Annotated in this window: 55 protein-coding genes (2 of these 55 running past the window's edge); 35 read left to right on the forward strand and 20 right to left on the reverse strand. The window is 72.5% G+C overall.

Annotation, left to right across the window (positions count from 1 at the left end; translation table 11 throughout):
* The 3 genes from QNO26_RS02010 to QNO26_RS02020 form a co-directional block, all read left to right on the forward strand.
* A protein-coding gene (locus tag QNO26_RS02010) for an ABC transporter substrate-binding protein (protein WP_257526294.1) crosses the window boundary here: on the forward strand, positions 1-45 show its 3' portion. 1275 nt of this gene lie to the left of the window's left edge; only the last 45 of its 1320 coding nucleotides appear in the window; the start codon falls outside the window, past its left edge; its stop codon occupies positions 43-45.
* 86 nt (positions 46-131) lie between these two features.
* The gene (locus QNO26_RS02015) at positions 132-1115 is read left to right on the forward strand and encodes a carbohydrate ABC transporter permease (protein WP_257526293.1); all 984 of its coding nucleotides are present in this window, start codon (positions 132-134) and stop codon (positions 1113-1115) included.
* Complete coding sequence (locus tag QNO26_RS02020; RefSeq protein ID WP_257526292.1) at positions 1112-2014, forward strand: carbohydrate ABC transporter permease; 903 nt, start codon at positions 1112-1114, stop codon at positions 2012-2014. Before QNO26_RS02015 ends, QNO26_RS02020 begins: the two co-directional genes overlap by 4 nt.
* A gap of 67 nt (positions 2015-2081) precedes the next feature.
* Here QNO26_RS02020 and QNO26_RS02025 read toward each other — a convergent pair whose 3' ends face one another.
* Positions 2082-3854 carry a glycoside hydrolase family 35 protein gene (locus QNO26_RS02025; RefSeq protein ID WP_257526291.1) on the reverse strand — a complete coding sequence of 591 codons (1773 nt, stop codon included), beginning with the start codon at positions 3852-3854 and terminating at the stop codon, positions 2082-2084.
* Between the two features lie 132 nt (positions 3855-3986).
* On the opposite strand from QNO26_RS02025, the gene QNO26_RS02030 reads away from it, so the two are divergent.
* From QNO26_RS02030 to QNO26_RS02055, 6 genes are all read left to right on the forward strand, one after another.
* Positions 3987-5015, forward strand: coding sequence for a LacI family DNA-binding transcriptional regulator (locus tag QNO26_RS02030; RefSeq protein ID WP_257526290.1), 1029 nt, complete (start codon positions 3987-3989; stop codon positions 5013-5015).
* Between the two features lie 125 nt (positions 5016-5140).
* Positions 5141-6028, forward strand: a complete 888-nt coding sequence (locus QNO26_RS02035; RefSeq protein WP_257526289.1) for an SIS domain-containing protein — start codon at positions 5141-5143, stop codon at positions 6026-6028.
* A complete protein-coding gene (locus tag QNO26_RS02040; RefSeq protein ID WP_257526288.1) occupies positions 6025-6969 on the forward strand; it encodes an ROK family protein in 945 nt (314 codons plus the stop codon). Before QNO26_RS02035 ends, QNO26_RS02040 begins: the two co-directional genes overlap by 4 nt.
* On the forward strand, positions 6966-7925 hold the full coding sequence (locus QNO26_RS02045) for a 1-phosphofructokinase family hexose kinase (protein WP_257526287.1): 960 nt from the start codon (positions 6966-6968) through the stop codon (positions 7923-7925). The genes QNO26_RS02040 and QNO26_RS02045 overlap by 4 nt, the downstream gene beginning before the upstream one ends.
* Positions 7922-8770, forward strand: coding sequence for a class II fructose-bisphosphate aldolase (locus tag QNO26_RS02050; RefSeq protein ID WP_257526286.1), 849 nt, complete (start codon positions 7922-7924; stop codon positions 8768-8770). The genes QNO26_RS02045 and QNO26_RS02050 overlap by 4 nt, the downstream gene beginning before the upstream one ends.
* The gene (locus QNO26_RS02055; RefSeq protein ID WP_257526285.1) at positions 8767-9603 is read left to right on the forward strand and encodes a DeoR/GlpR family DNA-binding transcription regulator; all 837 of its coding nucleotides are present in this window, start codon (positions 8767-8769) and stop codon (positions 9601-9603) included. Before QNO26_RS02050 ends, QNO26_RS02055 begins: the two co-directional genes overlap by 4 nt.
* Here QNO26_RS02055 and QNO26_RS02060 read toward each other — a convergent pair.
* A complete protein-coding gene (locus tag QNO26_RS02060; RefSeq protein WP_308208978.1) occupies positions 9584-10324 on the reverse strand; it encodes an IclR family transcriptional regulator in 741 nt (246 codons plus the stop codon). The two genes, QNO26_RS02055 and QNO26_RS02060, sit on opposite strands and share 20 nt — an antisense overlap.
* A 142-nt stretch (positions 10325-10466) precedes the next feature.
* Between QNO26_RS02060 and hutH the strand changes: the two genes are divergently transcribed.
* The 5 genes from hutH to hutI are packed head-to-tail and all read left to right on the forward strand — an operon-like array spanning position 10467 to position 17430.
* Positions 10467-12026 (forward strand): histidine ammonia-lyase, encoded by a 1560-nt coding sequence (hutH, locus tag QNO26_RS02065; RefSeq protein ID WP_257526284.1) that lies wholly within the window; start codon positions 10467-10469, stop codon positions 12024-12026.
* Positions 12027-12055: 29 nt separating this feature from the next.
* Positions 12056-13717: a urocanate hydratase gene (hutU, locus tag QNO26_RS02070; protein ID WP_257526283.1), complete on the forward strand. Its 1662-nt coding sequence runs from the start codon at positions 12056-12058 to the stop codon at positions 13715-13717.
* On the forward strand, positions 13714-14934 hold the full coding sequence (locus QNO26_RS02075) for an allantoate amidohydrolase (protein ID WP_257526282.1): 1221 nt from the start codon (positions 13714-13716) through the stop codon (positions 14932-14934). The genes hutU and QNO26_RS02075 overlap by 4 nt, the downstream gene beginning before the upstream one ends.
* Complete coding sequence (locus tag QNO26_RS02080) at positions 14931-16268, forward strand: formimidoylglutamate deiminase (protein WP_257526281.1); 1338 nt, start codon at positions 14931-14933, stop codon at positions 16266-16268. The genes QNO26_RS02075 and QNO26_RS02080 overlap by 4 nt, the downstream gene beginning before the upstream one ends.
* Before the next feature lies 1 nt (position 16269).
* Entirely contained in the window at positions 16270-17430 is a 1161-nt protein-coding gene (hutI, locus tag QNO26_RS02085; RefSeq protein WP_257526280.1) for an imidazolonepropionase, read from the forward strand.
* Here hutI and QNO26_RS02090 read toward each other — a convergent pair.
* Positions 17427-17771 (reverse strand): DUF7882 family protein, encoded by a 345-nt coding sequence (locus QNO26_RS02090; protein ID WP_257526279.1) that lies wholly within the window; start codon positions 17769-17771, stop codon positions 17427-17429. The genes hutI and QNO26_RS02090 overlap by 4 nt on opposite strands.
* A 166-nt stretch (positions 17772-17937) precedes the next feature.
* Here QNO26_RS02090 and QNO26_RS02095 point away from each other — a divergent pair, with 166 nt between their 5' ends.
* Entirely contained in the window at positions 17938-18165 is a 228-nt protein-coding gene (locus QNO26_RS02095) for a hypothetical protein (RefSeq protein WP_257526278.1), read from the forward strand.
* 15 nt (positions 18166-18180) lie between these two features.
* Complete coding sequence (locus QNO26_RS02100; protein WP_257526277.1) at positions 18181-18717, forward strand: MarR family winged helix-turn-helix transcriptional regulator; 537 nt, start codon at positions 18181-18183, stop codon at positions 18715-18717.
* Between the two features lie 7 nt (positions 18718-18724).
* Here the strand turns inward: QNO26_RS02100 and surE are convergent, their stop codons facing one another.
* The 4 genes from surE to QNO26_RS02120 all read right to left on the reverse strand — a co-directional run bounded on the left by surE (position 18725) and on the right by QNO26_RS02120 (position 22017).
* A complete protein-coding gene (gene surE, locus QNO26_RS02105) occupies positions 18725-19465 on the reverse strand; it encodes a 5'/3'-nucleotidase SurE (RefSeq protein WP_257526276.1) in 741 nt (246 codons plus the stop codon).
* Positions 19462-20469 (reverse strand): PfkB family carbohydrate kinase, encoded by a 1008-nt coding sequence (locus tag QNO26_RS02110; protein WP_257526275.1) that lies wholly within the window; start codon positions 20467-20469, stop codon positions 19462-19464. The genes surE and QNO26_RS02110 overlap by 4 nt, the downstream gene beginning before the upstream one ends.
* A gap of 56 nt (positions 20470-20525) precedes the next feature.
* Positions 20526-21647, reverse strand: coding sequence for a fatty acid desaturase family protein (locus QNO26_RS02115; protein ID WP_257526274.1), 1122 nt, complete (start codon positions 21645-21647; stop codon positions 20526-20528).
* Between the two features lie 166 nt (positions 21648-21813).
* The gene (locus QNO26_RS02120; protein WP_191718937.1) at positions 21814-22017 is read right to left on the reverse strand and encodes a cold-shock protein; all 204 of its coding nucleotides are present in this window, start codon (positions 22015-22017) and stop codon (positions 21814-21816) included.
* Positions 22018-22149: 132 nt separating this feature from the next.
* Between QNO26_RS02120 and QNO26_RS02125 the strand changes: the two genes are divergently transcribed.
* Positions 22150-22341: a hypothetical protein gene (locus tag QNO26_RS02125; protein ID WP_257526273.1), complete on the forward strand. Its 192-nt coding sequence runs from the start codon at positions 22150-22152 to the stop codon at positions 22339-22341.
* Between the two features lie 209 nt (positions 22342-22550).
* Here QNO26_RS02125 and QNO26_RS02130 read toward each other — a convergent pair whose 3' ends face one another.
* Positions 22551-22751: a multidrug transporter gene (locus QNO26_RS02130; RefSeq protein WP_257526272.1), complete on the reverse strand. Its 201-nt coding sequence runs from the start codon at positions 22749-22751 to the stop codon at positions 22551-22553.
* 149 nt (positions 22752-22900) lie between these two features.
* Between QNO26_RS02130 and QNO26_RS02135 the strand changes: the two genes are divergently transcribed.
* Entirely contained in the window at positions 22901-23347 is a 447-nt protein-coding gene (locus tag QNO26_RS02135; RefSeq protein ID WP_257526271.1) for a MarR family winged helix-turn-helix transcriptional regulator, read from the forward strand.
* On the opposite strand, the gene QNO26_RS02140 is transcribed toward QNO26_RS02135, so the two are convergent.
* Both QNO26_RS02140 and QNO26_RS02145 read right to left on the reverse strand, forming a co-directional pair.
* Positions 23348-23665: a DUF7882 family protein gene (locus QNO26_RS02140; RefSeq protein ID WP_257526270.1), complete on the reverse strand. Its 318-nt coding sequence runs from the start codon at positions 23663-23665 to the stop codon at positions 23348-23350.
* Positions 23666-23718: 53 nt separating this feature from the next.
* Positions 23719-24021: a hypothetical protein gene (locus tag QNO26_RS02145; protein ID WP_257526269.1), complete on the reverse strand. Its 303-nt coding sequence runs from the start codon at positions 24019-24021 to the stop codon at positions 23719-23721.
* A gap of 486 nt (positions 24022-24507) precedes the next feature.
* On the opposite strand from QNO26_RS02145, the gene QNO26_RS02150 reads away from it, so the two are divergent.
* Genes QNO26_RS02150 through QNO26_RS02180 form a run of 7 tightly spaced genes read left to right on the forward strand, consistent with a single transcriptional unit; the run spans position 24508 to position 31980 of the window.
* Complete coding sequence (locus QNO26_RS02150) at positions 24508-26163, forward strand: TIGR04028 family ABC transporter substrate-binding protein (protein WP_257526268.1); 1656 nt, start codon at positions 24508-24510, stop codon at positions 26161-26163.
* A complete protein-coding gene (locus QNO26_RS02155; RefSeq protein ID WP_257526267.1) occupies positions 26163-27110 on the forward strand; it encodes an ABC transporter permease in 948 nt (315 codons plus the stop codon). Before QNO26_RS02150 ends, QNO26_RS02155 begins: the two co-directional genes overlap by 1 nt.
* Positions 27107-28021: an ABC transporter permease gene (locus tag QNO26_RS02160; RefSeq protein WP_257526266.1), complete on the forward strand. Its 915-nt coding sequence runs from the start codon at positions 27107-27109 to the stop codon at positions 28019-28021. The genes QNO26_RS02155 and QNO26_RS02160 overlap by 4 nt, the downstream gene beginning before the upstream one ends.
* On the forward strand, positions 28021-29712 hold the full coding sequence (locus QNO26_RS02165) for a dipeptide ABC transporter ATP-binding protein (protein ID WP_257526265.1): 1692 nt from the start codon (positions 28021-28023) through the stop codon (positions 29710-29712). Before QNO26_RS02160 ends, QNO26_RS02165 begins: the two co-directional genes overlap by 1 nt.
* Positions 29709-30740 (forward strand): putative FMN-dependent luciferase-like monooxygenase, encoded by a 1032-nt coding sequence (locus QNO26_RS02170; protein WP_257526264.1) that lies wholly within the window; start codon positions 29709-29711, stop codon positions 30738-30740. Before QNO26_RS02165 ends, QNO26_RS02170 begins: the two co-directional genes overlap by 4 nt.
* A complete protein-coding gene (locus tag QNO26_RS02175; protein WP_257526263.1) occupies positions 30737-31339 on the forward strand; it encodes a CMD domain protein in 603 nt (200 codons plus the stop codon). Before QNO26_RS02170 ends, QNO26_RS02175 begins: the two co-directional genes overlap by 4 nt.
* The gene (locus QNO26_RS02180; protein ID WP_257526262.1) at positions 31336-31980 is read left to right on the forward strand and encodes an alkylhydroperoxidase domain protein; all 645 of its coding nucleotides are present in this window, start codon (positions 31336-31338) and stop codon (positions 31978-31980) included. The genes QNO26_RS02175 and QNO26_RS02180 overlap by 4 nt, the downstream gene beginning before the upstream one ends.
* Before the next feature lie 507 nt (positions 31981-32487).
* On the opposite strand, the gene QNO26_RS02185 is transcribed toward QNO26_RS02180, so the two are convergent.
* The 3 genes from QNO26_RS02185 to QNO26_RS02195 are packed head-to-tail and all read right to left on the reverse strand — an operon-like array spanning position 32488 to position 37166.
* The gene (locus tag QNO26_RS02185) at positions 32488-34689 is read right to left on the reverse strand and encodes an LLM class flavin-dependent oxidoreductase (protein ID WP_257526261.1); all 2202 of its coding nucleotides are present in this window, start codon (positions 34687-34689) and stop codon (positions 32488-32490) included.
* 54 nt (positions 34690-34743) lie between these two features.
* Positions 34744-36420 carry a GH39 family glycosyl hydrolase gene (locus tag QNO26_RS02190; RefSeq protein ID WP_257526260.1) on the reverse strand — a complete coding sequence of 559 codons (1677 nt, stop codon included), beginning with the start codon at positions 36418-36420 and terminating at the stop codon, positions 34744-34746.
* Positions 36417-37166 (reverse strand): ThuA domain-containing protein, encoded by a 750-nt coding sequence (locus QNO26_RS02195; RefSeq protein WP_257526259.1) that lies wholly within the window; start codon positions 37164-37166, stop codon positions 36417-36419. The genes QNO26_RS02190 and QNO26_RS02195 overlap by 4 nt, the downstream gene beginning before the upstream one ends.
* Positions 37167-37265: 99 nt before the next feature.
* Here QNO26_RS02195 and QNO26_RS02200 point away from each other — a divergent pair, with 99 nt between their 5' ends.
* From QNO26_RS02200 to QNO26_RS02215, 4 genes are all read left to right on the forward strand, one after another.
* The gene (locus QNO26_RS02200; protein ID WP_257526257.1) at positions 37266-38303 is read left to right on the forward strand and encodes a LacI family DNA-binding transcriptional regulator; all 1038 of its coding nucleotides are present in this window, start codon (positions 37266-37268) and stop codon (positions 38301-38303) included.
* Positions 38304-38438: 135 nt separating this feature from the next.
* Positions 38439-40799 carry a glycoside hydrolase family 95 protein gene (locus QNO26_RS02205; protein ID WP_257526256.1) on the forward strand — a complete coding sequence of 787 codons (2361 nt, stop codon included), beginning with the start codon at positions 38439-38441 and terminating at the stop codon, positions 40797-40799.
* Positions 40760-42643: a beta-L-arabinofuranosidase domain-containing protein gene (locus QNO26_RS02210; protein WP_257526255.1), complete on the forward strand. Its 1884-nt coding sequence runs from the start codon at positions 40760-40762 to the stop codon at positions 42641-42643. The genes QNO26_RS02205 and QNO26_RS02210 overlap by 40 nt, the downstream gene beginning before the upstream one ends.
* An 18-nt stretch (positions 42644-42661) precedes the next feature.
* Positions 42662-44848: an alpha-galactosidase gene (locus tag QNO26_RS02215; RefSeq protein WP_257526254.1), complete on the forward strand. Its 2187-nt coding sequence runs from the start codon at positions 42662-42664 to the stop codon at positions 44846-44848.
* Between the two features lies 1 nt (position 44849).
* Here QNO26_RS02215 and QNO26_RS02220 read toward each other — a convergent pair whose 3' ends face one another.
* From QNO26_RS02220 to QNO26_RS02240, 5 genes are all read right to left on the reverse strand, one after another.
* Positions 44850-45866, reverse strand: a complete 1017-nt coding sequence (locus QNO26_RS02220) for a Gfo/Idh/MocA family protein (protein ID WP_257526252.1) — start codon at positions 45864-45866, stop codon at positions 44850-44852.
* Entirely contained in the window at positions 45863-46636 is a 774-nt protein-coding gene (locus tag QNO26_RS02225) for a ThuA domain-containing protein (RefSeq protein ID WP_257526250.1), read from the reverse strand. The genes QNO26_RS02220 and QNO26_RS02225 overlap by 4 nt, the downstream gene beginning before the upstream one ends.
* Positions 46633-47541: a carbohydrate ABC transporter permease gene (locus tag QNO26_RS02230; RefSeq protein WP_257526249.1), complete on the reverse strand. Its 909-nt coding sequence runs from the start codon at positions 47539-47541 to the stop codon at positions 46633-46635. Before QNO26_RS02230 ends, QNO26_RS02225 begins: the two co-directional genes overlap by 4 nt.
* Positions 47541-48506, reverse strand: coding sequence for a carbohydrate ABC transporter permease (locus tag QNO26_RS02235; RefSeq protein WP_257526248.1), 966 nt, complete (start codon positions 48504-48506; stop codon positions 47541-47543). The genes QNO26_RS02230 and QNO26_RS02235 overlap by 1 nt, the downstream gene beginning before the upstream one ends.
* Positions 48507-48572: 66 nt before the next feature.
* Positions 48573-49850, reverse strand: coding sequence for an extracellular solute-binding protein (locus QNO26_RS02240; protein ID WP_257526246.1), 1278 nt, complete (start codon positions 49848-49850; stop codon positions 48573-48575).
* Positions 49851-50104: 254 nt separating this feature from the next.
* Between QNO26_RS02240 and QNO26_RS02245 the strand changes: the two genes are divergently transcribed.
* The 4 genes from QNO26_RS02245 to msuE all read left to right on the forward strand — a co-directional run bounded on the left by QNO26_RS02245 (position 50105) and on the right by msuE (position 53680).
* Positions 50105-51109, forward strand: a complete 1005-nt coding sequence (locus QNO26_RS02245; RefSeq protein ID WP_257526245.1) for a LacI family DNA-binding transcriptional regulator — start codon at positions 50105-50107, stop codon at positions 51107-51109.
* 131 nt (positions 51110-51240) lie between these two features.
* A complete protein-coding gene (locus QNO26_RS02250; RefSeq protein WP_257526244.1) occupies positions 51241-52086 on the forward strand; it encodes a sulfurtransferase in 846 nt (281 codons plus the stop codon).
* Positions 52083-53084, forward strand: coding sequence for a ketopantoate reductase family protein (locus tag QNO26_RS02255; RefSeq protein WP_257526242.1), 1002 nt, complete (start codon positions 52083-52085; stop codon positions 53082-53084). The genes QNO26_RS02250 and QNO26_RS02255 overlap by 4 nt, the downstream gene beginning before the upstream one ends.
* Complete coding sequence (gene msuE / locus QNO26_RS02260) at positions 53081-53680, forward strand: FMN reductase (RefSeq protein WP_257526241.1); 600 nt, start codon at positions 53081-53083, stop codon at positions 53678-53680. Before QNO26_RS02255 ends, msuE begins: the two co-directional genes overlap by 4 nt.
* 27 nt (positions 53681-53707) lie before the next feature.
* Here the strand turns inward: msuE and QNO26_RS02265 are convergent, their stop codons facing one another.
* Positions 53708-54241, reverse strand: a complete 534-nt coding sequence (locus QNO26_RS02265; RefSeq protein ID WP_257526240.1) for a ribonuclease H family protein — start codon at positions 54239-54241, stop codon at positions 53708-53710.
* 12 nt (positions 54242-54253) lie between these two features.
* On the reverse strand, positions 54254-54898 hold the full coding sequence (locus tag QNO26_RS02270) for a DnaJ family domain-containing protein (protein WP_257526239.1): 645 nt from the start codon (positions 54896-54898) through the stop codon (positions 54254-54256).
* Positions 54899-55009: 111 nt separating this feature from the next.
* On the opposite strand from QNO26_RS02270, the gene QNO26_RS02275 reads away from it, so the two are divergent.
* Entirely contained in the window at positions 55010-55621 is a 612-nt protein-coding gene (locus QNO26_RS02275) for a PadR family transcriptional regulator (protein WP_257526238.1), read from the forward strand.
* Positions 55618-55763, forward strand: the 5' portion of a protein-coding gene (locus tag QNO26_RS02280; RefSeq protein WP_257526237.1) for an ABC transporter ATP-binding protein. It continues 586 nt past the right edge of the window; the window shows 146 of its 732 coding nt (coding positions 1-146); the start codon lies at positions 55618-55620; its stop codon lies off the right edge, out of view. The genes QNO26_RS02275 and QNO26_RS02280 overlap by 4 nt, the downstream gene beginning before the upstream one ends.

The following is a 55763-nucleotide window of genomic DNA, read 5'->3' on the forward strand; positions in this document are numbered from 1 at the left end:
GCCGTCGCCTCGCTGACGGATCTCGGTCTTCCCGTCGCGGACTGACGCGCTTCGCTGACTCCCGCTGAGCCGGCGGAGCGCAAGGGACCCGCCCCTGTGCTCCGCCGGCTCCTGCCCGTGAAAGACGAGAAATGACACTCACCACGCCCACCGTGGCCGCAGCCGCAGCGACGGCCCCCGCCACCCCGCCCTCGCGACAGCGCCGCGGCCGACGCGGCGGCAGCCGTCGCGAAGCGCTGACGGGGCTGCTGTTCCTCACCCCCTTCGCCCTGCTGTTCATCGTCGTCTTCGTCGTGCCGATCATCGTCTCGATCCGGGCATCGCTGTTCGCCGAGCTGCCCTCCGGCGAGGGCCTCTACGGCGGCGGCGGCCTCGTGGAGACCTTCGTCGGGTTCGACAACTTCGCCCTCGCGCTCGGCAATGCCACGTTCTGGGCGGGCATGGGCAGGGTGGTGCTGTACGGCCTCGTGCAGATCCCGGTCATGATCATCGCGGCGCTCGGACTCGCACTGCTGCTGGACTCGTTCATCGTGCGGCGCCCCGGCTTCTTCCGCCTGGCCTTCTTCCTCCCCTATGCGATCCCCGGGGTCATCGCCGCGATGATGTGGCTGTACCTGTACACCCCCGAGGTCTCGCCGTTCATGCAGTACCTCCCCGAGGGGACGAACTTCATGGCTCCGGGCACGATCCTCTTCTCGATGGGGAACATGACGACCTGGACCTACACCGGCTACAACATGCTGATCTTCCTCGCGGCGCTGCAGGCGGCGCCGCGCGAGCTCTACGAGGCGGCGCGCATCGACGGCGCCACCGGCTGGCAGATCGCGGTCAAGATCAAGGTGCCGCTCGTGCGGGGCGCCGCGCTGCTGGCCGTGCTGCTGTCGATCATCGGGACCATCCAGCTCTTCAACGAGCCGACCGTGATGGAGAGCCAGAACCCGTGGATGGGCAAGGGCTACACGCCCATGATGCTCACCTACAACTCGCTGCTGGGCGCGGTCTCGCCTTCGGGCACCGGCGTCGCCTCGGCTTACTCGCTGCTCATGGCCGTGATCGCCGGCATCCTCGCGATCATCTATGCGCTCGTGCAGCGCCGTAAGGGAGGAATCTCATGACCACGGCACTCCTGCGCACCGTGACGCGCCGTGCGCCCAAGGTCGACTACGACCTTCCCCCCAAGAACGCCCTGCCGTCGCTGCGCGGCAAGATCGGCGGCATCGCCGCACTGGTCGTCGCCGCGGTGTACTTCCTCGGCCCGGTCTACTGGCTGCTCATCGCCGCGACGAAGAACAACCGCGATCTCACGTCGACCTTCGGGTTCTGGTTCGCCGAGTGGAACCTGGGCGCCAACTACGACAGCCTCATGTCCTGGACCCAGGGCATGTTCTGGCGGTGGGTGGGCAACTCCATCTTCTACTCGGTCACCGCTGGTGTCGTCGGCACACTGTTCGCTGTGATGGCGGGATACGCCATCGCGAAGTTCTCCTTCCCCGGCAAGAAGATCGTCGTCGGCGTGATCATGGCCGGCCTCCTGATGCCGGTGGCACTGCTGACGGTGCCGCTCTATCTGGAGTTCCACGCGCTCGGCCTGGTCGACACGGCGTGGGCGATCATCATCCCGTCGGCCGTCTCGCCGTTCGGCGTGTTCCTGGGCATGGTCTACGCCAGCTCGGTGCCGACCGAGCTTCTCGAAGCCGCGCGCATCGACGGCGCCGGCGAGGTGCGGATCTTCTTCACGATCGTGATGCGCCTGCTCGCCCCGGCGATGGTGACGATCTTCCTGTTCGTGTTCGTCGCCACCTGGAACAACTTCCTGCTGCCGCTGCTGATGGTCTCGTCGCAGGAACTGAAGCCGGTCACCCTCGGGCTGTTCGGGATGATGAGCTACTTCTCGCCCAACAAGGGCGCGGTGATGCTCGGCGCGCTCCTCGGCGTGCTGCCCCTGATCGTGCTGTTCTTCACGCTGCAGCGCTACCTGCGCTCGGGCCTCGCCGCGGGGGCCGTCAAGGGCTGAGTCCACCGCGCGAACGAGAAGGCCCCCAGCGCCGTGGCGCCGGGGGCCTTCTCGTCGCCGCGGCGACTCAGGAGCCGATGAATTCCTCGCGCTCGCCCAGCGACGGGCGGTCGCGGATGTCGAGGGTTCGGGGCAGCTGCTCCAGGTCCAGCACGCGCACCTCGTTGCTCCCCTCGCGCCACAGCGGCGCGGGAGCGTAGAGCGTCTCCTGAGGACCGACGCTCCAGTAGCGCCCGAGCAGGAAGCCGTTGAGCCAGATCAGTCCCTTGCTGCCGCCGGGCACCGCCAGCCAGGCGTCGGCCTGCTCGGTGACCTCGACGGTGGCGACGGCGAAGCCGTCGGCGGTCGCTTCGCCGCCTGCGCCGCGGAGCGACCCATCGAGCGGGACCACGCGGTGGGTCCATCCGTGCACGTAGCGACGGCCGAGCAGCACGCCGCCGAGGATGCCCTTGTGCTCGCCGATGCGAGGACCGTAGTTGATGCGACCGAGGCTCTCCACGACGAGCGTGAGCCGGTGCTTCCCCGTCACGCCATCGAGCGCGACAGTGGTGGCGCCGTCGCGCTCGAGGGTGGCGATGCGCCGGCCGTCGAGCAGGACGGCGGCGCGGTCGTGCAGTCCCATGATCGACAGCGTGGCGTCGGATCCGATGTCCACCTGCGTCTCGTAGGCGACGATGCCGTCGGCGACTCCCAGCTCCTCGAAGCTGGCGGGGTTGGAGCGGACGCTGCCGGCGGGGAGCGCCTGCAGTGCGGCGTCGAGCGTGCCCTCGGGGGTGAAGGGGACCGCGTGGGGCGGCAGGAAGACAGGCTCGGGGGGAAGCGAGGGAAGAGGGCCGTCGTGGAACGGGGCGAACGCCTCCCGCAGCGCGGCGAACTTGTCGCCGAGGCGTCCGTCCTCGGCGATGGGGGCGTCGGAGTCGTAGCTGGTGACCGTGGGTTGCAGCACGCCGTCGAAGTTCGCGCCCGCCCACAGCCCGAAGTTGGTGCCGCCGTGTGCCATGTACAGGCTCACCGAACCGCCGGCGGCGAGGAGAGCGTCGACGGTGCCGATCATGCTCTGCGCGCTGCGGACGTGGTGCCGCTCGCCCCAGTGGTCGAACCACCCGCCCCACATCTCGCTGCACAGCAGCGGTGTGGCCTCCGGCAGCAGCTCGCAGGCCGTCTCGACACCGGTGCCGAAGGTGAAGCTCGGCATGGCGCCCTCCACCGATCCGTGGCGCTGCATGTCAGGCGTGATGCCGTCGGCGGTGGTGAGCAGCTCCACGATGCCGTGGGCGCGCAGCAGCTCGCGCTGGTGCTCGAGGTATGCCCGGTCGGAGCCGAACGAGCCGTACTCGTTCTCGACCTGCACGGCCACGATCGGCCCGCCGTGCACGGTCTGCAGCGGCGCGAGACGGGGCAGGAGCTGCGCGTACCACTCCTCGACGGCGCGGAGATAGGCGGGGTCGCTGCTGCGCACGTGGCGGATGCGCCCCGTGAGCCAGGCGGGGAGCCCGCCGTTGGACCACTCGGCGCAGATGTACGGGCTCGGCCGCACGTAGACGTCGAGACCCACCTCCGCCGCGATGCGCAGATAGCGCTCTATGTCGCGCCACCCGTCGAAGCGCGCGTCGCCCTCGGTCTGCTCGTGGAAGTTCCACGGGATGTAGGTGTCCACCGTGTTGGCGCCCATGGCGGCCAGCCGGCGCAGGCGGTCCTCCCACTGGTCGGGGTGCACACGGAAGTAGTGCACGGCCCCGGCGAGCATGCGGTGCGGCCGTCCATGACGCAGCAGCGTGCTGTCGGCGTATGTGAGCGCCGCTACTGACGGTCGCACGGTGGCGGCCGAGCTCGGATCCATCCTCAGTCGTCCTCTCGGATTACGGGACCGATCGGTCCGCACGCGGTGATGTTTGCGTTCACATCACCTAACATCCTGCCCTATTCGGCCCGATGATGGCTCGTGCGCCGCACGCCTCACTACGATGAGGGGATGCCGCGCCGCTCCTCCGGGGACAAAGCCCCCAGCCAGGTCGACGTCGCGCGCGTGGCGGGAGTGTCCACCCAGACCGTGTCTCGGGTGATCGCAGGTCACGTCAATGTGCGCCCCGAGACCGCGCAGCGGGTGATGGCTGCCGTCGAGGCGACCGGATACCGGCTTCACGCCGCCGCCGCTTCGCTGGCGTCCGGGCGCACCCGCATGCTCGGGGTCATCACCATCTCGACGGGCCGCTACTCCACGGGCGCGATCCTCCTCGGCGTGGAGGCGGTCGCCGCGGAAGAGGGCTACGCCGTGACCACGGCGAGCGTGCCCCATCATTCCGGCCCCGCCGCCTTCGTCGAAGCGTTCGACCGGCTGGAGCGACAGGGCGCGGAGGGGATCGTCATGCTCGCGCCGGTGGGATTCCTCGCCGACGCGCTGGGCGCGCGCACCGCGCGCACCCCCACGGTGGGGCACCGTCAGGACGACGGCCACGGCGTGGATGAGCTCATCGATCAGCGTGCGATCGCCCGAGTGGCGACGGAGCATCTGCTGGACCTCGGCCACGAGAACGTCTGGCACGTCTCCGGCGACGAGTTCTGGCAGGAGTCGCTGGCGCGGCGGGAGGAGTGGGAGAGCGTGCTGCGCGAGCGCGGCATCGCCCCGCCGCCGGTGATCCCCGGGGACTGGTCCCCCGAATCGGGATACCGGGCCGGGCGCACCATCGCGGCGATCCCCGGCGTCACCGCGGTCTTCGTCTCGAGCGATGAAATGGCTTTCGGTGTGACCCGCGCCCTGCACGAGGCCGGTCGCGCGGTCCCCGGTGATGTGTCCGTCGTGAGCGTCGACGACATCGCGCTGTCCGCCTACGCCGCACCGGCGCTGACGACGGTGCGCCAGCCGTTCGAGCAGGTGGGCCGCACGGTCGCCGCCCGGGTGATCGCGATGGTCGAGGGTGGCGAGCCGCCCGCCGTCGAGCCCATCGTGCCGGAACTCATCGTGCGCGCCTCGACCGCAGCCCCCGCCGTCGTCTCCGTGTGATCGGGGCCACCGGAAGGCAGCGATTCGTGCTGCCTGCGAATGAGCAGTAACCTGATCGGAACGCACGTCTTGCAATCAGAAACGATCAAACAGGGATCAATGTGAGCGGCGGGAGAGGCACGGCGATGACCATCACGTCCACGCACATGGAGGCCGAGCTTCGCTCGCAGCCGCAGACCTGGGCCCAGGCGGCCGAGATCGCACGGGAGACGACCGCCCTGCCGCCGGTGGGTGCGCGCGTCGCCGTGGTCGGCTGCGGCACGTCGTGGTTCATCGCCCAGGCCTACGCCACCCTGCGCGAGCGCAGCGGCGCGGGCGTCACCGACGCCTTCGCGGCATCCGAGATGCCCGATCGCGACTACGACGCCGTCGTCGCGCTCACCCGTTCGGGAACCACGACGGAGGTGCTGCAGCTCGCGCGGCGCCTGCGCGGGCGCACCCCGCTCATCGGCGTGGTCGGCGACCCCACCTCCCCGCTCATGGACCTCGTGGACTCCGTGGTCACGCTGCCCTTCGCCGACGAGAAGTCGGTCGTGCAGACACGCTTCGCCACGACGGCGCTGGCCCTGTTCCGGGCATCGCTCGGAGAGGACCTCTCCGGCGCGATCGCCGACGCCGAGCGCGCGATCGACGAGGACCTCGACCCCGAGCTGGTCGACGCCGAGCAGTACACCTTCATCGGCAGCGGCTGGTCGATCGGTCTCACGCACGAGGCTGCGCTCAAGATGCGCGAGGCCTCCCAGTCGTGGACCGAGTCCTACCCCGCCATGGACTACCGTCACGGCCCGATCGCCATCGCGGCGCCCGGGCGCGTCACCTGGGCGTTCGGCGACATGCCCGACGGCCTCGCCGACGACGTGCGCCGCACCGGCGCACGCTTCGAGGACGCGGGCCTCGATCCCATGGCCGAGCTCGTGCGCGCGCAGCGCGTGGCCCTCGCGCGGGCGGTGGCGCGCGGCCTGAACCCCGATGAGCCGCGCAACCTCACGCGGTCGGTCATCCTCGACGCATGAGTGCGCCGGTGATCGGCGACGGTCCGGTCGTCCTGTCGTTCGACGTCGGGGGGACGGCCACCAAGTCCGCTCTGGTCGACGCGTCGGGCCGCATCGTCGACCTGCGCCGCACCCCCACGCCCCGCTCGGCCGGCGACCCGGCGGGGGCCATCGCCGGGCACCTCGCCGGCCTCGCGGCGTCGTATCGTGCCGCCCACCGCGGGCTGGTGCCCGTGGCCGCCGGGGTGAGCGTCCCCGGGCTCGTGGACGAGGACGCCGGAGTGGCGGTGTTCTCCGGCAACCTCGGCTGGCGCGACGCCCCGATCCGGGAGCTCGCCGCACAGGCGCTCGGGATGCCGGTCGCCTTCGGTCACGACGTGCGCGCCGCCGGGCTGGCGGAGCACCGATGGGGCGCCGCGGCCGGCCATCGCGATGCGGTGGTGGTCGTCATCGGCACCGGGATCGCCTCGGCGATCCTCATCGACGGGACGCCTCTGGTCGGCGGCGGCTTCGCCGGCGAGATCGGTCACGTCGTCGCGGACCCCGAGGGCGACCCGTGCCCCTGCGGCGGGGTCGGGTGCCTCGAGACGGTCGCCTCCGCCGGGGCGATCGCGCGGCGGTACGCCCGCGCCGCCGGGGCGCCGGTCGACGGTGCTCGGGAGGTGCTGCACGCGCTGCGGGCCGGTGACCCGCGGGCGCAGAAGGTGTGGGACGAGGCGGTGGAGGCCCTCGCGCGGGAGATCGTGCGGCAGATCACCGTGCTCGCGCCCGGCGTCGTGGTGATCGGCGGCGGGCTCGCCGAGGCGGGAGACGACCTGTTCCTGCCGCTGCGCGGGCGCGTCGCCGCACTGCTGACCTTCCAGCGGCGGTGCGAGATCGTGCGGGCCGGACTCGGAGAGGATGCCGGTCTCATCGGCACCGCGCTGCGCGCGCGCCTGCTGGCCGGGGAACGCGGCGCATGATCCTGACTGTCACGCCCAACCCCGCCCTCGACGGCACCTGGCACGTCGACGGTCTCGCCGCGGGGGAGTCCCACCGCGTCGCCACCGGCGCGCAGCGGGCCGGCGGCAAGGGCGTCAACGTCGCACGGGTCCTCGCCGCCGCGGGCGACGAGGTGCTCGCGCTCATGACCGCCGGCGGTGCGAGCGGCCACGCCCTGGGCGACGACCTCCGCGCGGCAGGCATCGCGCATCGTCTGGTCCCGGTGGCTGCGCCCACGCGGCGCAGCATCGCCGTGGTCGACGACACCACGGGTGAGGCGACGCTGCTGAACGAGCGCGGTGCGGCGCTGTCGCCCGAGGAGGCCGCGGCCTTCCGGGACGAGGCGTGCAGCCTGGCGACGCGCGCGGCGGCGGTGGTCGTGTCGGGAAGTCTGCCGCCAGGGCTGGCTGCGGGCGATGTGGCCGCGATCGTGGCGGCGCCGGTCGCCTCGGGCATCGTCACCATCGCCGACGTGACCGGCGCGGCGCTGTGGGCAGCGGCCGAGGCCGGCGCGCACGTGCTCAAGCCCAACGCCGCCGAACTGCGTGAGACCACCGGCACCGACGACGTCATGGCCGGCGCGCAGGCGCTGCTGCAGTGCGGCGCGGGCCTGGTGGTGGTCTCCCTCGGCGCCGAGGGGATGCTGCTCGTGCGCCGCACCCACCCGAGCCGAGGACTGCGTGCGCGGCTCCCGCGCGTGCTGCAGGGAAACCCGACAGGGGCGGGGGATGCCGCCGTCGCCGCCCTCGCGCACCTGCTGGCGGCGCGGGGGACTGCCGAGGACCTGGGCGACGAGGAGCTGGCGCAGCTCGCGCGCACCGCCGTCGGCTGGTCGGCCTCGGCGGTGCTCATGCCGCTCGCCGGCGATCTCTCCTCCGAACGCGACGCCCTCACCGCCGCCGTGATCTTCGACACCGATTCCAGGAACCAGACATGACTCTCACTTCCACCGCCGTCATCCTCGACGAGGCCCGCCGGGCGGGTACCGCCGCCGGAGCCTTCAACGTGATCCATCTGGAGACCGCCGAGGCGCTGGTGCGCGCCGCAGAGGAGACCGGTCTCCCGGTGATCCTGCAGCTCTCCGAGAACTGCCTGCGCTACCACGGCGCCCTCGAGCCGCTCGCGCGCGCCACTCTCGAGATGGCGGCCGCCTCCCGCGCCGCCATCGCGGTGCACCTCGACCACGCCGAAGACCCCGAGCTGGCGCTGCGCGCGATCGAGCTCGGGTTCACGTCGGTGATGTACGACGGGGCGAAGCTGGACTTCGCGGAGAACGTCGCGACCACCCGCAGGGTCGTCGCCGCCGGAGACGCCGCGGGCGTGCTCGTCGAGGCGGAGCTCGGCGAGATCGGCGGCAAGGACGGTGCGCACGCACCGGGCGTGCGCACCGATCCCGACGAGGCGGCGACATTCGTGGCCGAGACGGGCGTCGGCGCGCTGGCGGTGGCGGTCGGCTCCTCACACGCGATGGCCGAGCGCACGGCGGTGCTCGACCTCGAGCTCATCGCGCGCCTGCGGGACGCCGTCCCGGTCCCGCTCGTGCTGCACGGATCGTCGGGCGTGCCCGACGACACGATCGTCGCCGGCATCGACGCCGGGCTGACGAAGATCAACGTCTCCACCCACCTGAACGCGTTCTTCACCCGCGCGGTGCGTGCGCACCTGGACGACCACCCCACCGTCGTAGACTCGCGCCGATACATCGACGCGGGGAGGTCCGCCGTGGTGACCGAGACCATGCGGCTGATGCAGCTGTTCGCTTCGCCGCGGAGCAACGGGTGAACCGAGCCGAAAGACTGAGCGCGGTGCTCGACCTGCTCGCCGAGTCGGGCAGGCTGCAGGTCGAGGAGATCGTTGAGCGCCTGGGCGTCTCGCCCGCCACCGCACGCCGGGACCTCGACGCCCTCGCCGAGCAGCAGCTGCTCGGGCGCACCCGTGGGGGCGCGGTGTCGCACTCGGTCGCCTACGACCTGCCGTTGCGCTACAAGAACCAGCAGCGACGCGAAGCCAAGCATGCGATCGCACGGACGGCCAGCGCGCTCGTCCCGCGCGGAGCGATCGTGGGGCTGTCGGGAGGGACCACGGCCACGGCGATCGCCGATGAGCTGATGACCCGGGGCGACGTCATGGAGCACGCCGAGGACCCCGGCCTGACCGTCGTCACCAATGCCGTCAACATCGCGGTGCAGCTCGCGATGCGGCCCCAGATCAAGACGGTGGTGGTGGGCGGCGTGCTGCACCCGCGCTCGTACGAGCTGGTCGGCCCGCACGCCGAGGAGACGCTCGGGCGGGTCAACCTCGACATCGCGTTCATCGGCGCGAACGCCCTGCACCCCGATCACGGAGCGACGACGCACGACGAGCGGGAGGCCGCCGTCAACGCGGCCATGGCGCGGCGGGCCGAGCGACCGGTGCTGGTCGTGGACTCCGCGAAGCTCGACAAGCGCGTCTTCGCCGTCATCGGCCCGGAGCGGCTGTTCCACACGGTCATCACCGATTCCGGCATCACCGACGAGCAGCGCACGCGCCTGGAGGACCGCGGCTACGACGTGATCGTGGCGGAGGACCCCGGCATCCCGTCCGCGCCGGACGGCGTCACGGCCGCGCCGCGCTGAGCGGGCGTCCGCGGATGCGACGGGCGAGGTCGGCGGCCGCGGCCGAGACCTGAGCCACGATCGCCGCCACGGCCTGGTCGGACCGGCCGGAGTCGAACGTCACCGCGATGCTCGCCGCCGGCCACCCGGTGTGGTCGCGCACGGCCACGGCGACCGACGCCAGGCCGGGGGTGATCTCGCCGTCCTCGGTCGCGTGCCCCTGTGCGCGGACCTCCGCGAGCAGGCGGCTGAGGGCGGAGTACCTCGAGATGCGGTCGTCGGTGCGCTGGGCGAACGCGTTGCGGTCGGGGAAGAGGGCACGCACCTGTCCCTTGGGCAGCGTCGCCAGCAGCGCCCGCCCGCTGGCCGTGAGGTGACTGGGCAGGCGCACGCCGACGTCGGTGACGAGGGAGGGCCGCCGCGGCGCCCGCTCCTCGATGAGGTAGATGACATCGCGTCCGTGCAGCACCGCGAGGTGGCCGCTCTCCCCGACGCGGTCGACGAGCGTGGCGAGGACCGGACCGCCCAGGCGGGTGAGCGGCTGCTGCCGGGCGAACCCCGAACTGATCTCGAACGCCGCCAGGCCGATGCCGTAGCGCCGTTCCTCGGGGAAGTGCAGCGCGAACCCGTGTTCCTCGAGCACCCCGAGCAGCCGGTACACCGTCGAACGGGGCAGCGAGAGGGATGCCGCGATGCTCGCCGCGGTCACCGGTCCACGCTGCGCCGCGAGATGCTGCAGCACCGCGAGGGTCTGTCGGGCGGCGGGAGCCGTGGGCGTGGTGGCGGCGATGATCGTGTCCTTCCCGGCACCACTGTCTCACGGGTGAGACGGATTCTGCGATTGCGCATCCCGGGGGAGCCGAGCGATGCCGTGGGATGTGAACATGAAGCCCGTCGCCTCGCGCCCCGCCCCCGTCGTCGTCGGGACCGGCCCCGTCACCGTCGACGAGGTGGTCGCCGTCGCGCGTCACGGCGCCCCGATCGTCGTCTCCGACGAGGCCATCGCCGCCGTCCGCGCCGGACGCGAGACGATCGACCGGCTCGTGGCCGACCCGCAGCCGCACTACGGCATCTCGACCGGTTTCGGCGCCCTCGCCACCACGTTCATCCCCACCGCCGACCGCACCCGCCTGCAGCAGAGCCTGGTGCGCTCGCACGCCGCGGGATCCGGCGCGGAGGTGGAGCGCGAGACCGTCCGGGCGCTCATGCTGCTGCGGCTGTCGACCCTGCTCACCGGCCGCACGGGCGTGCGGCCGATCACGGCCGAGACCTATGCCGCCGTGCTGGACGCGGGGATCACCCCCGTGGTGCACGAGTACGGATCGCTGGGGTGCTCGGGAGACCTCGCCCCGCTCGCGCACTGCGCGCTCGCCGTCATGGGCGAGGGGACGGTGCGCGACGCGTCCGGCCGGCTGCAGCCGGCCGCCGAGGCGCTCGCCGCCGCCGGCATCACCCCCGTCGTGCTCGCCGAGAAGGAGGGGCTGGCGCTCATCAACGGCACCGACGGGATGCTCGGCATGCTCGCCCTCGCCATCGACGACCTCCGCCTGCTGCTGAGCACCGCCGACATCACCGCGGCGATGAGCGTGGAGGCGCTGCTCGGCACCGACGCGGCGTTCGCCGACGATCTCCAGGCGCTGCGGCCCCAGGACGGGCAGCGCCTCGCCGCAGCGAACATGCGCCGCATGCTCGCCGACTCGCCGATCGTGGCCAGTCATCGTGGCCCGGAGTGCACCCGCGTGCAGGACGCGTACTCGCTGCGCTGCGCCCCGCAGGTGCACGGTGCGGCGCGCGACACCCTCGACCACGCCGCACAGGTGGCCGAACGTGAGCTGGCCGCCGCCGTGGACAACCCGGTGGTCACCGCCGACGGGCGCGTGGAGTCCAACGGGAACTTCCACGGCGCGCCGGTCGGCTACGTGCTGGACTTCCTCGCCATCGCGGTCGCCGACGTCGCCAGCATGTCGGAGCGCCGCACCGACCGGATGCTGGATCCGGCCCGCAGCCATGGACTCCCCGCCTTCCTCGCGCACGACGCGGGCGTCGACTCCGGGCTCATGATCGCCCAGTACACCGCTGCGGGAATCGTCTCCGAGCTGAAGCGCCTCGCCGTGCCGGCGTCCGTGGACTCGATCCCCTCATCGGCCATGCAGGAGGATCACGTGTCGATGGGGTGGGCGGCGGCGCGCAAGCTGCGCACCGCCGTCGACGGGCTCACGCGGGTGCTCGCGATCGAGGCCATGACCGCTGCGCGCGCCCTCGACCTGCGTGCCCCGCTGACGCCCGCCCCGGCCACCGGCGCCGTGGTCGCGCACCTGCGCACCGGCATCCCCGGTCCCGGTCCCGACCGTCATCTGTCTCCCGAGATCGAGCAGGCCGTCGCCGCGGTGCGCTCGGGCTCGCTGCGCGACGCCGCCCTGGCCCGCACCCTCGAACTCCACTGACGCTCCACCCGCCCCCGGAAGGAACCCCCGTGACCGACCACCAGCCCCGTCCTGTCCGCGCCGCCCGCGGCACCGCCCTCACCGCGAAGGGATGGCAGACCGAAGCGGCGCTGCGCATGCTGATGAACAACCTCGACCCCGAGGTCGCCGAGCGACCCGATGATCTCGTCGTGTACGGCGGCACCGGCCGGGCGGCGCGCAGCTGGGCGGCGTTCGACGCGATCGTGCGCACCCTCGAGACGCTCGAGGACGATGAGACCCTGCTGGTGCAGTCGGGCAAGCCCGTGGGGGTCTTCCGCACGCACGAGTGGGCGCCGCGGGTGCTGATCGCCAACTCGAACCTCGTGGGCGACTGGGCGACCTGGCCGGAATTCCGCCGGCTCGAGGCCGAGGGGCTCACGATGTACGGGCAGATGACCGCCGGATCGTGGATCTACATCGGAACGCAGGGCATCCTGCAGGGAACGTACGAGACCTTCGCGGCCGTCGCGGACAAGCGCTTCGGGGGGACCCTCGCCGGCACTCTCACCCTCACCGGCGGCGCCGGGGGCATGGGCGGCGCGCAGCCGCTGGCCGTCACGATGAACGACGGCGTCGTGCTCATCGTGGATGTCGACCCTGCGCGCCTGCAGCGCCGCGTCGACCACGGCTACCTCGACGAGATGACCGACGACCTCGAGGAGGCGCTGCGCCGGGTGCTGGCAGCCAAGGCCGAGCGCCGCCCGCTGTCGGTCGGCCTCGTCGGCAACGCCGCGACCGTGTTCCCGCAGCTGGTGCAGCGGGGCGTGCCGGTGGACATCGTCACCGATCAGACGTCCGCCCACGATCCCCTCAGCTACCTGCCCGAGGGTGTGCCGCTGGGCGAGTGGCACGAGCGGGCGGCGACGGACCCGGAAGCGTTCACCGAGGCATCCCGCCGGTCGATGGCCGCGCAGGTGCAGGCGATGGTGGATTTCCAGGATGCCGGTGCCGAGGTGTTCGACTACGGCAACTCGATCCGCGCCGAAGCGCAGCTGGGCGGGTGCGAGCGGGCGTTCGAGTTCCCCGGTTTCGTCCCCGCCTACATCCGCCCGCTGTTCGCCGAGGGCAAGGGGCCTTTCCGCTGGGCGGCGCTGTCGGGGGATCCCGCCGACATCGCCGCGACCGACCGGGCGATCCTGGAGCTGTTCCCCCACGATGAGAAGCTGCGGCGGTGGATCACCCGCGCCGGTGAGAAGGTGCACTTCGAGGGCCTCCCCGCCCGCATCTGCTGGCTCGGCTACAAGGAGCGCCACCTGGCGGGCCTGAGGTTCAACGAGATGGTGGCCTCCGGTGAGCTGAGCGCCCCGATCGTGATCGGCCGGGATCACCTGGATTCCGGCTCGGTCGCGTCGCCCTATCGTGAGACCGAGGCGATGAAGGACGGCTCCGACGCCATCGCCGACTGGCCCCTGCTCAACGCCCTGCTCAACACCGCGTCGGGCGCGACGTGGGTGTCGCTGCACCACGGCGGCGGCGTCGGCATCGGCCGGTCGATCCACGCCGGTCAGGTGGTGGTCGCCGACGGCACGGCGCTGGCCGCGCAGAAGATCGAGCGCGTGCTCGTCAACGACCCCGGCACCGGCGTCATGCGTCATGTGGATGCCGGCTACGAGCGTGCCATCGAGGTCGCCGCCGAGCGGGGCCTGCGCGTGCCGATGGCCGAGCGATGACGCCCACCGTCGCGGTCACCGCCGGTCGCCTCACAGGGCTGCACGAGATCGTCGACGTCGGGCGGGATTCCCGTCGCGGCGGCTACTCGCGGCATGTCTTTCAGCCGGCCGAGCTCGAGCTGCGGGCGTGGTTCGCCGAGCGGGCCGGTCGCCTGGGGCTGCACGTCGAAACCGACCGCAACGGCAACATGTGGGCGTGGTGGGGGGAGCCGGGACCCGATGCGGTGGTGCTCGGGAGCCACCTCGACTCGGTGCCGGGAGGCGGGGAGTTCGACGGCCCGCTCGGTGTGGTCAGCGCCCTCGACGCGATCGCGCTGCTGCGCGCCGACGGCTTCGCGCCGTCGCGGCCCTGCGCCGTGGTCGTCTTCGCGGAGGAGGAGGGATCGCGCTTCGGCGTCGCGTGCCTCGGCTCGCGGCTGATGACGGGAGCGATCGCCCCCGATCGCGCCGGCGCCCTCGTCGATGCCGACGGCATCGCGTTCGCCGACGCCGCGGCGGCCCACGGCATCCCGCCCCGCCACCTCGGCCGCGACGACGCCGCGCTCGGGCGCATCGGACTGTTCCTGGAGCTGCATGTCGAGCAGGGCCGCGGACTGATCGACCTCGACGCGCCCCTCGCCGTCGCCTCGAGCATCCTCGCCCACGGCCGGTGGCGCATCGACGTCGCGGGCGAGGGCAACCATGCCGGCGTGACCCGCATGGCCGACCGCCGCGACCCCATGGTCGCCGCCGCCCGCGGCATCATCGCGGTGCGCGCCGCTGCCGCCGCGCGCGGGGACGCCAGGGCGACGGTGGGGCGCATCTCCGCCGTGCCGGGCGGGACCAACGTGATCCCGTCGGTCGTCACCGCCTGGCTCGACGCCCGCAGCGCCGGCGACGACGACACCCGTGAGCTCGTGGCCGACATCGCCGCGCGGGTGACCGCGGAGGCCGCGGACGAGGGCTGCACCGCCACCGTCACCGAGGAGTCGTGGAGCGGCGCGGTGCAGTTCGACCCCGTCCTGCGCGAGGCGCTGGCTTCGCGCCTGGGCGGCATCCCCGCGCTGCCCACGGGTGCCGGGCACGATGCGGGGGTGCTGGCCGCGCACGTCCCGACGGCCATGCTGTTCGTCCGCAACCCCAGCGGGGTGTCGCATTCGCCCGAGGAGCACGCCACCCTCGACGACACCGTCGCGGGCGTGGTCGCGCTCGAGCAGGTGCTGCGAGGCCTGCTGTGATCATCCACTGCCAGACCGCGCTCATCGACGGCGTCCCGGTGCGCTCCGTGCGGCTGCACGTCGACCCGTCGGGGAGCATCGCCCGCATCGAGCCGGGTGTCGCGCCCGGGGAGGGCGATCTGCGGCTGGGCATGGTGCTCCCCGGCGCGGGCAACGCCCACTCGCACGCGTTCCACCGGGTGCTGCGCGGGCGCACCCACGACGGCGGCGGGGATTTCTGGCGGTGGCGCGAGCGCATGTACGCCGCCGCGGCGCGACTGGACCCCGCCCTCTACCACGACCTCGCCCGCGCCGTCTTCGGCGAGATGCTCGCGGCCGGGTACACCGCTGTCGCGGAGTTCCACTACGTGCACCACCGTCCCGACGGCACCGCCTACGATCCGGCGCACGCCATGGAGCGCGCGCTGGCCGAGGCGGCCGCCGACACCGGCATCCGGCTCACTCTGCTGGACACCTGCTACCTCGCGGGCGGGATCGGTGCGCCGCTCACCCTCGCGCAGCTGCGGTTCGGCGACGGCACCGCCGCAGGCTGGCTGCGCCGCTGGCACGCGCTGCGCGACGCCCTCGGTCCGTCGGTGGTGCTGGGCGCCGCGGTGCATTCCGTGCGCGCGGTGACCCCCGAGGACATCGGGGCGATCGTCGCCGGGCTTCCGGACGACGTTCCGCTGCACGTCCACCTCTCGGAGCAGCCGCAGGAGAACGCCGACTGCCTGGCGGCCTACGGCCGCACGCCGACGCAGGTGCTCGCCGACGCCGGGGCCCTCGCACCCCGGCTGAGCGCCGTGCACGCGACGCATCTCACCGCCGACGACGTGCGGATGCTGGGGGATGCCGGGGTCACGGCGGTGTTCTGCCCCACGACCGAGGCCGACCTCGGCGACGGCATCGGCCCGGCGCGGGAGCTCGCCGACGCGGGGGCGCGCATCGCCCTCGGGTCGGACCAGAACGCCGTGGTCGACCCCTTTCTCGAGGTGCGCGGCCTCGAAGCCGGCGAGCGTCTGGCCTCGGGTCGCCGCGGCCGGTTCAGCACGGTGGAACTGGCCGCGGCGCTCGCCGACAACGGCTACGCCGCCTGCGGTCTGACCGGCGGCATCCGCGTCGGCGCGCCCTGCGACCTCGTCGAGCTGGATGCCGCGACCGTGCGCACGGTCGGCGCAGAGCCCGCGCAACTGGTGCTCGCCGCCACCGCCTCCGACGTCCGCCGTGTCATCGTGGGAGGGCGGCTGCGGGCAGCCGCCGGCGTGCTCCGAGGCCGCGACGGCGGGGCGGGCGTCGACCCCGCCGCGCTGCTTGCGGCGGCCCTGCGACCCTTCGACACGTCCGAGGAGGACTGATATGGCGACCCTGCTGACCGACATCGGCGAGCTCACGACCCACGCCCCCGGCGAACCCCGCCTCCAGGACGCCGCGGTGGTGATCGAGGGAGACCGCATCGCGTGGATCGGCGGCGCCGCCGATGCACCCGCCGCCGATGAGGCCGTGACGCTGGGTGGCCGCGCCGTGCTCCCCGGCTGGGTGGACGCCCACACGCACCTCGTGTTCGCCGGCGACCGGTCCGCCGAGTTCGAGGCGCGGATGGCGGGGCAGGCGTACGCCGCGGGCGGGATCGCGACGACGGTGACGGCGACCCGCGCGGCGAGCGAGGGGGACCTCGCCGCCAACCTGCGGCGGCTGCGTCTGGAGGCGCTGCGCCAGGGGACGACCGTGCTGGAGACGAAGACCGGGTACGGCCTGGACGTCGCCTCCGAGGCGCAGAGCGCCCGCATCGCGGCAGCCGAGGCCGATGTCGTCACGTTCCTCGGCGCGCACATCGTGCCCGAAGGTGCGGACCCGCGCACCTATCTGGATCTCGTCACCGGCCCGATGCTCGACGCGGTGCGCCCGTGGGTGCAGTTCATCGACGTCTTCTGCGAGCGGGGGGCGTTCGACGTCGAACAGTCCCGCGAGGTGCTGCAGGCCGGAGTGCGGGCGGGGCTCGGCCTGCGCGTGCACGGAAACCAACTCGGTCACGGCGGGGGCGTGGCGCTCGCGGTGGAGATGGGGGCTGCCAGCGTCGACCACTGCAACGCACTCACCGACCACGACATCGATCTGCTGGCCGGGTCCGACACCGTCGCCACGGTGCTGCCCGCATGCGACCTCTCCACCCGCCAGCCGCTCGCGCCGGCGCGCCGGCTGTGGGATGCCGGAGCCACGGTGGCCATCGCGACCAACGCCAACCCGGGCACCTCGTACACGACGTCGATGCCGTACTGCGTCGCGACCGCCGTGCTGCAGATGGGCCTCTCCATCGAGGAGGCGGTGTGGTCGGCCACCCGCGGCGGAGCCGTGGCGCTCTCGCTGGTGGACCACCCCGATGCGGTGGGGATGATCGCCGTCGGCGGCCGCGCGGATCTCCAGGCGCTCGACGCGCCCTCCGTGTCGCACCTGGCCTACCGGCCCGGCGTCCCGCTGACGGCCGCCGTCTGGCGCGCGGGGGAGCGGGTCGCCCTCTAAGCGGCGAGGGGCTGCCGCGCCGCCGGCGCGATGGTCGCGAGGGGCTCATCGGCCCACGCCAGGGAGAGCCCGGCGGAGGAGTTGGCCATGGCGGCGAGGTCGCGCAGCAGCTCGGGGTCGAGAGTCTCGGGCTCGGGGCTTTCGAAGACGAAGCGCAGCGGGATCGACGGCTGCATCCACAGGGTCGTGCGGCCTCGCTCGTCGCCGTCGGGGTGACGCCACGAGAGGGTGAAACTCTCGCTGCGCCGCAGCTTGGTGGCGGTGACCACCTTCACGTGCGCGAGGAGCCGGTCCGGGATCTCGGCCGGGGTCTTGTCCGCTCCGTAGTAGAGAAGTCCCACTTCTGTCCCTTTCGCTTGCGGTGCGCTCGTGGCGTCGCCGTGTGTCGGCTGACTACTTCTCTACCGGAGATCTTCACTCGATGTCAATCACACTGAGTATGTAATACAGATGGTGTGTAATCGGATGGACCGGATCCCGGTTTTCGCTTTACACTGAGGAGACGACATGACCGTGATGCTCGACGCAGCGCCCACTCTCGAGGAACGCCAGGCCGCCGCCTGGTTCCCCGTGGAGACGGGTTTCTGGGTCGCCAACACGGGAGGTCGCTACTTGGGGGCGGTCGAACGACTGCGCTCGGGTGAGTTCAGTGCCCGCGACGCCACCGGCGCCGAGGTGGGGTGCTTCGGCACTCTCGCCGAGGCACGGGACGCGGTCACAAGCGAAGCCTGGTAGGAAGCGGGAGAAGACATGCCCCAGACGGTCGTGCGCCACGAGAACGAGCACCTGTACGCCGACCCGCCCGAGCGCGAGGCAGGCCGTGCACTCAGTGACGCCATCCTGCGGCTGCGCCGCGCCGAGCGCGGCCAGGAGCGCCGCGCCACGGCCCGCTCCACGCTCTCCGGCCTCGACCTCACGGCGCTGCGCTATCTCGTGCAGGGTGCCCGCGACGAGCGCGATCTCAGCCCCAAGGACCTGCTGACGATGCTCTCCACCTCCAGCGCCACCATCACGAACGTCGTCGAGCGACTCGTCTGCCGCGGTCTCGTCGAGCGCGTCCAGCACCCCCGCGACCGCCGTGCGCACTATCTCGTCCCCACCCCTGCTGCCTTCCGCCTCGTCGACGAGGCCTACGCCTCGCATCACAGCGCGATCGTCGAGGTGATCGACGGGCTGACGGATCAGCAGGCCGACGCCGCCGCCCTCGTCATCGCTCGTCTGGCCGAGCGGCTCGACCTGCTGGAGCGCGAGGAGCGGATCGCGGACGCCGAGGCCGGGCTGCGCTGAAGCCCGGTCAGTCCCACCCCAGGGGGACCGCGGTGATCGAATCCAGCCCGGTCACCGTGATCCAGCCCTCGGCGAGGTGCGCGGCATCCGTTCCCGGTTCGGGGACGTTCGGCAGGTCCTCGACAGCCAGACGGATGTGATGCTCCTCCCGCTCGCTGAGCGTGGTCTGGACGATGCCGAACGGTGCCAGGCTCGCCTCGCGCACGCCGCGCGGCTCGGCGGTGTTGGGCGCATTGACGTTGAGGACGGTCCCCGGGCTGCGCGCGAGCAGATCCGGCAGCAGGCGCAGCACCGCCTGAGCCGCAGCCTCCCAGTGGAACTCGGTCGGCCGCATGCCGACGTCGAGCGATACCGCCAGAGCGCGCGCACCGTTGAGGCCGGCCGTCAGAGCGGCTCCCACCGTGCCGGAGTGCAGGATCGCCCTCCCCACGTTGGCGCCGTGATTCACCCCCGACAGCACGAGCTCCGGGGGCGGGCCGAACGCGCCGTGCGTCGCGATCATGGCGATCAGACCGGGGCCGCCGTGCACCGCGAACGCCGGGATCTCCTCGAGCCCGCCGATGTCCCGGCGCTCCACGGCGATGCGGCCATCGTGGTCCTCCGCCATGATCGACGCGCTCGCGCCGCTGGACTGCGACGCCGGAGCCGCGATCACCACATCGAGCCCGGCCGACAGCGCCGCCGCCGCGAGGGCATGAAGGCCGGGCGCGTCGATGCCGTCATCGTTGGTGACGAGCGTGCGGGTCATGCCCGCCGCTCCTCCGGTTCGGCCAGGGCGGCCAGCCCGTCGCGGCTCACCCGCCCCGTGACCGGCTGATCCGGCAGGGCGGCGTCGCCGGCGGCGTCGCGCACGACCACCGCTCTGCGCAGCGCCGCGATCGCCGCGGCATCCCCTGTTCCGAGGCCGTGGCGTGTGACGTTGAGGGCACCTGCCGCAGCCCCCAGGGTCACCGCCGTCCGCGCCGTCTCGCCCGCGGCGATGGCCGCTGCGACCCCGGCCGTGAGCGAGTCGCCGGCGCCGGCGGTGTCGACCACCTGCATCCGGGGGGAGGCCACCTCGAGGAAGCCGCGCTCATCCAGCAGCAGCAGCGGCTCGGCGGCGCGGGAGACGATGACGGTGCACGCGCCGTGCTCGTGCAGCCGCCGCATCGCGGCGCGGATGGCACCCACCGAGCGGTCGCGGATGAGCATGTCGGCGTGCAGTTCCTCGTCGCTCACCTTCAGTACCGCGACCCCACCCGCCACCGCGGCCGCAAGGCGACGGCCGGCGAGGTCCACCAGCACCGGGATGCCGCTCGCGCGCAGGTCGGCCGCCAGTCGGCGGTAGGTGTCCGGCGGCAGGGTGTCGTCGCCCGCCGGACCGCTGAGGATCACCAGCCGGGACTGCAGTCCTGCCGCGAGGGTGCCGCTGTACAGCTCGTCGAGGTCGTGGCGCCCGATCGGGTCGCCGCGGTGCTCGGCGACGATCGTGCGCCGTCCGTCGCGACGGTCGTGCACGTACGCGGACCCGTGGCCCTGACGCAGCACGGGCACGACGGTGATGCCCTCGTCCTGCAGGAGGCGGTGCACGACGCGCCCGGTCTCGCCGGTCAGCGCGCAGCACATCGTGACGCTTCGGCCCAGACGCAGCAGCATGCGGGCCTGCCAGACGCCCTGCCCGCCGGCATGCACATGGATCTCGTTGTCGGAGGGGTGGTCCTCGACGGTGATGGTCAGGGTCGGGGACGGCGCGAAGATCGTCACATCGCTCATGGCCGTGACCCTACGGCCGCCGGCCCCCCGGCGCACCCCCTCGAGTGGGGGAGGTGTCAGCCCTGGAGGCCGAGTCCGCGGCGCGCGGTCGTCGCCATGGGGCAGTCGAACGGATCGCGGGCGGCGAGTCCGACCCGGTTGAGGTACTCGATCACGATCGCGTAGGAGGTGATGAGGCTGGTCTCCGTGTAGGGCACATTCAGCTCTCGGCACGCTTCCATGACGATCGGGCGCGCCTTGGCCAGGTGCGGCCGGGGCATGTTCGGGAACAGGTGGTGCTCGATCTGGTAGTTGAGCCCACCCATCAGCCACGTCGCCCACCATCCGCCGCGGATGTTGCGGGAGGTGCGCACCTGCTTGCTGAAGAAGTCGAGCTTGGCGTCCTTGTCGATGACGGGCATGCCCTTGTGGTTCGGCGCGAACGAGGCGCCCATGTACACGCCGAAGACGGCGACCTGCACGGCGAAGAACGCGAACGCCATGCCGAGCGGCAGGAAGAGGAAGATGGGGACGAAGACCGCCGTGTGGCGCACGGCCAGCAGAACGAGTTCGTAGGCGCGGCCCTTGACCGGCTGGCGGCTGAAAAGGTGACGCAGCGCGATGGCGTACAGGTTCAGGCCCTCGAGCGTGAGGAGGGGGAAGAACAGCCAGCCCTGACGCTTGGTGATGGCGCGCCGGATTCCGCGGGCGGAGGCGGCATCCTCGTCGAGGAACGAGATGGTGTCGATCTCGATGTCGGGGTCCTTGCCGACCCGGTTCGGGTTGGCGTGGTGACGCGTGTGCTTCGTCGTCCACCAGGACACGCTCATCCCGACGATGGCGGGGCCGATGAACCGGGCCAGGCGATCGTTGGCGGGGCCGGATGCGAAGATCTGGCGGTGGGCGGCCTCGTGCGCGAGGAAGGCCACCTGCGTGAAGAGGATGCCGGAGACGGCAGCGACGATCAGCTGCAGCCAGCTGTCGCCCAGCATGAAGAATGCGACGATGCAGGCGGCGAAGCCGACGAGGATCGCGGCTCCGACGGCGGCGTAGAACCCGGGGGTGCGGGTGAGCAGCCCCTTCTCCTTCACCGCGGCGGACACATCGGTGTACGCGCGCGTGATGGGAGGGAATTCCTTGGTGCTCGCGTAGGTCTGACGGATCGGACCGAGCGTGGCTTCCATAACAGTGGCAGACATAGCCTCACCTGTTTCCTCGGGGACCTTGAGGCCCGTGGGCTGACGGCGGGTGCCACCTGCTGTCTTCGACAGTACGCGTCCGTCTATGCGGCTTGCGGAATGCGATACGGAGTCTGGAATGCACGAAGGCCGGCACGCGAGTCGCGTGCCGGCCTTCGTGGGAAACTCAGAGTGCGCGGATGTTCGCAGCCTGCATGCCCTTGGGGCCCTGCTCTGCGTCGTACTCCACCTTCTGCGTCTCGCGCAGTTCCTTGAAGCCGTTGCCGGCGATCGCGCTGTAGTGCGCGAACAGGTCGGCAGAGCCGTCATCCGGCGCGATGAAGCCGTAGCCCTTTTCGGAGTTGAACCATTTCACGGTGCCAGTGGCCATCGTGTCTTTCCTTCTACTTTTCGGGCCGCGAGTGCGACCGATGGTGCCGAGCCGACGAATGCGACGCGGACGGATGGACCGCGAGGGACTCGCGGAGATCGAGGGGGCGCCGTTTCGCGGGACGAGGACGGCGTGCTGCGCGTCCTCGAGCGTGGCGTGGACGCCGAGGTGCTGGCCCTGGGGGCCATGAGCGGTGAAGCCGACGAGTGCACGTGCGGCATGCCCGGCGTAGTCGCCGTCACGGGTGGCGACGAAGACGTCGGCATCGGCCTGACGCCAATCGAGCGGGCGCTGCACGACAGTGTCGCAGCAGAGAACAGGTGACAAAAACAAACTTTCAGATGGTGTGCCGGGCGTCTGGTGTGACGCGGACCTGGCACGCGGTGACAAGGCTGCGAATCTGCAGCCGGTCCGGCCGTGAAACGCCCTCCAACTCTGGAGAACGTCGATACAGCGGACCTTCCCCGAACTGGGGTTCCCCCACTGTAGCACGTTCTGAGCGGGACGCCGTCATCGGCAACAGCGATGCCCACTCACGGCCGATCTGCGGGCCTGCTGTCGTCGAGCACATCGCCGCCGGGGCGCACGGGGGCGTCGTCGCGCACATCGATGCGGGTGACCCCGTCGCGCTTGGTGACATCGATGCGTGCAGCCGCATCCGCTTCGACAGCCCCCGGTGCGGCCAGGAGCTGATCGCGGCGCTTCTCCTCATCGGTCATCTCGTGGTCTTCCATCCCTCCACGGTAGGGATCCGCTGCCCGCGGCGGGCGGGGTTTACAGGGCGGCCGCGCTGCGCTACCACACGCGCGGCCGCCCAGGGTGTCTGCAGGGGCGCGCTCCTACACTGGGGCAACCGACGTCGCAGATCTGCAGAGAGGAAACCATGTCCGAGCAGACGACCGCGCTGCGCGCCGCACGGAGTGTGGAGATGCTGAGGCTGGCCGAGGCACGTCTGGCCCGCCGGCGGCAGACGGACTGCGGGCCGAGCGAGACCGCCCGCGCGGCGATGCGCTACATCCTGGAGTGCGACGACGCCGGGCAGCAGGTGACACCGACGGCCATCGCCGAGCACCTCGGAGTGTCGACCGCGTCGGTGACCGGCATGCTCAACAGCTTGCGGGCCGGAGGGCTGATCGGCTTCCGGGCCAACCCCGACGACGGCCGCAGCAAGTTCGTCGTGCCCATCGACCGCACGTCGGAGGTGGCGGACGTCGATCCGCTCACCGCTCACATCCGCGATATGGCCGAGCAGCTGACGGAGAACGAAGCGCGGCACATCGCCGACTTCCTCGAGCTGGTGCGGGCGGCCGTCGACCGCGAGTGCGCCTGATCAGCCGAGCGCGTCGGCCGTCACCGTTCCTGGAGCAGGCTCGGGAAGCATCCGCAGCCCGTTGGCGCTGCTGGCCTCCTGCATGAGCACCTCGATCCACTCGCGGTTCATCGACGGCGGACGGCTGCCGTGGAACTGGAAGACGATCGGCACGGCGGGATGGATCCAGATGCTGCAGCTGACGTGGGGCTCGGCATGGTGGAACATGAACGGCTCGCCTCGGCGAAGCTTGTTCATGAACACGACGCGCAGGTGCGCAAGAGGGCGGTCTTCGATGTCGAAGGACCTGTTGCCGCTGCCGTAAACCAGTTTTCCCACGATTCGACCGTATCGGCTGTGGCGCACGCAGCCAATCCGGCGAGGCTGCCTAATCAGTTGACGGACTGTTGCGACGGACTCAGCGGGGGATGGTGCGCGATGGGGATGGGCTTGGTGCGCCGCGACACCGCAGGCGGGGAGAACAGGTCGTGCGCCACGCGGACGACTTCCTCCAGCGTCTCATGACGGCTGGTGCCGGTGCGGGCCGCGACCCACACCGCCTCGTACGGCCCTTCGACGGTGAGCTCCACGTACGCGAGGAGAGCCTGCGCCGCGTTGTCGGCCGCCTTGTCCAGCAGCCGCCATGCGTTGTGGCCCATCGGCTCCACCCGGACGCGTCTGGTCGAGTGGTCCATCGCGTTACTCGAATCGTGCGGCGGGGCGCACACGGTCCCGCGTGAGGCGGTGGCCGGGGCGGGCGCGCCGGGGGTCCGTGCCCGGCGGTGCCTCGGCTGCGCGAGAGGAGAGGATGCCGTCCCGTCCTCGAATCTGCTGGCGGGGACTGTGGGGTCGTGCGGCGGAATCCATGGTCGAACCTCCACCCTCGAGGGTGCCCACGGCTCCTGTCGGTGGGGAGGGGATTGACAGTGCCGCCGGCCTCGGTTAGCCGGGTGCAGACCACCCGGGCGCCCGCGTCGGGCGCGTCGTGAGACACGTCACATTTCGCCATACGGCGGCCAGGTCGCCACCCCCTCCGCGCCGCGGTAGCGCAGCCGGCGACACAGGCCGACACATTCGGCATCCCGCCGCGACGGCCGGTGCTCGAGCCTGCCTACGCTGACCCCACCCGCCGGGCCGGCTCCCGGTCAGGGCTGCACAGCACTGAGAGAAAGCGGCACACCATGTCCTCGTATCTTCCGCTCCGTCCGGCCGCGGCCACCCTCGCGGCCCTGGCGCTGATCACCCTCACCGCCTGCGCCGCCCCCGCTGCCGGGCCCGGCGGCTCCTCCTCCGGTGAGCCGGTCGAGGGCGGCACGCTGGTGTACCTCGAGCACCAGGCGCACACGACGCTCTACCCGCCGTCGGCCGGGTTCTACCCGAACGGGGGCATCGTCAACAACGTGCTGGACCGCCTGGTCTGGCAGGACCCCGAGACGCGCGAGCTGAAGCCGTGGATCGCCACCGACTGGGAGGTGAACGCCGACGCCACCCAATACACCTTCAACCTGCGCGACGACGTCACCTTCTCCGACGGCACAGCGCTGGACGCGGCGGTCGTGGCGAAGAACTTCGACCTGTATGGACTGGGCGATCCCGACCGCGGGCTGACCGTCTCGGAGGCCATCAACAACTACGAGCGCAGCGAGGTCATCGACGACGACACCGTCGTGTTCCACTTCTCCGCCCCGTCGCCGGGGTTCCTGCAGGCGACGTCGACCAACAACTCCGGGCTGCTGTCTGCGGAGACCCTCGACTTCACCCTCGAGCAGTTCGCCCCGGGCAACTCGGCCGAGGTGATCGGCTCCGGCCCCTTCACCATCACCGAGGAGACCATCGGCTCGACCCTGACGCTCACCGCGCGCGACGACTACGACTGGGCGCCGCCGGACCGCGCGCACCAGGGCCGGGCCCACCTGGAGGCCGTGAAGATCACGGTGACGCCAGAGGACAGCGTGCGCGTGGGCGCCCTGCTCTCGGGCCAGGCCGACTACGTGCGCTACGTCGAGGCGCAGGACGAGGCGCAGGTCGAGGCGGCGGGCTTCACCGTGTACGCACCGCAGACCGGCGGCGTCACCAACCACCTGAGCCTGCGCCCGCGCGGCGAGATCCTCTCCGACATCCGCGTGCGCCAGGCGATCATCGCGGGGGTGGACCGCGCCGAGGTCGTGGACACGATCTACACCGAGAAGTACCCGCTGGCCACCTCCATCCTCGCCCGCACCGCGCCGGGCTACGTCGATACCGACGAGGCGTTCGGCTACGACCCGCAGCGCGCCGCCACGCTGCTCGACGAGGCGGGCTGGGCGGAGGGCTCCGACGGCATCCGCCAGAAGAACGGACGGCCGCTGACCCTCGTCGTGAACGAAGCCGCCCCGCAGCCGCGCTCGTTCGAGGCGCTGACGCTCATCAGTCAGCAGCTGAAGAAGATCGGCGTGGACCTGAAGATCCTGAAGGCGGACGCCGGTTCGGCCGCCGAGGCCGTGCGCGACGTGGACCAGGTGCAGATCTACCACTCGATGGTGGCCCGCGCCGACCTCGACGTCATCAAGAGCCAGTTCCACTCGCAGAACCGCAACGCCCTGCTCAACCTCGACTACGGCGACGGCTCGATCGGCGACCCGCAGCTGGAGGACCTGCTGCAGGCGGTGGCCTCCGAGGCGGACCCGCAGGCGCGTCTGGCGGACAGTGCCGAGGCGCAGCGCTACCTCGCCGACGAGGCCTACGTGCTGCCGCTGTTCGAGGAGCCGCAGGTCTACGGAGCCTCCGACCGCGTGCACGGCGTCACGTTCGAGTCCGTCGCCCGCCCGAGCTTCTACGAGATCTGGCTGGACGACTGATGCGCTATCTCGCCCGGCGCACCGGCCAGGCGGTCATCGTTCTGCTGGCCGCGTTCACGGGGGCGTTCCTGCTGCTGCAGGCCCTCCCCGGCGACGCGATCATGATCAGATACGAGAACCCGGAACTGGGACTGTCGCCCCAGCAGATCGCCGAGGTGCGCGAGAGATTCGGCGTGGACACCCCGCTGCCGGTGCAGTACGTGCACACCCTGCTCGGGTTCTTCGCCGGCGACTTCGGCTACTCGCTGCAGACCGGCACCCCGGTGCGGCAGCTGCTGGGCGAGGCGCTGCCGCACACCCTCACCCTGGGTGGCATCGCCCTGGTCGTGGCGGTGCTGCTCGCCGGACTGATCGCGTTCGGATCGAGCCTGCCGCGCCTGCGGTGGCTGCGCGATGTGCTGCGCTCGCTGCCGCCGCTGGTCGTCTCGATTCCCACCTTCTGGCTCGGCATCATGCTCGTGCAGGTGGTGAGCTTCCAGCTCGGGTGGGTCTCGGTGATCGCCCCCGGTCCGGTCGAAGGGCTCATCCTCCCCGTGATCACGCTCGCGGTGCCGCTGTCGGCGCCGCTCGCGCAGATCCTGGTGCGCAGCATCGACGATGTGTCGGCGCAGCCGTTCGTCGCCGTCGTGCGCGCTCGGGGCGCATCGCCGGCCTGGATCCTCGGCCGCAACGTCGCCAAGAACGCGATCCTGCCGACCCTCACCATGGCCGGGCTGCTGCTGGGCGACCTCATCGGCGGCGCGGTGCTGACCGAGACCGTCTTCGGCCGCCCCGGCATCGGGCGCATCACCGAGCAGGCGGTGGGGCTGCAGGACATCCCGGTGCTGCTGGCGGTCGTCGTGCTGGCGGCGGCGTCCTTCGTCGTGGTGAACCTCATCGTCGACCTGCTGTACCCGGTGCTCGACCCGCGATTGGCCGCGCGCACCCGAGAAGGAGTCCCCGCATGAGCACGCAGACCCTCGCCGCGCTCGGTGATCTCGTCGACGACGCGGCGTCCACCCACGCCCGCCCCGCCACCTCGGCCCCGCCCTCGCGCCGCGCCCGCGGTCGCGCCCGGCTGCGGCGACTCCGCCCCGGCGTCATCCTGGCGTGGGGCGTGCTGGCGGTCGTGGTGGCGTGGGCGGTCGCCCCCGGGCTCTTCACCCCGCTCGATCCGATCGCGGGCGACGCCGCCGCGGCGCTGCAGGCGCCCAGCGCGCTGCATCCCTTCGGGACGGATGCCACCGGGCGCGACATGTTCGCCCGGGTCGTGCACGGCGCCGTGCAGACGCTCTCCGGAGCGCTGGTGGCCGTCGCCGTCGGGCTGGTCGGCGGCACCCTGCTCGGAGTGGTGGCCGGTTCCGTGGGCGGGTTCGTCGACGACGTGCTCATGCGGGTCGTCGACGTGCTGCTGGCCATTCCGGGACTGCTGCTGGCCCTGAGCTTCATCATCATCCTGGGCTTCGGCACGGTGCAGGCCGCGATCGCGGTGGGCATCGGCTCGATCGCCAGCTTCGCCCGACTCAGCCGATCGGAGGTGCTGCGGGTGCGCGGCACCGACTACGTCGAGGCCGCGTTCGCCAGCGGCGGCGGATTCTGGACCGTGCTGCGCCGCCACATCCTCCCGAACTCACTCACCCCTGTGCTGGCGCTCGCCGCCCTGAACTTCGGCGCGGCGATCCTGGCGATCTCGGCGCTGGGCTTCCTCGGGTACGGCGCGCCGCCGCCCACGCCGGAATGGGGGCTGATGATCGCGGAAGGACGCAACTACATCGCCACCGCGTGGTGGTTGACGACCCTCCCCGGCCTCGTCGTGGTGATCGTCGTGCTCAGCGCCAACCGGCTCAGCGCCGCGGCGGCCGAACGGGGGAGGCGCTGATGGCCCGCGAGGTGCTGCAGGTGTCGGGGCTCGACGTCTCCTACGACGTGGCCGGTGACGCGGTCACCGTGCTGCGGGGCGTCGACGTCGCACTCGGCCCCGGCGAGGTGCTGGCCGTGGTCGGCGAATCCGGCTCGGGCAAGACGACGCTGGCGCAGGCGGCGACCGGCCTCCTCGCCGCCAACGGGCGCGTCACCGCGGGACGGGTCACCCTCGGCGACCTCGACGTCACGGGATGGACCGACCGGCAGTTCCGCAGCGTGCGCGGCACCCGCATCGGCTGGATCCCGCAGGACCCGCACAGTTCACTCAACCCGGTCGCACGCATCGGCGACAGTGTCGCGGAGGTGCTGCGCGTGCACCGCTGGAAGGACGAAGCGGCCCGCCGCCGTCGTGTCGTGGAGCTGCTCGACCGCGTCGGCATCCCCGAGCCCGACCTGCGGGCGCGGCAGTACCCGCATGAGCTGTCGGGAGGGATGAAGCAGCGCGCCCTCATCGCCGCAGCCATCGCGCTGCAGCCGGCGCTGCTCATCGCCGACGAAGCCACCAGCGCGCTCGACGTGACGGTGCAGAAGACGATCCTCGACCTCATCGACGACCTGCGGCGCGAGCACGGCACCGCGGTGCTCATGGTGACGCATGATCTCGCCGTCGCCGCCGACCGCTCGCACCGCATCGCGGTGCTGCAGGGCGGGCGGCTGCAGGAGGCCGGGGACACCGCCCGGGTGCTGCAGGATCCGCAGAGCGCGTACACCCGGCGTCTGCTCGCCGACGCGCCGTCGTTCGACACCGCGGTGCGACCGGCGCGCGAGCGGGTGGACGGCGCGGTCGGCGCGGTGGGCGCAGCGGAGGCCCGGATGGAGACCGAAGCGCCGGCGATCACCGTCACCGGGCTCTCGCAGCACTTCCCCCGCGGGCGGCGGCGCGAGCCGCTGCGGGCGGTGGACGACGTGTCGTTCACGGTGGCGCGGGGCACCACCCACGCGATCGTGGGGGAATCCGGCTCGGGCAAGACCACCCTGGCGCGCATCGTGATGGGCTTCCAGCGGCCGACCGCCGGCAGCGCCGTCGTCGCCGGGCACGAGGTGGCGCGGCTGCGCCGGGCGGATGCCGCAGCGTTCCGCCGCGACGTGCAGATGGTGTACCAGAACCCCTTCGCCTCGCTCGACCCACGCCAGAGCGTCGGTGCGATCGTCGCCGAACCGCTGCGGAACTACGGCGTCGGCGACCGCGCCGAGCGCGCGCGTCGCGTCGCCGACATGCTCGAGCGCGTGGCGCTCCCGCCCGACCTGGCCGCCCGCCGCCCGCGGGAGCTCTCCGGCGGCCAGCGGCAGCGCGTGGCGATCGCCCGCGCCCTGGTGCTCGAGCCCCGGGTGGTCGTGCTCGACGAAGCCGTGTCGGCGCTGGACGTGACGGTGCAGGCGCAGATCCTGCGGCTGCTCGACGAACTGCAGCAGGACCTGGGCGTCACCTACCTGTTCATCTCGCACGACCTGGCCGTCGTCCGCCGCATCAGCGACACCGTCTCGGTGCTGCGCGCCGGCCGGATCGTGGAGAGCGGCACCACCGAGCGGATCTTCACCGATCCGCAGACCGAAGACACCGCACGGCTGCTGGCCGCCATCCCCGGCGGCATCCGGCAGCCCGCGCCGCCACCGGCGGCCGTGCCCAGAGAAGGAGTACCGGCATGACCCTGCGTCTGGCCCTGTTCACCCGTCTGCTCGACGACGCCGGCCCCGGCGAACGATTCCGTCTCGCTCTGGAGCAGATCCAGCAGGCGGAGCGGTTCGGCATCGGCCGCGCCTGGGTGGCGCAGCACCACTTCCGCGGCGCGGAAGGCGGCCTGCCGTCACCCTTCGTCTTCCTCTCCCACGTCGCCGCGCGCACCGAGGCGATCCGCCTCGCCACCGGTGTGGTGACGCTGCCGCTGGAAGACCCGGTGCGCGTCGCCGAGGATGCCGTGGTCGCCGACCTGCTCTCGCAGGGCCGCATCGACATCGGACTCGGCAGCGGCGGCACCCCGTCGTCGTTCACGCCGTTCGGCCTCGATGCGAAGGACAAGGCCGCGCTGTTCGATGACAAGCTGGCGACGCTCCAGACGGCCCTCGACGGCGGCGACCTCGCCGGTGGCGCGCGGCTGTACCCGCCGGCGGGCACGCTCGCCCGCCGCATCTGGCAGGCCACCTTCTCCGCTGCCGGCGGCACGCGCGCCGGCGTCAGCGGGCACGGATTGATGCTCTCGCGCACCCAGCCGCGTCCGGCCGATCGGCTGGATGCCGCGCTCGCCGAGGTGCAGCTGCCGATCATCGACGCCTACCTCGCGGCGCTGCCCGCCGGTCACCCTCCCCGCATCACCGCGTCGCGCACCGTGTTCGTCGCCGACGACCGTGACGAGGCCCGTCGCCACGCCGAGGTGGGGCTGCGCCGCGGCGCCGAGGGACTGCGCCGCAGCGGGCAGGTGATCCCCGACGGCGACCTCGATGAGCTCATCCGGGCGACCGACACCCACATCGGGACGCCCGACGAGGTCGCGGCGTCGCTGGCAGCCGACCCGGTGCTCGGCCAGGTCGACGAGGTCGCGTTCCAGGTGCACTCCGTCGACGCGCCGCACGAGCTGGTGCTGCGCTCGATCGAACTGTTCGCCACCGAGGTCGCGCCCGCCCTGGGCTGGACGGCCCCGGCATCCGCCCCCGCCCGTCACGAATGGAGCACCGTATGACCGCCTTCCCGATCGACGTGATCGACGAACTCGCCGGCGTCGCGCCCGGCTCCGCGCTCGACACACTGCGCCGGCGGCGCCCCGTCACCCGGGACCAGGCGCAGGAGAGCTTCGCCGCGCTGTTCGTCCCGCGCGATGACAGCGAGCTGCCGCTGGCCGACCGCCTGCTGATCGCCGCGTTCGCCACGCGCCTCACCGGCGACGACGCCACCGCCGCGTTCTACGCCGCGCACGCCGCGCAGGCCGACCCCGAACGTGCGGAGGTCGTGGCGGACGCCGCCGCGCAGGCGATCGCCCCCGGCCCGTTCGGCCGGTACCGCGAGCCGGGGCTGCAGGCCGAGAGCACCGAGGGGCTGCGGTGGCGGGCATCCGCGGAGCAGCGCGCGGCCGTCGGAGACAGGCTGACCGCCGCCCTCGAGCACGCGCACCTTCTGGTGCTGCGCCCGCGCGAAGCGGATGCCGCGGCGCTGGCCGCGCTGACGGATGCCGACTGGTCGGTCGACGCCGTCGTCACCCTGTCGCAGCTGGTGGCGTTCCTCGCCTTCCAGCAGCGGGTCGTCACCGGCCTGCAGACCATCGCCGAGGAGGCCGCAGCATGAGCATCGACACCCCCATCGACACGGCCGACGAGGCCGTCGACACCGCCGTGCCCGCCGTGACCGCCGTGCCCGCCGTGCCGGATCGCTTCACGCGTGACCAGGTCGGCTGGACCCCGCACCTCGAGCCGAAGCCCCTCGCCGACCTCGACGAGCGCGATCACGCGGGTCTGGTCGATCGCGGCCGGGCGTCGAGCGACTACTTCCGGCTGCTGGTGCGCGATCCGGAGATCCTCGGCGCCCGCACCCGCGTCGACAAGGACATCTTCTACAACACCGCCGGCGGCCTGCCGCGTGCCGAGCGGGAACTCGCCGCCACGGCGGCATCCCGCCTCAACGGCTGCGTCTTCTGCGCGTCGGTGCACTCCCGCTTCGCCGCGCACCACTCCGGTCGCCCCGACGACGTCGACCGCCTGCTCCGCGAGGGCGTCGACGCCGACCTCGGCGAGCGGTGGAACGCGATCGCCGCCGCCGCCGTCGCCCTGACCCGCACGCCGTCGGCGCTGACCGTCGACCACGTGCGCCGGCTGCGGGACGCCGGCCTCGACGACCTCGCGATCGCCGACGTCGTCCACGGTGCCGCCTTCTTCAACTGGGCGAACCGGCTGATGCTGTCGCTCGGCGACCCCGTCGCCCCCGCCTGACCCCCGCCCGCCTCGCCCCGCCGCCCCGCCGCCCCGCTGGGCGGGGCGGGCCGAGCAGCTCGAGTGTCGCTTCCGCACGGTGGCGCGGGGCGGCATCCGCCATTCGTGACACTCGAGCGGCGCTCTGCGGGCGGCGGCGCTGCGAGCGCTCCTCGGGTGTCGCGTCCGCACGATGGCGCGGGGCGGCGCCCACCATTCGTGACACTCGAGCGGCGGCGCACCGCAGGGCGGCGCGGGCGCGCGGCAGCGCGCTGCGGCGCGGGCGGATGCTCGAGTGTCGCTTCCGCGCGGTGGGGCGTGGTGGCACCCGCCATTCGTGACACTCGAGCAGCGCCCGCGGTGCGCACGGGGCGGGCGGGACGTTCCAGTGTCGCTTCCGCACGGTGGGGCGTGGTGGCACCCGCCATTCGTGACACTCGAGCAGCCCCAGCCCCCGCCCCAGCCCCAGCCCAGCCCGCCCCAGCCGCGGGCCCGGCGGCCCCGCGACCGCGCGGGCGGACGCGGCGGTCAGGCGACGGGGAAGTTGTCGCGGAAGAGGGGCTCGGGGTCGTAGCGGCGCTTCACCTCGCGCAGGCGCGCCAGGGTGGCGGGTGGGAAGGCCTGGGCGACGAGCGCCGGATCGGTGCGCGACTCGAAGCTGAGGTAGAGGCCGTCGAAGTGCGTCGCGAGGGCATCCCACAGCTGGTCGAAGACCGGGCCGCGGCCGATCGCGGTGACGGAGAACCCGGCATCCCGATGCGCGTACGCGGTCGCGTCGGGGGCGACGTCGGCCACCGCGCCGCCGACTGAGCGGATCTGGAACCACGGGGTGGCCCCCGAGGCGATCAGCGCCGCGATCGCGTCGGCGGCGTCGTCGAGAGTGCGCAGCAGCCCGGAGCGGAACCGCGGCTCGCCCTGCCCGTCGTGCGTGGCGTCCGTCGCATTCGCCATGACCGCAGCGTAGGTGGACAGCTGCACCGACTGCCCGACCAGCGGGGCCAGCTGCGCGAACGGCTGGAGCCGCTCGATGATCGTGTCGGGGTCGGGCTGGTCGACGACGCCGTACACCTGGGCGAGGGGCGGCTGCCCGCCGCGGCCGGCGGCGAGGATCGCGAACAGGGTGACGTCGCGCGGGGACGCCTGCATCGTCGCGCCGAACCCGCGCACGAAGTCCGCCATGTCGGTGGCGTCGAAGGCCAGCTGCACCCAGCCGAGCTCGCCCACCGGCATCGCCTCGAACTCGAACGCCGTGACGACCCCGATATTGGCGCCGGCGCCGCGCACCGCCCAGAACAGGTCGGGGTTCTCTTCCGCGCTGGCACGCACGACGGTGCCGTCGGCGAGCAGCACGTCGGCGGCGACCATGCGGTCGATCGTGAGGCCGTGCTCGCGAGTGAGGAACCCGATGCCGCCCGCCGTGGCGAGGCCGCCCACGCCGACGCCGCCGTAGTCGCCGCTGGAGATCACCCAGCCGTGGGGCTCGAGGGCGCGGGCGACCTCGCCCCAGCGCGCACCGGGCTCGATGCGCACCCGCCGGGTCGCCTCGTCGAGCACCTCGATCCGCGACAGCGCGCCGAGGTCGATCACGATGCCGCCGTCGTTGGTGCTGCGGCCGCTGATGCCGTGACCGGCGCTGCGGATGCCGAGGGGGAGGTGCCGATGCCGGCGGGCGAAGGCGAGGGCCTCTGCCACCTCGCCGACATCTCGCGGGCGCAGCACGAGGCCCGGGGCGCCGCCGCGCATATAGGTGGAGCGCACCGTGCGGTAGCCGAAGTCGCCCGGTTCGACCGCGGTCTCCCGCAGCGACGCGGGCAGGTCGTCGTAGGCGATGCCGTCGCGTCGCTGCGCCAGCGCGCGGGCGCTGCGGCCGGGTGCGGTGTGGCCCGTGCGGGTGCGCTCGGCGGCCACGGCCTCGCGGACGACCGGGATCGTCTCCGCCGCGAACCGCTCCAGCATCGCGGGATCGTCGCTGCTGACGATGAACGCCGACATCCCGTCGCCGAGGGCCAGTTCCACGAGCTGCTCGGCGGACTCCCCGCCGGAGATGTTCAGCAGGCGCCGCACCTCGCCGGGGTGACGCCCGGCGGCAGCGGCCGCGTCATCGATGCGGGCGTTTCCGGCGGCGAGGTCGCCGGGCTGCATGTACGACAGCGACGGCAGCCAGCCGTCGGCCTTGCGACCGGTGAGGCGCAGCATGCGCGGCTTGTAGGCGCCGAGCCAGATGGGCACCTCGTGCGCGGGGGCGGGGCCGCGCTTGGCGCCGTGCACGGGGTAGTGGTCGCCGCCGTGCACCGCACCGCGCTCGCCGACCGCCCAGAGCTCCCGGATGAGGTCGATGGCTTCGCTCAGGGCTTCGACGGACTCGCCCGCGGTCAGCCGCGGCACGCCCATCGCTTCGATCGCATCCCAGAACGCCCCCGCTCCCAGCCCCAGATTGAGCCGTCCGCCGGAGAGGAGATCGAGGGATGCCGCGGCGCGCGCCAGCACCGGCGCCGGGCGCAGCGGCAGGTTCGTGACGTTGGGGGCGAGCTGGATCGTCGAGGTGGCGGCGGCCGCGTACGACATCAGGGTCCACGTGTCGAGGAACCGCGGCTGGTACGGATGGTCTTGGAAGGTGGCCAGGTCGTACCCGAGCTGCTCGCTCAGCTGGGTCAGCTGCACCACCTGCCGCGGGTTCGCCGCGGAGGGGGTCAGGAAGGTGCCGAAGAGCAGGTCATGTCCGTAGTCCACACCCGCCGCAACACCTGAGCGCCGCGATTGCTTCCCGCGCCCGCGCGCGGGCGGCTAAGCCTGGCGCAGTGATGCCACCGCCCACGGCTGCAGGTGCAGGTCGAGGTCGAGGGCGCCGTCGGCGTCCGCCGTGAGGGTGAAGCGCCGCAGACCCTCCGCGACCTCGCGCAGCGACGCCGTCTGGGCGGGGGAGAGGTTGAGCGGCTCTCCCATGCGGTGCCACGCCTCGGCCACGTCGCCGTGGTCGAGGTCGACCACCTCCACGAGGAACGCCGTGCCCGGGACCAGACCGCGGACGCGGTGGCGGATGCGGCGGGACGGACCCCGCTCCCGCAGCTCCCGCGTCGCCGCGTAGGACGTGCGCGACCCCACGGACTGCAGCCCCATCTCGTCCGGGTAGTTGAAGAACACCCCCGACACCGCCCCGGAGCTGCTGTCGCCGGTGAGCACGCCGTGCTCGGTCGACAGCAGCCGGCGGTCGCCCAGGCGCGCGAGCGCGGCGAACGCGTGGAAGGTGGGTTTGCGGATGCCCTGCTCGTTGACGACGCCGAACCCGCCGTGGAACGGCCCGATGCCTGCACCGCCCTCCTCGAACACATCGGTGAAGGTCCAGTAGGAGATGGACTCGGCCAGGTCGGTGCACTGCAGGTAGGCGCGGGTGATGTAGGTGGCCGCGAACACCGTGTCGTGGATGCTGTCGCGGCTCGACGGTGTGGTGGACCACTCGGTGATGTGCACCTCGGCATGCGGATACGGCCCCGCCGCGACCAGCCGTCGCAGCAGTGCGAGGTCGTCGCGCGTGGCGTCGGCGTACCGGCTGATGAGCGTGGCCTTGCCGCTCACGGCGTACGCGTAGTCGGTGGGATAGACGTGCGTGGTGACGAAGTCCACCGGCAGGTCGCGCGCGGCGCACCACTCCAGGAACTCCTCGATCCACACCGGCCGCCACTCCAGCGCGTCGACGTCCGTCGCGGCCGCGGTGGCGTGCTGCACGTCGCGGTCCTCGGTCTCGCCGTCGTAGCGGGAATCGGGCACGAACACGCTCGTCGACGGGCCGCCGACCTGCAGGTCGGGGTGGATGGCCTTGATCGCGCGGGCGGTCGCGGCGTAGAGCTCGAAGTACTGCGTCTTGGTGCCCGTCCAGAAGTGGGGGACGAGGTTCGGCTCGTTCCACACCTCGAATTTCCACCGGCGCACCTCGTCGAGTCCGTAGCGCCCGATCCAGTGCTCGACGGTGGCGGCCACCAGGCGCACCCACGCAGCCATGTCGTTCGGCGGGCTCGCGTGGGCGCCCCACCAGAACACCGTGGCGTGGTCGGTCGCGAGCTCGCGTGGCATGAATCCGAGCTCGACGAACGGGCGGGCGCCGGAGGCGAGGATGAAGTCGAAGACCTTGTCGACGTAGCTGAAGGTGTGGCGCTCGCGTTCGAGGGCGCTGTCGGGGCCGAAGCCGCCGCCGTCGCGCACGCGGTACACGAACATGTCGTCGTGGAAGAGCCCGTGGAAGCGCACCGACCGCATCCCGAGGGTCTGCACCGCCTCGGTGAAGTGCTCCCGCCAATCGGCACGCAGCGCCTCATTTGCCCGCCCCGCGCCGACGCACTCGTTCCACACGTGCGTCAGGGCGCGGTCCTCTGCGGCGTGACCGTCGATCTCGATCGCGGCGAGCGGGCGGTGCCGGCGAGCGGAGTCGACGTCGAGGTCGATGATCGCGCGGGCGGTCGAGGTCACCGGCTGCTCCAGAGGGTCGGGACGAGGGTGGCGTCGGTGTGCAGCTCCTGCCGCCCGGGGGCGCTGCGCGCGGCCCAGAGGAGGCCGCGCTCGATGATCGTGCGCACGCTGGCGTCGCGCAGCACCGCGAGGCTGTGGCCGGCGGTGGTGACGAAGACCCGTCCGCGGTCCCACCGCCGCGTCCACACCGCGGGTGACGGCGCCGACCAGCGCGCCGGCCCCTCGAGCAGACCGGGCTGGCCGGTCGTGGCGAGGACCTCGCCCGGATCGTCGGCGACCAGGCGCGGACGGTCGGTGCGCAGGGTGAAGTCTTCGAGCCCCGCGGTGATCGCATGGCGTCGCCCCGCGGAGGTGAGATCGACCGTGTGGCACCGCAGGGCGTCGCCGTCCGCCGTCGCCGCCACGACGGCTGGGGAGACGAACGCCCCGCCCACCAGCTCCCGATAGGCGCGTGACCCGGGACAGGTGTCCAGGATGCCGGCGTGCCATCCCGCCAGCCCGGTGCCCCGCTGCACGGCGCGGCGCAGCCCGGATACGGCGTCATCCGAGACGGGCGAATCCGTCAGGCATTGCAGCACCAGGTCGGTGGCCGACATGGCGTCGTCGTCGGTGTAGACGTCGGCGGATGCCTCGATGCGCACCGTGAAGCCGGCGGCTTCGAGGAAGGGCAGGAACATCTCGGTCGCGTCGACCGGACGGTATCCCGCCCCACCGCCTCGGACGATCAGCGCATGGCGTGCGGTCATGGTGGGCCTCCTCCGCGTCGGTGGGGAATGGGCAACAGCCCGCTCACGATGACATCGGGGCATTGCGCCGCGCCCGCTATTTGCGCAAAAATGCCCGGCATGACATCGACGCCCCGGGCCACGCTCGCCGATGTGGCCGCGGAGGCCGGGGTGAGCGTGTCGACCGCGTCCCGTGCGCTGCGCGGTCGCGGGGAGATGGCGCCCGAGACGCGCATGCGCGTGCGCGACGTCGCCGCGGCGCTGGGGTACGCGCGCGCCGCCGAGCCCCGGGGGAGGCCGCGCAGTGGGACCTCGCGGGTGTTCGACCTCGTGCTCGGGCACTTCCACGACCCGTACACCGACGAGGTCACCGCCGGGGCGCGCACGGCGGCGGCGCGGCTGGGCTATGACCTCGTGCTCACCGCCGAACGTGACGACCCGGCCGACGACTGGCCGGTGCGCGTGCGGTCGCGGGGCTCGGCGGGCGTCATCCTCGGCCTGATCCTGCCGACGGCGGGACAGGTGGCGACGCTGCGTGCCGCCGGCATCCCCATCGTGCTGCTGGAGCCCCCGGGCGAAGGTGCGGAGTCCTTGCCTCGGGTGCGCACCACCGATCGCGCCGGGGGAGGCGCCGCGGCCGAGCATCTGGTCGCCCGGGGAGCGCGGCGGTTCCTCGTGATCGGGGGATCGCCGTCCTACCGCTACGGACGGGCGCGCGTGGAGGGATTCGTCGCCGCGCTGGGGCGGGCGGCGCCCGGAGCGGTCTGCGTGCGGACCCGCGCCGACTGGAGCGCGTGGGATGCCCGGAGGGCATGCGCCACCGGGCTCGCCGAGCTGGGCGGCGACGGCCCCATCGGCGTCTTCGCCTGCTCGGACGAGATGGCCGCCGGCGCCTACCGTGCCATCGCCGACGCCGGGCTGAGCGTGCCGCGGGACGTCCTCGTCGTCGGGTTCGACGACGTGCGCGGCGCCCGCTGGCTGCACCCGCCGCTGACCACGGTCCGCCAGCCCATCCGCGAGATGGCCGCCGCCGCGGTGCAGACGCTGGCCGAGACGGTGGCGGGACGCCCGACGGGGCATCGCGTGGTGGAGTTCGCGACCGAACTCGTCGCGCGCGGCTCCACTGCTGTGGTGGCCCCTTCCGTGTCAGAGCTCTGACGCGGCACCGTTTTCGGTCTTTTCGTCGCCGACGGCGGCGAAGTCTGTACCATTCGTGGGATCTCTTGCCAGGACGGGCCCATGGCCCGCCGGTGCCGCGTTGCGAAGGAGCAGTCGCCGATCATGCCGCCGTTGATGACCCGCACCACCGCCCCCAGCTGGGAGGACGGGATGATCGTCGGCAGCGGCCGGGTGGGCGCCGTGGTCTACGGCGAGGCGGGCACGCAGACGGTCTCGCTCGCCCACGAGCGCTTCTTCATCCCCGCCCACCCGCGACCCGGCGCCCCCGGGCTCGCCGCGTCGCTGCAGACGCTGCGGGAGGCGGTGCTCGCGGGGAGGAGCGCCGATGCCGGGGCGGCGATGATGGCGGCCGCCGTCGCCGCCGGATCGCCGGAGGATCTCGTCTGGACCGACCCGCTCGGCATCTGCGCCACCCTGACGCTGTCGGTCGGCGGCGCGGGACCCACGTCGCGACGCACGATGGACCCCGTGCACGGCGAGGTCGCTGTGCACTGGGATGTGCCGGCTGTCACGCTGCACGCCGGCGCGCCGCGGGGCGGGCAGCAGGTGTGGCTGGTCGTGCGGGCTCGCGCGGCGACGACGGTCGACCTCGAGCTGCGCCTCGGGGCGTGCGCGCGGCCGGAGACCGGCGCCACCGGGTACGCGCGCTTCCTGCGCCCTGTGGTGACGGCCGGCGACACCGGGTCGCTCGTGGCATCCACCGGCGATCCCGACCGATCCGCGACGGTCGTCGTGCGCACGGGCACGCCCTGGACCGCGTCGGAGTCGGGTGGGGCGGTGCGCACGCGCCTCCATGTGCCCCCCGCGGGGGAGGCGCTCATCCGCATCGACGTGTGGGTCGGTGCCGCGGCCGACGGGCCGGGGGTGGATGACGGCGCCCCCGATGGCGGGGAGGCGCTCCGGGCGCGCACCGCGGCGCACGCCGCGCTGGTGCGGCGGTCCGCGTTGCGGCTCGGAGGCGTGGGCGGCGAGGAAGAGGTGCGCCGCGACGAGTCGACCGACGAGGAATCGACCGAGGACCTGTGGCGCCGCGCTCGGGCCGGTGATGCGGCCGCCCGCCGTCGGGTGGTGGCGACGGCCTACCTGGCCGGTCGCGCGCACGCGATCGCGGGGACGGGCGAGCTGCCGCCGACGCTGCAGGGGGTGTGGCAGGGCAGCTGGGCGCCGGCCTGGTCGGCCGACTACACGCTGAACGGCAACGTGCAGAACGGCGCCATGGCGGGGCTCATCCCGACCGGCACTCCCGAGCTCGCGCGGTCGCTGCTGAACCTCGTGCTGCCGCACCTGCAGGATTACCGTCGCAATGCCCGCCGCATCCTCGGGACCGAGGGCATGCTGCTGCCCGCCCGCATGTCGACCCATGGCGAGGCCAGCCACTTCTCGGCGGAGTTCCCCCACGTGTTCTGGACGGGGTGCGGCGGGTGGGTGCTGCGGACGGCGGCGGACATCGTGGCCACCACCGGCGACCGGTCCATCGTCGACGACCGGCTGTGGGAGCTCGTCGAGGGCGTGCTGGTGCTGGCAGAGCAGGCGACGGTCGGCGCGGACGGGCGGCGGCATCTCGTGCCGAGCTATTCGCCGGAGAACAGCCCTCCCGGCGGCGCGCCCCTCGTCGCCGACGCGACGATGGACATCGCCATCCTGCGCGACGCGGCCCGCGCGGCCGCCGTCCTCGCGCGGGCGCGCGGCGACCACAGCCTCGACGAGCGCTGGCAGCGGCTGGTCGAGAGCCTTCCGCCGTACCGCGTCGCCGCGGACGGCACGCTGGCGGAGTGGATCGCCGACCTCTGGCCGGAGAACCACGCCCACCGTCACACGTCGCAGCTGTACCCGCTCTGGTACGAGGCGGACGAGGCGTTCCTGGGTGACAGCCACGGGGCCGACGCGCTGCGCCGGGCCGCGGAGGCGACGATCGACGCGCGCATCGCGTGGCGGGCGGGCGACCCCACCGCGCCACCCGGGCGCATGGAGATGGCTTTCGGGCTCGTGCAGCTGGGTCTGGCTGCGGCGGCCCTCGGGCGCGCCGACGCCGCGTTGACGTGCGTGGAATGGCTGGCGCTGGAGCACTGGACGCCCGCCCTGACCACCACCCACGACGCCGGCCGCCTGTTCAACCTGGATGCCGCAGGCGGGCTGCCCGCCGTGGTGGCGGCGATGCTCGTCGCGTCGACGCAGGACGAGATCATGCTGCTGCCTGCCTTGCCGGCGGAGTGGCCGTCGGGCTCGGTGACGGGACTGCGTGCCCGCGGCGGCATCGTCGTCGACCACCTCGCCTGGGATGCCGATGCCTGCACCGTCACGCTGCGCCGTCTGCCGGAGGCAGCGTGGCTGCGGGCGGACGGACGCGCCGGCCTGCGCGTGGGGCGGGCGCCGGTGCTCGCCGGAGCCGTCGGCGACGCGCGGCACGAGGTCACCATCGGTGTGGAGCCGACGACGTGGCGCTTCGCGCGCGCGACGGCGGGGGCCGCGGCATGAGGGCGTCGGCGGCCCGGGCGCTGCCGCTCGGGAGCGTGCAGCTGACAGGCGGCGAGTTCGACCGTCGCCGCGCGGTGAACCGCGACTACCTGCTGTCGCTGACGACGGCGAACCTGCTGCAGAACCACGATCTCGAGGCGGGGTTCTGGGATCGCTCCTGGCAGCTGCAGCCCTCGTCGGACGACCCTGCAACGCGCGGGGTGGGACGTCACGCCGGCTGGGAGTTCCCCACCGGCCAGCTGCGGGGCCACTTCGTGGGGCACTGGCTCTCGGCCGCCGCCCGCGAGGCGGCGGTCACCGGCGACGCCGTGCTGTCGGCACGGGTCGGGGAGGTGCTCGACGGCCTCGAGCGCTGCCAGGCGGCCAACGGCGGGGAGTGGGTCTTCGGCATCCCGCCGCGCTACCTCGACCTGCTGGCGGCGGGCCGAGAGGTCTGGGCGCCGCAGTACACGATGCACAAGACCTTCATGGGACTGGTCGACGTCGCCCGTGACCTCGGCGACCCCCGGGCCGTGCGCATCGCGCAGCGCGCCGCGCAGTGGGTCGCCCGGTGGTCCGCGACGTTCGCCCCCGAGCAGTGGGACGACATCCTCGACGTCGAGACCGGCGGGATGCTGGAGGTGTGGGCCGACCTGCTCGACCTGACCGGCGATGGGATGTTCGCGGACCTGCTGCACCGGTACGACCACCGGCGCCTGTTCGATCCGCTCCTGGCCGGCGAGGACGTTCTGACCAACCGGCACGCCAACACCACCATCCCGGAGGTGCTGGGCGCCGCCCGCGCCTACGAGGTGACCGGTGAGGAGCGGTGGGCCGAGATCGTGCGGGCGTACTGGCGGTGCGCGGTCACCGATCGCGGCACGTTCTGCACGGGCGGTCAGACATCGGGGGAGATCTGGACCCCGCCGCACGCCTTCGCCGCCCGCCGCGGCGACAAGACGCAGGAGCACTGCACCGTCTACAACATGATCCGTCTCGCCGACGTGCTCTACCGCTGGGACGGCGACTCGGCGTACCTCGACTACATCGAGCGGAACCTGCACAACGGCATCCTCGCCCAGCAGCATCCGGGCACCGGGATGGTCACCTACTTCCTGCCGCTGCACCCCGGCGCCCGCAAGGCCTGGGGATCGCCGCTGGAGGACTTCTGGTGCTGTCACGGCACCCTGGTGCAGGCCCACACGCGGCACAGCGCCCTGGCCTTCTACGCGCAGGACGACGCGCTCGTGCTGGCGCAGTACCTCCCGGCGCGGGTCGAGGTGCCGCACGCCGGCGGCACGCTGCGGGTGCAGCTGGCCGGCAGCGAGACGGCCGCGCGCGTCGGACCCGACGCCAACGGCGGCGACGCGGGAGCCCGCCACCGTCCGGATTCGTGGGGCTTCTCGCTGACGGTCGAGTCGCCCCCCGGGGCCGTCGCGACCGTGCGGCTGCGCCGCCCCGACTGGTGCGACGGCGACCCGGTGGTCGTCGGCGAAGACGGGCGGGATGCCGACGTCGTCACCGGCCCCGGCGGGCACCTCGAGCTGGCGCACCGGGGCGGGCGCGCCGTGTACGAGATCACCCTGCCGATGCGGCTGCGCACCCTCGCCATCCCGGACGAGCCGGGAACCGTCGCGTTCGCGCGGGGCCCCGTGGTGCTCGCCGGCCTCGTCGACCACGACGTGCGGCTGCACGGCGATGCGCAGCGCCCCGACACGCTGCTGGCCGCCGACAACGAGCGCCAGTGGACGCAATGGCTGAGCGGCTACCGCACCGTCGGCCAGGAGCGTTCCATCCGCTTCCTGCCGCTGTCCGAGATCGTGGACCAGCCCTACACCGTGTACTTCCCGCTTCACCCCGACTGACCGAGCACGAGGATGCCGATGCCCACCTCCCCTCTGATCCATCTCTCCGCCGCCGGCGTCTCGCTGGTCGTGGCCGCGGAGCGCGACCGCCTGCCCGCGATCCTGCACTGGGGGGCTGCGATCGTCGCCGCCGACGCCGATCTGCAGGCGTTCGCGCTCGCTGAGCGCCGCCGCGGGATCGACGACGTCTCCGACGTGCCGTACCGGCCGAGCATCCTCCCGGAGCACGCCGCCGGGTGGTTCGGGCGACCGGGACTGAGCGTGCACACGGCGGGCGCCGGCTGGGCGCCGCAGCTGCGCGTGCGGAGGGTGCGCGTCGATGAGCGGGAGCCGGACAGCGAGGTCACGCAGACCGGAGCGGGGCGCATCACCGTCGACGCCGGCGACCCGGGCGCCGGGATCGACGTGCGGATCGAGCTGGAGCTGGCCCCGGCCGGGCTGGTGCGCACGCGGGTGAGGGTGCGCAACGCCGCGGCGGACGGCGAGCCGCTCGAGGTGCAGTCCGTCGCGCCGGCACTGCCGGTGCCCACGCGCGCGACCGACGTGCTCGACTTCGCCGGGCGGTGGGCGCACGAGCGCATCCCGCAGCGGCATGCCGTCGTCCGTGGCACGCACGCCCGCACCTCGCGGCGCGGTCGCACCGGGCTGGATGCCACGACCGTTCTCGCCGCCGGCGTGCCGGGGTTCTCCTCCGACGCCGGCGAAGTGTGGCTGTCGCACGTGGGGTTCAGTGGCGACCACGAGCACGCGCTGGACCGCGACGATGCGAGTCTGGCCTTCCGCGGCAGCGAGGTGCTGCTGCCCGGCGAGGTGCGGCTGCGGGGCGGTGAGGAGTACGAGACGCCGTGGATCCACGGCAGCTACGGCGTCGGCCTGGATGCCGCCGCTGCGCGGTTCCACGCGCACCTGCGGGGGATCTCGCGGTCATCGCGCCGCGACCGGCCGGTGACCCTCAACGTCTGGGAGGCGGTCTACTTCGACCACGACCCGGCGGTGCTCGCCGACCTCGCCGTGCAGGCCGCGGCACTGGGTGTCGAACGCTTCGTGCTCGACGACGGCTGGTTCCGCGGCCGCCGCGACGACCGTGCGGGCCTCGGGGACTGGGAGCCGGACCCCACGGTCTGGCCCGACGGGCTGCGTCCTCTCGCCGATGAGGTGCGACGACAGGGGATGGAGTTCGGGCTGTGGGTGGAGCCGGAGATGATCAACGAGGACTCCGACCTCGCCCGCGCCCACCCCGACTGGATGCTGCGCGCCGGCCCGGAGCTGCCCGCCCGCTACCGGTTCCAGCAGGTGCTGGACCTCACGAACCCCGACGCGTTCGCCCACATCCTCGGCACGCTCGACGGACTGATCACCGACATCGGCGTCGCCTACCTCAAGTGGGATCACAACCGGGACCTCGTCGCGGCCGGCCACCCGGCCACCGGCGCCCCCGCGGTGCACGATCAGACCCTCGCGCTGTACCGGATGCTCGACGAGCTGCGCGCCCGGCACCCGCAGCTCGAGATCGAGAGCTGCGCCTCGGGCGGAGGCCGCGTCGACCTCGGCATCCTCGCGCGCGCCGACCGCGTGCACCCCTCGGACAGCCACGACCCGATCGACCGCTTCCACATCCTGCGCTGGACCGGCCTGCTCGTGCCGCCGGAGATGATGGGGTCGCACGTGGCCTCACCGGTGTCGAGCGTGACGGGCCGCACCCACGATCTGCACTACCGCTGCGCGGTGGCCTTCCTCGGGCACTTCGGCATCGAATGGGACATCCGGGAGCTGGCAGCGGACGACCGTGCCGCGCTGCAGCGGTGGATCGCGGACTACCGCCGCTTCCGCGGGCTCATCCAGACCGGCGCCGCCGTCGGTGGTGGCGAGCTCGACCCCGCCGGTCCGGCGCTGCGGGGCGTGGTCGCCCCCGACCGGGGCGAGGGTCTCTTCACGATCGTGACGCCCGCCACCACGCCCGACACGCTCTCCCGCGTGCGGCTGCCGGGCTTGGCCGACGAGCGACGCTACCGGGTCACCTCGACCGCGCCGGAGTCGCTCGGCCCGCCGTGGCAGGTGCCCGACTGGCTGCGGCTGACCCCGGGGCTGGGTCGCGCGGGAGACGCCCCGGTGCTCTCGGGCTCGATGCTGCGCACGGTGGGACTCGAATTCCCCACGTTCCACCCCGAGCGCGCCGCGGTCGTGCACGTCGCGGCGGTGGACTGACCTAGCGCGCCGCGCCCACCTGCGCCCTGGCCGCGCCGAACACCGCGGCCAGGCTCACCGGCGTGCCCATGGTCGACGACGCGACCGCCGCCTCGACCATCGCCAGACTCCACACGTTCGCCGCGATCTCACCCGAGGGTGCGGGTCCGCCGTCGAGGGCGCCGACGAACTCCGCCAGTGCGGCATCCAGGCCTTCGGCGGCCTCGTCGAGCGGCTGCACGGTCGGCGGGGCGTCGCCGGACTGCGCGACCACGTGGTCTTCGCCGTCCCACTCGGCTGCACCCCCTGCCGCGTCGCCGCGCCAGTGGCCGTTCCACGATGTCGTCAGGCCGTCGGCGCACCAGCTGCCGGAGTAGGCGAAGCGGGCGCCGTCGTTGAAGCGGAACACCGCGTGCGCGGCGGCCGCGCCCCGGTACCAGCTCCACGACGGGGAGTACTCCTCGCACCAGACCGTCACGGGCTCGCTGCCCAGCAGGTACCGCGCCTGGTCGAAGGTGTGCACGGCCATGTCGAGGAGCAGAGGCGATGCCATCCGGTCGCGGAAGCCGCCGAAACGCGGGTTCTGACGGAACCGGGCGTCGAGCTGCTCCGCGCCGCCCAGCGTGTCGAGGGCGTCGCGCAGGGCACGGATGCCGCGGGCATGCCGGCGCGACTGGCTGGTCGCCAGCAGCGTGCCGGTGTCGTCGCTGATCGCGGCGAGATGCAGCGCGCCGGCCAGGGTGGGGGCGACGGGCTTCTCGCTGAGCACGGGCACCCCGGCGCGCAGGGCCGCGCTGCTGACCTCGACATGCGCCTCGGGCACCGTGACGTTGAGCAGCATCCCGGCATCCACCGCCCGCAGGGCCTCGGAGACCGTCGCCGTGCAGGGGATGTCCCAGCCGCGTTCCCGCACCGCCGCCTGCGCCGCGTCGGGAACGATGTCGACGACGGCCGCCACCCACAGGTCGTCCCGACGGGCCACCGCGTCCATCCATGCCCGGCCCATGCCGCCGGCACCCACGATGACGACCTGTCTCATGCGCCGCCTGCCTCCGTCGGGGCCGGCGCCGCCGCGAACTCGTCGAGCGGGCGCATCGTCAGCCGGGGCGCCTCTCGGGGACGGTCCTGAGCGGCCCAGAGCGCCGCATTGCAGAGCACCCGCCGGATGCCGGGGTGGTGGTACACGGGGTAGTCCTGGTCGCCGGGCGAGAAGTAGAACACGCGGCCGTGGCCGCGGGCGAACGTCATCCCCGAGCGGAACACCTCACCCCCGCTGAAGCCCGAGACGAAGACGAGATCGTCCGGCTGCGGCACGTCGAAGAACTCGCCGTACATCTCCTGGCGGGGGATGACGATGGGCTGCGGCACGCCGTGCGCCAGCGGATGCGTGGGGGCGACCGTCCACACCAGTTCGCGGTCGTCGGCCTGCCGCCAGCGCAGCGTGCAGGTGGTGCCCATCAGGCGCGTGAAGATCTTCGACAGATGCGCCGAGTGCAGGGCGACCAGCCCCATGCCGGCGAGCACGTGGTGGTGCACGCGCTCGACGACCTCGTCCGCGACGGCGTCGTGCCGCACGTGACCCCACCAGTACAGGACGTCGGTGGCGGCCAGGCGCTCCTCGGACAGCCCGTGCGCGTCGTCGTCGAGCGTCGCGGTGTCGACGACGACCTCGTGGCCGAGACCGTCGCGCAGCGCGGCGGCGATGGTGCCGTGGATGGTGTCCGGGTAGAGGCGCCGGGTGAGGGCGTCGTTCTTCTCGTGGTGGTTCTCGCCCCACACCAGAGCGCGGACGGTTCGTGTGCGCGTCACCCCTTGAAAGCCCCGTCCATGATGCCGGCGACCATGCGGCGTCCGACGAAGAAGAAGACGATGAGCAGGGGGAGCGTCGCCATGAACGATCCGCCCATCGTGAGGGCGAGGTCGATGGTGCGGTTCGCCTGCAGCTGCTTCAGCACGATCTGCACGGTGAACAGCTCCGGCGACTTCAGCACGATGAACGGCCACATGAAGTCGTTCCACACCGACGTGAACGTGATGAGGCCCAGCACGAAGGCGGCGGGCCGCACGACGGGGAAGCCGATGCGCCAGAAGATCTGCCAGCTGTTGGCTCCGTCGATGCGCGCGGCCTGCATCAGCTCGTCGTTGAGGGTCGTGGACATGTGCTGACGCATCCAGAAGATGCCGAACGCGCTCGCGAGCCCCGGCACGATGATCGCCTGCAGGGTGTCGACCCAGTCCAGCCAGGAGATGATCAGGTACTGCGGGATCACGCTCAGCTGCGCCGGAACGGTCATCGTCAGCAGGACGATGAGGAACAGCGCATTGCGGCCGGGGAACTGCAGCTTCGCGAACGCGAAGCCGGCGAGGGCGCACAGGATCGCGGTGATGACCGCGACCGTCAGCGACACGATGACGCTGTTGAGCAGCGACTGGAAGAACGGCACCGTCTCGAAGACCTTCGCGGCGATGTCGGCGAAGTTGAAACCCGGGTACAGCCGCGGCGGGATCGACGTGACCGCGCTCGCTCCCACCGAGGCGATGACGAACATGTAATAGAGCGGGAAGACGCTGATGAAGACCGCGCCGATGAGCAGCGCGTAGACGGGCCAGCCCACCTTGCCCACCCGCCCGCCGTGGCGGCGCCGGTTCAGCTGGGGGCGGACCAGGGCTTCCTGCGGTGATTGCGGGACCGCCTGATCGATCACGTCGGACATCAGCGCGCCTTCCGGGTGCGGGTGGTGAGGAAGAAGTTGATGAGGGAGACCACGACGACGATGACGAAGAGTGCGACGCCGACCGCAGAGCCGTAGCCGAACTCGAACTGGCCGAAGCCCTGCTCGTAGAGGAACAGCGCGAGCGTCTGGCACTGCCGGCCACCGCCGCAGGTGAGCCCTGATTCCGGGGCGACCAGCAACGGCTCGGTGAAGATCTGCAGTCCGCCGATCGTCGACATGATCACGGTGAAGATGATGATGGGCCGCAGCGACGGGATGGTCAGGTGGATGAACTGCTGCCACCCCGACGCCCCGTCGACGGAGGCGGCTTCGTACATCTCGCGGGGCAGGGCCTGCAGGCCCGCCAGGTACAGCAGGGTGTTGTAGCCGAACCACCGCCACATCACCATCGACGAGATCACGATCCACGAGCCGACCTGCGACGACAGGAAGTTCACGGCCGGGATGCCGAAGATGTCGAGCATCCAGTTGATGAGGCCGAAGTTCTTGTCGAAGATCTGGGCGAACACCAGGGCGGTCGCGGCGACCGACGTGATGTAGGGGACCAGCAGCGCCATGCGGAAGAAGTTGGCCATCTTGAGCGTCGCGTGGTTCAGCAGGTGCGCGAGTCCCAGGGCGAGCATCAGCTGCGGGATGGTCGAGATGAGGAAGATGCCGAAGGTGTTGACGAAGGCGTTCCAGAAACGCTGGTCTGCGAAGAGCCGCTCGAAGTTGGCCAGCCCCACGAAGGTCTGCTCGCCGATCGGGTTCCAATCGAACAGGGCGACGTAGAACGTGAACAGCAGCGGGAAGAGGCCGAAGATCGCGAAGATCACGAAGAACGGCGCGATGTAGAGGTACGGCGCCACGCGCTCGGCCAGCGGCTGGCGGATCACCTGGCGGGGCGGCCGATCGCTGCGACGGGCCTTCTTCTGGACGGGGATGGCGGTCGCCGTCGCGGTCATGATTGCTCCCTCGATCGTCGGGGGTGGGGCCCGGCCGCACGCCGGGCCCCACCGATGGGTGACGGCTCAGCCGCCGAGCGCGGCCTTGGCGCTCGAGACGCCGGTCGACCAGGCCTCGCGCGGCGCGACGTTGCCGGCTTCCATGTCGACCAGGGTGTTCAGCAGCGCGGCGCCGATGGCGCTGGTGTCCGGCCCGTTGAGGAAGGAGTTGAACTGCAGCACGGACTCGCTGATGACCTCGCCGATCTGGGAGTCCCCGTAGAACGGGTCGGTGTAGCTGAGCACCTCCTCGCTCTCGAGTGCGGACTTGGCGGCAGGGAACGTGCCCGTCTCGGCGAAGTGCTCGGTCTGCGCCTCGGGGGTCAGCATGGTCTGGATGTACTGCCAGGCCGCTTCGGGGTTCTTCGCCCGGGCGGGGATGGCGATGACGCTGCCGCCCCAGTTGCCGCCGACGCCCGGGACCGCGGCGACGCGCCACAGGCCCTCGGTGTCGGGGGCGTCGGTCTTGTAGCCCGAGAGCATCCACGACGGCGCCGTCGACACGGCGAACGCCGCGTTGGCGCGACCCGGCGCCCAGCCCGACGACCAGGCGGCGATCCCCGCGCTGATGCCGGCTTCGTAGGCGCGGACGGCGACGTCGAACGCTTCCTCCACCTCGCCGTTGGTGTCGAAGGTGACCTCGCCCTCGGGCGAGTAGTACTTCTCGCTCACCTGGTTCACGGCGGCGAAGAACACCGTCGTCTCGACGTTGTCGACGAAGGGCTGCCCGGTGGCGGCGGTGTACTTCTCGCCCATCTCGATGAACGAATCCCAGTCCGACCACATGGCGGCGACCTCGTCCGGGTCGCTGGGGAGCCCCGCGGCCTCGAAGAGGTCGGCGCGGTAGGCGAAGCCCAGACCGCCGACGTCGGTGGGGATGCCGATGATGGATCCGTCCTCGGCGGTGGCCTCGCCGATCGCCCAGTCGAGGTAGTCCTCGCCCAGGTCGTCGCCGCCGAGCGTGCGCAGGTCGATGAAGTTGCTCGGGTTCTCGATGAACTTCGGCAGCTCGTCGTTCTGGATCATGACGAGGTCCGGCACGCGGCCGCCGGCCAGCGCCGCGGTCAGCGCGGTGGCGGTCTCGGCGGTGCTTCCCACCTCCGACAGCTTCACCTTGGCGTCGGGGTTCTTCTCGAGGTAGCGCTCGACCGAGTCCTTCTGGCCGATGCCGGTGAAGGACCAGAACTCGAACTCGGCGTTCGGGTCGCCCGAACTCTCGCCCGAACCTCCCGAGGTGCATCCGGACATCAGCAGTGCGAGAGTGCCGACCGCTGCGATGGGCAGGGCCAGTTTGCGACGGTTCACAACAGCTCCTCTTCTTCGGGGACATGTGTCTGCGGAGGCCGCCATGGCCTCGGGCGAGAGATCGATCTCTCGTTCGGGACACAGTAGGCCCGGCCGACGGATGCTGGCAAGACATCTGCCGAGAAATCCCTCCAACGATGTAAGAGCCGCTGCGCTGCGACGATTCGTTCCGATGAGATGAATGCCGGTGGGTCGACGTGCAATGATCGGGGACCAGAGAACGATCTCACCGCTGCGGCCGCTCAGGAGGAGCCATGTCACGCCCCACGCTCGTCGACGTCGCCCATGCGGCGGGTGTCTCCCGGGCCACGGCCGCCCGCGTCCTCGCCGGCGCGACCAACGTCGACCCGGCGATGTCGGTCGCCGTCGAGCGGGAGGCGCGGCGGCTGGGGTACGAGACCAACTTCGCCGCACGGGTGCTGCGGGGCGGCCGCTCGGGGGCGATCGGCATCGTCATCGCCCTCAACGAGCTCGACAGCGTCGGGGGGTCCTTCTTCACCGCGGTGCTGAAGGGGGCGGCCAAAGGGCTGTCCGCCGGTGAGGCGCAGCCCGTGCTGCTGCCGGCAGAGGATGAGGACCGGGATCGCATTCCCCGGTTCCTGCGCTCCGGCGCCCTCGACGGCGTCATCGTGATCCTGCAGCACGAGATCACCCACCTGGTGGCACAGCTGGCCCAGTCGCCCGTTCCCATCGCCTGGGTGGGTCGCCCTGCGGAGGACGTCGGCAGCGACGCCGTCGTCATCGACTGCGACAACTACGGCGGTGGGGTGCTCGCTGCCCAGGCGCTCGTGGATGCCGGCCGGCGCACGATCGGCATCATCGCCGGCCCGCCCGACATGGCGCAGGCGCAGGAGCGCCTGCAGGGATGCAAGGACGAGCTCGCTCGCCACGGCGTGGTCGCGGGCCCGGTCGTGCACGGTGACTTCACTGCCGACAGCGGGTCCGCCGCGATGGCTCGTCTCCTGCAGCGCGCGCCCGGGTTGGACGGGGTGTTCGCGTGCTCGGATCTCATGGCATCCGGTGGGCTGCGCGTGCTGCAGGCGGCCGGCCGCCGCGTGCCCGACGAGGTGTCGCTGGTGGGGTTCGACGATGTCGTCGTCGCCGTGACATCGGACCCGCCGCTGACGACCGTGCGTCAGCCCCTGGAGGAGATGGGGCGCGCAGCGGCCGAGGCGCTGCTGGCGCGTATCGAGGGCAGAGCCGAGGGGGGAAGCATCGTGCTGCCCACGACGCTGGTGCGCCGCGAGACGCTCATCTGACCGACACGCAGCGTCACACGGCGAAAGCCATCGACACACATCGGCGTGACGCGTGACGGGAGGCCGGGACTTTCCTAATCTGGGCGCACCGCCCCCTCGCGCTCGCCGTGGGCCGCCCCTCCGGGAGAACCATGTCCCTCATCACCCCCGAAGCGCTCGCCGCGCTCATCGCCGGCCCTCACTCCGTGCGCGTGCTCGACGTGCGGTGGCGTCTGGACCGACCCGACGGCCGGGCGGAGTACCTCGCCGGGCACGTGCCCGGCGCCGTCTACGTCGACCTCGAGCGCGAGCTGTCTGCGCACGGCGCACCGACCGAGGGGCGGCACCCGCTGCCCTCCACGGCGCAGCTGGGGGAGGCGGCGCGGCGGTGGGGGCTCGACGACGGCGACACCGTCGTCGTCTACGACGACCTGTCGTCGCTCGCCGCCGCGCGCGCCTGGTGGCTGCTCGTCGATGCGGGGGTGGCGGACGTGCGCATCCTCGACGGCGCCCTGCGCGGGTGGATCGCCGCCGGGCTGCCGCTGGAACAGGGCGCGGTGGTTCCCAGCCCCGGCTCGGTCACGCTCGGTCGCGGACTCCTCCCGCGGCTGACGATGGGAGCAGCGGCGGCGCTGGCGCAGACCGGCGTGCTGCTGGACGTGCGCGCCGAGGAGCGCTATCGCGGCGAGACGGAGCCGATCGACCCGCGCGCCGGTCACATCCCGGGCGCCCTCAGCGCCCCGACCACCGCCAACGTGGATGCCGACGGTCGCTTCCTCGATCCCGCCGCGCTGCGCGAGCGGTTCACTGCTCTGGGGGTGACCGAGGGCGAGCCCGTCGGGGTGTACTGCGGGTCGGGCATCACGGCATCCCACGCGGCCTTCGCCCTCACCCTCGCCGGCTTCGCCCCGCGGCTGTACCCGGGCTCATGGAGCCAGTGGTCGCAGCACCCCGACCGCCCGGTGGCCACCGGCGCCGAGCCCGGGGGTGGCGGGTGAGCCGCTACCTCGTCATCGGCGCCGGCGCAGTGGGAGGGCTGCTGGCCGCGCAGTGGGCCGCTGCGCAGGTGCCGGTGGTGCTGATCGCACGCGAGCCGACGCGCGCCGCCATCGCACGCGACGGGGTGAGGGTGCGCCGGCCGGGCGGCGACGACGTCGTGGCGGTGGAGGTCGCCGGCTCGCTGGCGGTCGCCCGCCCGACGGCGGCCGACACCGTCGTGCTGGCGGTCAAGGCGCCGGATGTCGAAGAAGCGGTCGCCGCGATCGCGTGGACTCCGCTGGCCGACGGCCGCGGGGTCGTCGCCGACCTTCCGATCCTCACGCTGCAGGGTGGACTGGCGGCCGAGCGCATCGCGCTGCGCCGGTTCGCGACGGTGATCGGGGTGTCGCTGGGGGCGCCCGTCGGCCTGATCGCGCCCGGCGTGATCGCCGCGGCGGCGCACCCGATCGTGGGCGCGGCGTGGTTGGGGGGCTACCCCCACTCCCTTCCCGCGGAGGAGGAGCGCCACCGCCTGGCGCTGGCCGCGGCGGGCTTCGCCGCCTCGGTCGAGCCCGACATCGCCGCCGCCAAGAGACGCAAGCTCATCGCCAGCCTCGCCGGTGCGGTCGAGGTCTTCGATGCGCCGCAGGAGCAGCTCGAGCGCGCCGCCGACGCGGTCGAGGCCGAGGCGCGCGCCGTCTTCGCCGCTGCCGGGTTGGCCGTCGCCCCGCCACGGCCGGGCGCGCGGCTGGAGGTCGGCGAGGTGCCCGGATTCGCGACGGGTCGCGGGTCGGTGTGGCAGGGGTTCGCGCGAGGGGCCGCGAGCGAGGCCGACCACCTCAGCGGCGAGGTCGCGCTCGTCGCCCGGCAGACCGGTGTCGACGCTCCGCTGAACACGGCGGTCGCGCGCGCGCTGGGAGCACTCGCCCACCGCCGGGGGCGGCCGGGTGAGCTGCCGCTGCCCGCCGAGTTCGGCTCCGCCCTCTTCGGCGGAGTATCCGCGCGGACGCGACGGTGAGCGTCGACGTCGGCGTGGGCGCTGCCGCGCCGCTGCGGGTGGTCGGCGTGTCCGGCTCGCTGCACGCCCCGAGCAAGACCACGGTGCTCGTCGAGGCCATCGTCTCCGCCCTCGCCGCCCGGGTGCCCGTGGCATCCACGATCATCGACATCGCCGACCTCGGCGGCTCGTTCGCCGGGGCGCTGACCCGGGCGGAGCTCGGTGCGCCGGCCCGGCAGGCGCTGCACGACATCGAGACGGCCGACCTGCTCGTGGTGGCGAGCCCGGTCTACCGTGCGTCGTTCACGGGCCTGTTCAAGCACCTGTTCGACTTCGTCGAGCAGTACGCACTGGTGGGCACGCCCGTGATCGTCGCGGCGACCGGCGGCGGTGATCGGCACGCGCTCATCCTCGAGCACCAGCTGCGCCCGCTGTTCGGGTTCTTCCAGGCGCTCACGCTGCCGGTGGGGGTATACGCCAGCGCCGCCGACTTCGACGGCTACGCGCTGACGTCGCCCGCGGTGCGGGCGCGCATCGACCAGGCCGTCGACGGCGGTCTGCCGCTCATCCGCAAGGCGGTCGCGCAGGAGGTGTCGCGGTACGTGTCGACCTGGTGAGGCGGATGCCGCGGCATCCGCCCGCGCTCAGCGCTTCTTCGCGGGGGCGGCGGCGACGTCGAGCTTGTCGTGGCCGCCGAGCGACGACCAGGCGCTGGCGACGCCCTTCGCGGCGTGCTCCGCCGCGCGCACGGCGCGTTCGTCGGCCCATTCGTTGAGCACGTGGCCGCGGTGGCCGCGCACGTGCTCGAGCACGACGTCGGGAAGGCCCGCCGCCCGGCGGGCGTCGCGGGCGACGATGAGCTGCTCGAGCAGGTCGCGGTTCTTGGTGGGGGAGCCCGTGGAGGTCTTCCAGCCGCGACGGCGGTGGCCGTCCATCCACGACTGGTAGGTGTCGATGGCGTACTTCGAGTCGGCCTGGATGTGCAGGTTCGCCACGTCCGGGTGGTCGGTGATCGCCTTCAGCAGCCCCATCAGCTCGCCGATGTTGTTCGTGCCCTGCGGAATGGCGCCCGCGGCCCAGTGTCCGTCCGCCGCGACCCACGCCCATCCGGTCGGTCCCGGGTTGCCCTTGCAGGCGCCGTCGGTGGCCACGATGTAGGGGGATTCGGGGGAGGTCATCACCACAGAACGCTACCCGCCCGTGGCGGGTGCACCGTCATCGCGGTGCCCGCGGCGGCGCCACCGCGGGCGTCTGGGCGGGTGCGCCGAGGCGGCAGCGGACGCGGCGGCCTGCCGGTCGCGACGACGCTCGTGCCAGGCGGCGACCTCGTCGTCGACGTCGTGGAGCGGGGTGACGACGGGCGGTCCTCCCTGCAGCTGCCGGCGCGCTTCGATCACCCGCCGGTTGAAGTCCGTCACATATTCCCGCACGTCCTCCTCGCGGGAGAGTGCGTCGGCGCGCGCAGCGAACTCCGCATGCTCCGTCCGCAGCATGAGTGAGGGCGGTCCGAGGCCGGTGAGCTTCTCGGTCTGGATCTTGCGGCGGATCCACCAGTCCGGGTCGTGCGCGACGCCCAGCCCCTCGATGGGCTTGCCGGCGCCGGGCAGGTCGTCGAACTCGCCGGCGCGGATCGCCTGCTGGATCGCCGTCTCGATGTAGGCGGCGCGATCGGTCGACATCGAGCTGCCGGGGCTGGAGCGCACGTGGTCTGCGTCGGGTTCGCGTGCAGGCTCGGTGCCGGGCTCCTGGGACTCCGCCGGGGCGTCGTCGTCCCACTTGCGCTGCAGCTTCTCGACGCGGTACCGCGCCGCGTGCAGCCGGGGATCCTCGGTCATCGCGCACCTCCCTGGCTTTCCACGGTAACGCCGCACTGGCACGGCGAGGCGATACTGCGTATGTATATACTCAGAAATCACATACGCGGTATGCATTGATGGGAGACACGGATGTCTGTGCGACAGAGCCTGCTGGCGATCCTCGACCAGGGGCCGTGCTACGGCTACCAGCTGCGGGCGGAGTTCGACCGCCGCACCGGGTCGACCTGGCCGCTGAATGTGGGCCAGATCTACAACACCCTCGACCGCCTCGAGCGCGACGGCCTCGTCGAGAAGGGCGACGTCGACGAGCAGGGGCACGTGTACTGGCAGATCACGGATGCCGGTCGGGCCGAGGTGCGCGCCTGGCTCGCCGCCTCGGTGGAACGCGGCCAGGGCACCCGAGACGAGCTGGCGATCAAGCTCGCCGTCGCCGCGACCCTCCCCGGCGTCGACGTCGGTGAGGTGATCCAGACGCAGCGCCGCGCGTCGCTCCTGCAGCTGCAGGAGCTGCAGCGCGCGAAGTACGCCGGTGCCGATCCGAACGGGCCGGAGGAATTGGCCTGGTCGCTCGTGGTCGACGCGATGATCTTCACCGCCGAGGCCGAGGTGCGCTGGCTCGACCACACCGAGCAGCGCCTGGCGTTGCATCCGCGCCACGCGATGGCGCTGGAGCTGTCGACCGAGAAGCCCAAGCGGGGTCGCCCCGCCAAGGCCGCCACCACGGCGGAGACGGCGCGATGACCGCCGCGACGGCCGGGCCGGTGCTGCGCCTGGTCGGCGTCACGCAGCAGTACGGCGTGGGGGAGACCGCGATCAGCGCGCTGGCGGGTGTCGACCTCGAGGTCGCCCGCGGCGAGCTGGTCGCCGTGATGGGCGCATCGGG

The sequence above is a fragment of the Microbacterium sp. zg-Y1090 genome (genome assembly GCF_030246945.1).
Lineage (GTDB): Bacteria > Actinomycetota > Actinomycetes > Actinomycetales > Microbacteriaceae > Microbacterium > Microbacterium wangruii.

What these genes read in the sequence shown, in the direction of transcription:
- QNO26_RS02015 (WP_257526293.1), top strand. Translation starts at nt 132, where the DNA reads ATGACACTCACCACGCCCACCGTGGCCGCAGCCGCAGCGACGGCCCCC.
- QNO26_RS02020 (WP_257526292.1), top strand. Translation starts at nt 1,112, where the DNA reads ATGACCACGGCACTCCTGCGCACCGTGACGCGCCGTGCGCCCAAGGTC.
- QNO26_RS02025 (WP_257526291.1), bottom strand. Translation starts at nt 3,854, where the DNA reads ATGGATCCGAGCTCGGCCGCCACCGTGCGACCGTCAGTAGCGGCGCTC.
- QNO26_RS02030 (WP_257526290.1), top strand. Translation starts at nt 3,987, where the DNA reads ATGCCGCGCCGCTCCTCCGGGGACAAAGCCCCCAGCCAGGTCGACGTC.
- QNO26_RS02035 (WP_257526289.1), top strand. Translation starts at nt 5,141, where the DNA reads ATGACCATCACGTCCACGCACATGGAGGCCGAGCTTCGCTCGCAGCCG.
- QNO26_RS02040 (WP_257526288.1), top strand. Translation starts at nt 6,025, where the DNA reads ATGAGTGCGCCGGTGATCGGCGACGGTCCGGTCGTCCTGTCGTTCGAC.
- QNO26_RS02045 (WP_257526287.1), top strand. Translation starts at nt 6,966, where the DNA reads ATGATCCTGACTGTCACGCCCAACCCCGCCCTCGACGGCACCTGGCAC.
- QNO26_RS02050 (WP_257526286.1), top strand. Translation starts at nt 7,922, where the DNA reads ATGACTCTCACTTCCACCGCCGTCATCCTCGACGAGGCCCGCCGGGCG.
- hutH (WP_257526284.1), top strand. Translation starts at nt 10,467, where the DNA reads ATGAAGCCCGTCGCCTCGCGCCCCGCCCCCGTCGTCGTCGGGACCGGC.
- QNO26_RS02075 (WP_257526282.1), top strand. Translation starts at nt 13,714, where the DNA reads ATGACGCCCACCGTCGCGGTCACCGCCGGTCGCCTCACAGGGCTGCAC.
- hutI (WP_257526280.1), top strand. Translation starts at nt 16,270, where the DNA reads ATGGCGACCCTGCTGACCGACATCGGCGAGCTCACGACCCACGCCCCC.
- QNO26_RS02095 (WP_257526278.1), top strand. Translation starts at nt 17,938, where the DNA reads ATGACCGTGATGCTCGACGCAGCGCCCACTCTCGAGGAACGCCAGGCC.
- QNO26_RS02100 (WP_257526277.1), top strand. Translation starts at nt 18,181, where the DNA reads ATGCCCCAGACGGTCGTGCGCCACGAGAACGAGCACCTGTACGCCGAC.
- surE (WP_257526276.1), bottom strand. Translation starts at nt 19,465, where the DNA reads ATGACCCGCACGCTCGTCACCAACGATGACGGCATCGACGCGCCCGGC.
- QNO26_RS02110 (WP_257526275.1), bottom strand. Translation starts at nt 20,469, where the DNA reads ATGAGCGATGTGACGATCTTCGCGCCGTCCCCGACCCTGACCATCACC.
- QNO26_RS02115 (WP_257526274.1), bottom strand. Translation starts at nt 21,647, where the DNA reads ATGTCTGCCACTGTTATGGAAGCCACGCTCGGTCCGATCCGTCAGACC.
- QNO26_RS02120 (WP_191718937.1), bottom strand. Translation starts at nt 22,017, where the DNA reads ATGGCCACTGGCACCGTGAAATGGTTCAACTCCGAAAAGGGCTACGGC.
- QNO26_RS02130 (WP_257526272.1), bottom strand. Translation starts at nt 22,751, where the DNA reads ATGGAAGACCACGAGATGACCGATGAGGAGAAGCGCCGCGATCAGCTC.
- QNO26_RS02135 (WP_257526271.1), top strand. Translation starts at nt 22,901, where the DNA reads ATGTCCGAGCAGACGACCGCGCTGCGCGCCGCACGGAGTGTGGAGATG.
- QNO26_RS02145 (WP_257526269.1), bottom strand. Translation starts at nt 24,021, where the DNA reads ATGGACCACTCGACCAGACGCGTCCGGGTGGAGCCGATGGGCCACAAC.
- QNO26_RS02150 (WP_257526268.1), top strand. Translation starts at nt 24,508, where the DNA reads ATGTCCTCGTATCTTCCGCTCCGTCCGGCCGCGGCCACCCTCGCGGCC.
- QNO26_RS02155 (WP_257526267.1), top strand. Translation starts at nt 26,163, where the DNA reads ATGCGCTATCTCGCCCGGCGCACCGGCCAGGCGGTCATCGTTCTGCTG.
- QNO26_RS02160 (WP_257526266.1), top strand. Translation starts at nt 27,107, where the DNA reads ATGAGCACGCAGACCCTCGCCGCGCTCGGTGATCTCGTCGACGACGCG.
- QNO26_RS02165 (WP_257526265.1), top strand. Translation starts at nt 28,021, where the DNA reads ATGGCCCGCGAGGTGCTGCAGGTGTCGGGGCTCGACGTCTCCTACGAC.
- QNO26_RS02170 (WP_257526264.1), top strand. Translation starts at nt 29,709, where the DNA reads ATGACCCTGCGTCTGGCCCTGTTCACCCGTCTGCTCGACGACGCCGGC.
- QNO26_RS02175 (WP_257526263.1), top strand. Translation starts at nt 30,737, where the DNA reads ATGACCGCCTTCCCGATCGACGTGATCGACGAACTCGCCGGCGTCGCG.
- QNO26_RS02180 (WP_257526262.1), top strand. Translation starts at nt 31,336, where the DNA reads ATGAGCATCGACACCCCCATCGACACGGCCGACGAGGCCGTCGACACC.
- QNO26_RS02195 (WP_257526259.1), bottom strand. Translation starts at nt 37,166, where the DNA reads ATGACCGCACGCCATGCGCTGATCGTCCGAGGCGGTGGGGCGGGATAC.
- QNO26_RS02200 (WP_257526257.1), top strand. Translation starts at nt 37,266, where the DNA reads ATGACATCGACGCCCCGGGCCACGCTCGCCGATGTGGCCGCGGAGGCC.
- QNO26_RS02205 (WP_257526256.1), top strand. Translation starts at nt 38,439, where the DNA reads ATGACCCGCACCACCGCCCCCAGCTGGGAGGACGGGATGATCGTCGGC.
- QNO26_RS02215 (WP_257526254.1), top strand. Translation starts at nt 42,662, where the DNA reads ATGCCCACCTCCCCTCTGATCCATCTCTCCGCCGCCGGCGTCTCGCTG.
- QNO26_RS02220 (WP_257526252.1), bottom strand. Translation starts at nt 45,866, where the DNA reads ATGAGACAGGTCGTCATCGTGGGTGCCGGCGGCATGGGCCGGGCATGG.
- QNO26_RS02230 (WP_257526249.1), bottom strand. Translation starts at nt 47,541, where the DNA reads ATGTCCGACGTGATCGATCAGGCGGTCCCGCAATCACCGCAGGAAGCC.
- QNO26_RS02235 (WP_257526248.1), bottom strand. Translation starts at nt 48,506, where the DNA reads ATGACCGCGACGGCGACCGCCATCCCCGTCCAGAAGAAGGCCCGTCGC.
- QNO26_RS02245 (WP_257526245.1), top strand. Translation starts at nt 50,105, where the DNA reads ATGTCACGCCCCACGCTCGTCGACGTCGCCCATGCGGCGGGTGTCTCC.
- QNO26_RS02250 (WP_257526244.1), top strand. Translation starts at nt 51,241, where the DNA reads ATGTCCCTCATCACCCCCGAAGCGCTCGCCGCGCTCATCGCCGGCCCT.
- QNO26_RS02265 (WP_257526240.1), bottom strand. Translation starts at nt 54,241, where the DNA reads ATGACCTCCCCCGAATCCCCCTACATCGTGGCCACCGACGGCGCCTGC.
- QNO26_RS02270 (WP_257526239.1), bottom strand. Translation starts at nt 54,898, where the DNA reads ATGACCGAGGATCCCCGGCTGCACGCGGCGCGGTACCGCGTCGAGAAG.
- QNO26_RS02275 (WP_257526238.1), top strand. Translation starts at nt 55,010, where the DNA reads ATGTCTGTGCGACAGAGCCTGCTGGCGATCCTCGACCAGGGGCCGTGC.